Origin of the sequence: Shewanella eurypsychrophilus (assembly GCF_007004545.3) — a bacterium.
Classification (GTDB): Bacteria; Pseudomonadota; Gammaproteobacteria; order Enterobacterales; family Shewanellaceae; genus Shewanella; species Shewanella eurypsychrophilus.
Genome location: NZ_CP045503.2, coordinates 5,135,514 through 5,193,184 on the forward strand (window position 1 = coordinate 5,135,514; position 57,671 = coordinate 5,193,184).

51 protein-coding genes, 1 tRNA gene and 1 pseudogene (1 of these 53 only partly in view) are annotated in these 57,671 nt (G+C 43.7%); 25 read left to right on the plus strand and 28 right to left on the minus strand.

Translation table 11 applies throughout. From position 1 onward, the window contains the following. The 6 genes from FM038_RS21970 to FM038_RS21995 all read right to left on the minus strand — a co-directional run. On the minus strand, positions 1-669 hold the 5' portion of the coding sequence (locus tag FM038_RS21970) for an FAD:protein FMN transferase (RefSeq protein WP_142873835.1). It extends 339 nt beyond the left edge of the window; the window shows 669 of its 1,008 coding nt (coding positions 1-669); it begins with the start codon at positions 667-669; its stop codon lies beyond the left edge, outside the window. Positions 670-767: 98 nt separating this feature from the next. Next, complete coding sequence (locus FM038_RS21975) at positions 768-2,522, minus strand: flavocytochrome c (protein WP_142873834.1); 1,755 nt, start codon at positions 2,520-2,522, stop codon at positions 768-770. Between the two features lie 29 nt (positions 2,523-2,551). Next, complete coding sequence (locus tag FM038_RS21980; RefSeq protein WP_142873833.1) at positions 2,552-3,298, minus strand: outer membrane protein OmpK; 747 nt, start codon at positions 3,296-3,298, stop codon at positions 2,552-2,554. Positions 3,299-3,674: 376 nt separating this feature from the next. Next, complete coding sequence (locus FM038_RS21985; protein ID WP_142873832.1) at positions 3,675-4,886, minus strand: sensor histidine kinase; 1,212 nt, start codon at positions 4,884-4,886, stop codon at positions 3,675-3,677. Continuing rightward, positions 4,876-5,550 (minus strand): response regulator transcription factor, encoded by a 675-nt coding sequence (locus FM038_RS21990; RefSeq protein ID WP_142873831.1) that lies wholly within the window; start codon positions 5,548-5,550, stop codon positions 4,876-4,878. The genes FM038_RS21985 and FM038_RS21990 overlap by 11 nt, the downstream gene beginning before the upstream one ends. 3 nt (positions 5,551-5,553) lie before the next feature. Then, on the minus strand, positions 5,554-6,300 hold the full coding sequence (locus FM038_RS21995) for a response regulator transcription factor (RefSeq protein ID WP_142873830.1): 747 nt from the start codon (positions 6,298-6,300) through the stop codon (positions 5,554-5,556). 470 nt (positions 6,301-6,770) lie between these two features. On the opposite strand from FM038_RS21995, the gene FM038_RS22000 reads away from it, so the two are divergent. Continuing rightward, positions 6,771-7,943 (plus strand): MFS transporter, encoded by a 1,173-nt coding sequence (locus FM038_RS22000; RefSeq protein ID WP_142873829.1) that lies wholly within the window; start codon positions 6,771-6,773, stop codon positions 7,941-7,943. A 99-nt stretch (positions 7,944-8,042) separates the two neighbouring features. Here the strand turns inward: FM038_RS22000 and FM038_RS22005 are convergent, their stop codons facing one another. Further along, the gene (locus FM038_RS22005; RefSeq protein WP_142873828.1) at positions 8,043-9,260 is read right to left on the minus strand and encodes a cation:proton antiporter; all 1,218 of its coding nucleotides are present in this window, start codon (positions 9,258-9,260) and stop codon (positions 8,043-8,045) included. A 227-nt stretch (positions 9,261-9,487) separates the two neighbouring features. Here FM038_RS22005 and FM038_RS22010 point away from each other — a divergent pair, with 227 nt between their 5' ends. The 12 genes from FM038_RS22010 to FM038_RS22065 all read left to right on the plus strand — a co-directional run bounded on the left by FM038_RS22010 (position 9,488) and on the right by FM038_RS22065 (position 21,360). Then, on the plus strand, positions 9,488-10,117 hold the full coding sequence (locus FM038_RS22010; protein ID WP_142873827.1) for a DUF1326 domain-containing protein: 630 nt from the start codon (positions 9,488-9,490) through the stop codon (positions 10,115-10,117). 21 nt (positions 10,118-10,138) lie between these two features. Continuing rightward, entirely contained in the window at positions 10,139-10,870 is a 732-nt protein-coding gene (locus FM038_RS22015) for a DUF2182 domain-containing protein (protein WP_199242711.1), read from the plus strand. 353 nt (positions 10,871-11,223) lie between these two features. After that, entirely contained in the window at positions 11,224-11,874 is a 651-nt protein-coding gene (locus FM038_RS22020; protein ID WP_195873144.1) for a c-type cytochrome, read from the plus strand. A gap of 10 nt (positions 11,875-11,884) precedes the next feature. Next, positions 11,885-14,602, plus strand: a complete 2,718-nt coding sequence (locus FM038_RS22025; RefSeq protein WP_142873826.1) for a molybdopterin-dependent oxidoreductase — start codon at positions 11,885-11,887, stop codon at positions 14,600-14,602. Between the two features lie 85 nt (positions 14,603-14,687). Beyond that, positions 14,688-15,293, plus strand: a complete 606-nt coding sequence (locus FM038_RS22030) for a 4Fe-4S dicluster domain-containing protein (RefSeq protein WP_199242712.1) — start codon at positions 14,688-14,690, stop codon at positions 15,291-15,293. Then, a complete protein-coding gene (locus tag FM038_RS22035; protein ID WP_142874002.1) occupies positions 15,293-16,354 on the plus strand; it encodes a 4Fe-4S binding protein in 1,062 nt (353 codons plus the stop codon). Before FM038_RS22030 ends, FM038_RS22035 begins: the two co-directional genes overlap by 1 nt. Positions 16,355-16,411: 57 nt before the next feature. Beyond that, entirely contained in the window at positions 16,412-17,032 is a 621-nt protein-coding gene (locus FM038_RS22040) for a hypothetical protein (RefSeq protein ID WP_199242714.1), read from the plus strand. Continuing rightward, a complete protein-coding gene (locus FM038_RS22045) occupies positions 17,026-18,567 on the plus strand; it encodes a 4Fe-4S binding protein (protein ID WP_142873825.1) in 1,542 nt (513 codons plus the stop codon). The genes FM038_RS22040 and FM038_RS22045 overlap by 7 nt, the downstream gene beginning before the upstream one ends. A 3-nt stretch (positions 18,568-18,570) precedes the next feature. Next, a complete protein-coding gene (locus FM038_RS22050; RefSeq protein ID WP_142873824.1) occupies positions 18,571-19,284 on the plus strand; it encodes a 4Fe-4S dicluster domain-containing protein in 714 nt (237 codons plus the stop codon). A 23-nt stretch (positions 19,285-19,307) separates the two neighbouring features. Then, a complete protein-coding gene (locus FM038_RS22055) occupies positions 19,308-19,904 on the plus strand; it encodes a bacteriohemerythrin (protein WP_185965830.1) in 597 nt (198 codons plus the stop codon). Continuing rightward, positions 19,888-20,562: a NapC/NirT family cytochrome c gene (locus tag FM038_RS22060; protein WP_142874001.1), complete on the plus strand. Its 675-nt coding sequence runs from the start codon at positions 19,888-19,890 to the stop codon at positions 20,560-20,562. Before FM038_RS22055 ends, FM038_RS22060 begins: the two co-directional genes overlap by 17 nt. Before the next feature lie 447 nt (positions 20,563-21,009). Continuing rightward, the gene (locus tag FM038_RS22065) at positions 21,010-21,360 is read left to right on the plus strand and encodes a hypothetical protein (protein WP_142873822.1); all 351 of its coding nucleotides are present in this window, start codon (positions 21,010-21,012) and stop codon (positions 21,358-21,360) included. Between the two features lie 632 nt (positions 21,361-21,992). On the opposite strand, the gene FM038_RS22070 is transcribed toward FM038_RS22065, so the two are convergent. Beyond that, the gene (locus FM038_RS22070; protein WP_142873821.1) at positions 21,993-22,331 is read right to left on the minus strand and encodes a hypothetical protein; all 339 of its coding nucleotides are present in this window, start codon (positions 22,329-22,331) and stop codon (positions 21,993-21,995) included. A gap of 522 nt (positions 22,332-22,853) precedes the next feature. Here FM038_RS22070 and FM038_RS22075 point away from each other — a divergent pair. Further along, on the plus strand, positions 22,854-23,795 hold the full coding sequence (locus FM038_RS22075) for a gluzincin family metallopeptidase (RefSeq protein ID WP_142873820.1): 942 nt from the start codon (positions 22,854-22,856) through the stop codon (positions 23,793-23,795). 3 nt (positions 23,796-23,798) lie between these two features. Beyond that, a complete protein-coding gene (locus tag FM038_RS22080; RefSeq protein WP_142873819.1) occupies positions 23,799-24,467 on the plus strand; it encodes an oxidoreductase in 669 nt (222 codons plus the stop codon). Positions 24,468-24,487: 20 nt separating this feature from the next. On the opposite strand, the gene FM038_RS22085 is transcribed toward FM038_RS22080, so the two are convergent. From FM038_RS22085 to FM038_RS22110, 6 genes are all read right to left on the minus strand, one after another. Then, positions 24,488-25,342: a rhodanese-like domain-containing protein gene (locus tag FM038_RS22085; protein ID WP_223292946.1), complete on the minus strand. Its 855-nt coding sequence runs from the start codon at positions 25,340-25,342 to the stop codon at positions 24,488-24,490. 206 nt (positions 25,343-25,548) lie between these two features. Continuing rightward, entirely contained in the window at positions 25,549-25,947 is a 399-nt protein-coding gene (locus FM038_RS22090) for a response regulator (RefSeq protein WP_142873818.1), read from the minus strand. A 348-nt stretch (positions 25,948-26,295) separates the two neighbouring features. Further along, positions 26,296-26,673 (minus strand): GFA family protein, encoded by a 378-nt coding sequence (locus tag FM038_RS22095; protein ID WP_142873817.1) that lies wholly within the window; start codon positions 26,671-26,673, stop codon positions 26,296-26,298. Between the two features lie 546 nt (positions 26,674-27,219). Continuing rightward, positions 27,220-27,510, minus strand: a complete 291-nt coding sequence (locus tag FM038_RS22100) for a hypothetical protein (protein ID WP_185965829.1) — start codon at positions 27,508-27,510, stop codon at positions 27,220-27,222. A 334-nt stretch (positions 27,511-27,844) separates the two neighbouring features. Continuing rightward, positions 27,845-28,339, minus strand: a complete 495-nt coding sequence (locus tag FM038_RS22105) for a peptidylprolyl isomerase (RefSeq protein ID WP_142873816.1) — start codon at positions 28,337-28,339, stop codon at positions 27,845-27,847. Between the two features lie 119 nt (positions 28,340-28,458). After that, positions 28,459-29,289, minus strand: a complete 831-nt coding sequence (locus tag FM038_RS22110) for an isocitrate lyase/PEP mutase family protein (protein WP_142873815.1) — start codon at positions 29,287-29,289, stop codon at positions 28,459-28,461. A 303-nt stretch (positions 29,290-29,592) separates the two neighbouring features. Between FM038_RS22110 and FM038_RS22115 the strand changes: the two genes are divergently transcribed. After that, a complete protein-coding gene (locus FM038_RS22115; protein WP_142873814.1) occupies positions 29,593-31,011 on the plus strand; it encodes a M28 family peptidase in 1,419 nt (472 codons plus the stop codon). Between the two features lie 704 nt (positions 31,012-31,715). Beyond that, positions 31,716-32,633 carry a substrate-binding periplasmic protein gene (locus FM038_RS22120; protein WP_142873813.1) on the plus strand — a complete coding sequence of 306 codons (918 nt, stop codon included), beginning with the start codon at positions 31,716-31,718 and terminating at the stop codon, positions 32,631-32,633. A gap of 67 nt (positions 32,634-32,700) precedes the next feature. On the opposite strand, the gene FM038_RS22125 is transcribed toward FM038_RS22120, so the two are convergent. From FM038_RS22125 to FM038_RS22140, 4 genes are all read right to left on the minus strand, one after another. Then, positions 32,701-33,765, minus strand: coding sequence for a cysteine synthase A (locus FM038_RS22125; protein ID WP_142873812.1), 1,065 nt, complete (start codon positions 33,763-33,765; stop codon positions 32,701-32,703). A gap of 146 nt (positions 33,766-33,911) precedes the next feature. Further along, positions 33,912-34,415, minus strand: coding sequence for a NifB/NifX family molybdenum-iron cluster-binding protein (locus tag FM038_RS22130; protein WP_142873811.1), 504 nt, complete (start codon positions 34,413-34,415; stop codon positions 33,912-33,914). A 22-nt stretch (positions 34,416-34,437) separates the two neighbouring features. Beyond that, complete coding sequence (locus FM038_RS22135; RefSeq protein WP_142873810.1) at positions 34,438-34,725, minus strand: DUF134 domain-containing protein; 288 nt, start codon at positions 34,723-34,725, stop codon at positions 34,438-34,440. A gap of 264 nt (positions 34,726-34,989) precedes the next feature. Beyond that, on the minus strand, positions 34,990-35,400 hold the full coding sequence (locus FM038_RS22140) for a YbaN family protein (protein WP_223292947.1): 411 nt from the start codon (positions 35,398-35,400) through the stop codon (positions 34,990-34,992). A gap of 133 nt (positions 35,401-35,533) precedes the next feature. On the opposite strand from FM038_RS22140, the gene hutW reads away from it, so the two are divergent. The 4 genes from hutW (at position 35,534) to FM038_RS22160 (ending at position 41,351) form a co-directional block, all read left to right on the plus strand. Then, complete coding sequence (gene hutW / locus FM038_RS22145; RefSeq protein WP_142873809.1) at positions 35,534-37,591, plus strand: heme anaerobic degradation radical SAM methyltransferase ChuW/HutW; 2,058 nt, start codon at positions 35,534-35,536, stop codon at positions 37,589-37,591. 102 nt (positions 37,592-37,693) lie between these two features. Beyond that, positions 37,694-37,945 carry a DUF2999 family protein gene (locus FM038_RS22150; RefSeq protein ID WP_142873808.1) on the plus strand — a complete coding sequence of 84 codons (252 nt, stop codon included), beginning with the start codon at positions 37,694-37,696 and terminating at the stop codon, positions 37,943-37,945. Positions 37,946-38,290: 345 nt separating this feature from the next. Next, a complete protein-coding gene (nrfA, locus tag FM038_RS22155; protein ID WP_142873998.1) occupies positions 38,291-39,691 on the plus strand; it encodes an ammonia-forming cytochrome c nitrite reductase in 1,401 nt (466 codons plus the stop codon). Between the two features lie 454 nt (positions 39,692-40,145). Further along, positions 40,146-41,351 carry a dicarboxylate/amino acid:cation symporter gene (locus FM038_RS22160; RefSeq protein WP_142873807.1) on the plus strand — a complete coding sequence of 402 codons (1,206 nt, stop codon included), beginning with the start codon at positions 40,146-40,148 and terminating at the stop codon, positions 41,349-41,351. 313 nt (positions 41,352-41,664) lie between these two features. On the opposite strand, the gene FM038_RS22165 is transcribed toward FM038_RS22160, so the two are convergent. Beyond that, positions 41,665-41,740 (minus strand) — tRNA-Lys (locus FM038_RS22165). 842 nt (positions 41,741-42,582) lie between these two features. Between FM038_RS22165 and FM038_RS25385 the strand changes: the two are divergent. The 4 genes and pseudogenes from FM038_RS25385 to FM038_RS22180 form a co-directional block, all read left to right on the plus strand. Beyond that, a pseudogene (locus tag FM038_RS25385) lies at positions 42,583-42,933 on the plus strand (ketopantoate reductase family protein); the annotation flags it as partial. Then, a complete protein-coding gene (locus tag FM038_RS22170) occupies positions 42,910-43,731 on the plus strand; it encodes an NAD/NADP octopine/nopaline dehydrogenase family protein (RefSeq protein WP_336512799.1) in 822 nt (273 codons plus the stop codon). The pseudogene FM038_RS25385 and the gene FM038_RS22170, both read left to right, overlap by 24 nt. Before the next feature lie 420 nt (positions 43,732-44,151). Further along, a complete protein-coding gene (locus FM038_RS22175) occupies positions 44,152-45,780 on the plus strand; it encodes an ATP-binding protein (RefSeq protein ID WP_142873804.1) in 1,629 nt (542 codons plus the stop codon). A gap of 166 nt (positions 45,781-45,946) precedes the next feature. Continuing rightward, positions 45,947-46,219 (plus strand): DNA polymerase III subunit epsilon, encoded by a 273-nt coding sequence (locus FM038_RS22180; RefSeq protein ID WP_142873803.1) that lies wholly within the window; start codon positions 45,947-45,949, stop codon positions 46,217-46,219. 125 nt (positions 46,220-46,344) lie between these two features. Here the strand turns inward: FM038_RS22180 and FM038_RS22185 are convergent, their stop codons facing one another. From FM038_RS22185 to FM038_RS22225, 9 genes are all read right to left on the minus strand, one after another. Then, positions 46,345-48,147, minus strand: a complete 1,803-nt coding sequence (locus FM038_RS22185) for an aryl-sulfate sulfotransferase (RefSeq protein ID WP_142873802.1) — start codon at positions 48,145-48,147, stop codon at positions 46,345-46,347. A 477-nt stretch (positions 48,148-48,624) separates the two neighbouring features. Continuing rightward, the gene (locus FM038_RS22190; RefSeq protein ID WP_142873801.1) at positions 48,625-49,602 is read right to left on the minus strand and encodes a transposase; all 978 of its coding nucleotides are present in this window, start codon (positions 49,600-49,602) and stop codon (positions 48,625-48,627) included. Positions 49,603-49,715: 113 nt separating this feature from the next. Next, a complete protein-coding gene (locus FM038_RS22195; RefSeq protein WP_142873800.1) occupies positions 49,716-50,435 on the minus strand; it encodes a substrate-binding periplasmic protein in 720 nt (239 codons plus the stop codon). Positions 50,436-50,590: 155 nt separating this feature from the next. Further along, on the minus strand, positions 50,591-51,103 hold the full coding sequence (locus FM038_RS22200) for an Sbal_3080 family lipoprotein (RefSeq protein WP_142873799.1): 513 nt from the start codon (positions 51,101-51,103) through the stop codon (positions 50,591-50,593). A gap of 80 nt (positions 51,104-51,183) precedes the next feature. Next, on the minus strand, positions 51,184-52,782 hold the full coding sequence (locus FM038_RS22205) for an N-acyl-D-amino-acid deacylase family protein (protein ID WP_195873152.1): 1,599 nt from the start codon (positions 52,780-52,782) through the stop codon (positions 51,184-51,186). Between the two features lie 330 nt (positions 52,783-53,112). Next, positions 53,113-54,090, minus strand: coding sequence for a transposase (locus tag FM038_RS22210; protein ID WP_142873798.1), 978 nt, complete (start codon positions 54,088-54,090; stop codon positions 53,113-53,115). 100 nt (positions 54,091-54,190) lie between these two features. Beyond that, a complete protein-coding gene (locus FM038_RS22215) occupies positions 54,191-55,207 on the minus strand; it encodes a hypothetical protein (RefSeq protein WP_223292948.1) in 1,017 nt (338 codons plus the stop codon). Between the two features lie 232 nt (positions 55,208-55,439). Beyond that, positions 55,440-55,862, minus strand: coding sequence for a hypothetical protein (locus FM038_RS22220; RefSeq protein WP_142873796.1), 423 nt, complete (start codon positions 55,860-55,862; stop codon positions 55,440-55,442). Positions 55,863-56,400: 538 nt separating this feature from the next. Continuing rightward, complete coding sequence (locus tag FM038_RS22225; RefSeq protein WP_142873795.1) at positions 56,401-57,303, minus strand: DnaJ C-terminal domain-containing protein; 903 nt, start codon at positions 57,301-57,303, stop codon at positions 56,401-56,403. Positions 57,304-57,671: the final 368 nt, after the last annotated feature.

Sequence of the window (57,671 nt, forward strand, 5' to 3'; positions counted from 1 at the left end):
TTTCTGTGGACGAGTCACGGCAACTATCCAATCTCTGCCCCTGACACCAACTCCACGAGTTCGCAGCTCTCCGCCAATCTCGACCAAATAATTAACCACACCCGCATCATCAAGAACCTTGGCGACACGATCCACACCATAGCCTTTTGCCACTGCAGAGGGATTGATCTCTAGGCCTCTTATTACTTTCGTCACCATTCCCGAGTCTAAGGTAAAGCCATCCATACCTGTTTTTGAGCGGGCTAACTCTAATTGACCACGGTCCTTATGTTGCAGGTTTCTATGCTTAACACCAAAGCCCCAGAACTCAATGACTGGCCCTAAAGTCACATCTAGCGCACCATCAGTTTGCGCAGAGACACTCCTAGATATTTTGAGTACATCCCAAAGTCTCTCTGATACTGAGGTAGGAGAACCTACAACAGTTAAGTTGAACATTGATATCTCAGAATCCGCACGATAAACCGAGAGAGATTGATTAACCCTCTCTAGCTCCTGCTCCACTAACGCCTTTATCTCCTGCTTCGTCGCTGAGCTATCTTGTAGGCGCAACTGTATGGTGTAAGTTGTTCCCATTGTATTACCGGTTATCTGCTCGATATTGATATGCGCCCATGCCTGAGACATAAACAGAAAAGGGACTAACCAGCTTATCGTCAGGAGTTTCATATAAGGCCTAATATTCCAGTTCAAAAAGCTGTATCTTTGATGAGAAAATGCCGTTCACCTCAGTGAACGGCATTTTATTTTTAAGCAAATACTATCGATTATTGTGCTGCCGCTTCTTTACCTGCGATACGGCCAAACACAGTAATATCGGTAATGGCATTGCCACCTAAGCGGTTAGAACCATGAGTCATACCGGTAACTTCACCTGCAGCAAACAAGCCTGCTATAACTTTACCTTGGGTATCTAGCACACGAGTGTGAGTATCGGTGACCAAGCCACCCATAGTGTGATGAACTGATGGCTTAGCAACCAGCATATAGAAAGGAGGCTTCATAATAGTCTTGAGCCCACCACGATGGTTAAACTCTTTATCATCACCCGCTGTTGCAAACTGATTAACACGGCCAACCTGAGCCATCAGTGCCTTTTCATCGATACCAAACTTGCCCGCAAGCTCTTCGATTGAATCAGCCTTAAACATCATGCCCTTACGGTTTAGCTCACCAAACTCATCTTTATGAACACCGACAACACCGGCAATATCCTCAATCTCGCCGCCCCATAGAACATAAGCTTGCTGCTCAGTCTGGGCTAAGATTGCACGACTGATCACATCACGACGTTCCAGCTCTTCAACAAATCGGTTACCCTCTTTGTTGACAACGATTGCGCCAAAAAAACGTGAATCGGCGATCAAAGAGATCACCCCAGTATCGATATGACAGATAGGGTAAGTCTGAATAGACTCCATGTTATGCGTGCCAGCATTAAGCTTCTCAGCCATCACGATACCGTCACCCATAATTCCGCGAGCATTGGTGGTGCCATAACGGTTATCCAGCTCTGGTACATATTTAGTACGCATTTCAACGTTTGCACCAAAACCGCCAGTAGCCATGATCACGCCACGCTTGGCGTAATATGTGATCACCTGGCCATTCTTTTCTGCTTCAACACCGATGACGCGTCCGTTCTGATCTTTAATCAACGCAGTGGCTGTAGTACGAGTATGGATCGGGATCTGCAGCTCATCGGTTTTAGCCATAAACTTGCTGATCCATTCGGCGCCTGTATGGTTACGAGGGATCAAGGCACGCTTAACGCTGTGACCGCCAAATTGAAACAATTGATCTTGGTAAAAGTCGACCTTGATATAATCTCTAAGCCACAGCGCTGCAGGAAGAGCCTGCTCGGCCAAAATCTGTACCATCTCAGGGCTACCCAGATAGTCGCCACCTTTAAGGGTATCTTTAACAAACAGTTCGATACTGTCTTCGATGCCCATCTTCTTCTGAACCCAGTTACCCGGCACGTTCATCTGACCACCAGTGATCAAACTGTTACCACCAACCGTTGGCATCTTCTCGATAATCACCACACTAGCACCGGCATTTTTTGCCGTTATCGCCGCACTGAAACCCGCGCCACCTGAGCCGATGATCACCACATCGAAGTTCTGTTCACTATCAATCAGCAATTGTGGCTTATCATTACTCTTGGCCAAGCCTGCTATCAAGGTGACACCTGCGGCTGCCAAAGAGCTTTCAACAGCTTCTTTAAATGCACTACTTGTAACTGTAGCGCCACTGATCCCATCAACTTGGGTACTGTTATTGGCAATCATCGCATCTTTCATTTCGGTAAATACCGATGCGGCCAATACCTTATTTTCGTTCTGCTTAAGAATACTGATATCAAGCAACTGACCATTTTTAGTCTCGGTCTGAACCAGTATTTCTCCATGCTTACCGAATGCCGAACCTTCAGTCTTAGTTAACTGATCGCTCTCTTTTACTGAGCAGCCCATAACCAATGCCACAATGGCACTGGCGAGTATTGTTTTTTTAATCACTGTGTTATTCCTATTTGATCAATCTGATACTAGAAGCTAAAGCCAACCGCAACGCCATATTCGATGCCATCATTAGGCGTTGCGCCCCAGCTGTCGAAATGTGTCATATGTAATTTGGTATAGAAAGACTCGGTCATACTTGTCTTCAACGTCGTGATAATTTGATGACCATAACTGGCGTAACCTAAGGTACTCATATGCTCCTCATCACGATCAAATTGCCCTTCATAGTTAACAGATAGAGAGTGCTTGAGCCCCATCGCTGAGAAAGGGTAGCGGGCATTGATCACCGCGGCATAGCCACTGATCCCATCGAAATGTGCTCCGGTTGGCGCTAAGCTTGCGGCTGAGTAATTGACACCCACGCCCGCATTAAGAAAGAGACCGCCATACTTACGATTGGTGGTTACACCCAAATATAGGTTGTCCTCCATCACGGTTCGGTTAGAGACCAGAAAGTTTTGCATCCAATAATTATATTTAGAATCAGAGATCTGCTTATCGACAATAATTAAAGATTTAACAGTTAGCTTGCCATCCTTATCATTCTGGGCATCATTTATCTCTCCAGGGTTTTCTAATTTAATATACGCAAGCAGCGTTCCCCAATCCGCTTTATTGAAATGAGTTAATTTAACGAAAGGTTGATCGTAAGCGCCGCCATTATCATCCTTAGTGTCTGAGGTATAAGCTTTATATCCAACATCAACTGAGGTTGCAGAGATAGCAGGTGCGACCAGAAAAATAGAGAGTGCAGTTAAAATTTGCTTCTTCATATAACAATTCCTTAATCATATTATTTAGTAACAGATTAAAGGAGCGAGTAATATACTTTGTGAGCGGCCTCTCCATCTGTTCAGTATTTAGTAAACACTGTGGTTTAAGGAAGTAAAAACATCAAAAACAATTAAAAGTACTGAAAACAGCTAAAAATAGTTAATTTTCAATGTGAAAGTTACGTCAAACCAAAAACACACAAAAAATAAAAACGTGAAAGTTACGTCAAATAATATAACGACAGAACAAATATAAAAGAAAGTAAGAAAGTAGACATCTAGAAAGGTAGTTATAAATAGAAGTTAAAAAAGAAGCTGATATTTATATCAACTTCTTTTTTAATTAAAGATATAGAAAGAAGAACAGTAATCTAGTCTAAGAGTTAATTTTTAATGTTGCCCTAAACTGGTTATCCAATCTGGCTGAGTGATATGTCCAACCTAACTGCTGAGCTAAGCGCTCTACAAGCATTAACCCTAATCCAAAACCACTACTATTGTGTGGTGACATCGAATTCACAATTTCAATAGTATGACTTGATTGCACTATCCTTATGCCTTGGGCTCCATGTTCTAAGCTATTACGCACTAAATTGTTCAAAATAATGGTGAGTGGCTCTTTCTGCACCGTAATCTCTGTGTCATCACAAATTAGCTCTATCGGCAAGTAATTCCCTTTGGCGGCTTGTTGATCACTGACAACCTGACTGAGTAAATCTGCCAGCTTCACTGTACTGTGATGCATAGATGTACACTCAGAGCTCATTAACCACAATAAGGTTTCTGTAATAGACTTCATCTGACGCGTCGCCAGACTAGCATGCAAAACCGGCCCTTCAAGTTGACCATGTTGAAGGGTTAGAATATCGAAAGACGATTGACATATTGCTATAGGCGTACGCAGTTCATGGCTAGCAAAACGCAAAAAAGATAACTCTCTTTGCTGCGCTTCTTTCAGCTGTTTAATCGAGATATCCAGGGCGTCGACTATCGATTGCAACTCTGCATAGCATTGTTGAGGAAAATTAAGACTTTGCATTTTTTGCCAGTCATGCTGTTTAATCGCGCGACTGATCTGATGCACAGGAGAGATCACTCGACTTTGCATATATAAGGCAAGGCTAGCTACCACGCCAAAGGTCATAGTGATCAATAAGGCGATGGCCGCCATATTCTTAGGCGCAAATTCTAGATCATGAGTCGCATTGTAGTTTAGCCAGACATATAAATTCTCACCGGAACGCTGCTGATATACCATCAATGCATCGATGAACTGACCATTGTGGTGATGATATTCAACTTCATTTATCGCTGTCGGTTGAATGCCTTGAGTAATCGATTTAACTTGCTCAGGAGCGCTGTTCCAATCTGTATATATTTTAATATTGTCTGTTTGGTAGAGGTTGCCCGTATCCACCAAATACTGCTCTGCCGCCTGGGCCGCACTTTTCATGGTGATGCTATGCATACTAAACATGCCTGTACACATCATACATAGCGGAATAAATATGTTCATCAGTAAAGTGACCGCTAAGAACACCACGCCATAACATTGGTAGACACGCTTTAAGCTCATCTTATGTTTCATTAACACCAGCCTTTAAACATAAACCAACACCTCTTATGGTATGAAGATATTGATGCTTAAAGGGCTTATCAACGACTTTCCTCAAGAGGTGCATGTGACTTCTTAAGCTGTCGCTATCAGGTAAGCTATCTGGCCATAGTATGCGCTCAATCTCTTCGCGTTCAACGGTTTCAGGACTTCGCCTAGCGAGCAAAGATAATATCTGCCATCCTGTTCTAGATAACGCTAACTCCTGACCTAAACGATGCACACTATGACCCGCAAAATCAAACTCAAGCTCACCTACTTTTAGCAATTTAGGTGCAGGTCTACGCTCAGCAACCACTCTCAATCTAGCGACAAGTTCCGGCATCGCAAATGGTTTAATTAAATAGTCATCCGCACCGACTTCAAAGCCTGATAACTTATCTTGTAATCCACTGCGAGCAGTAAGCATGATCACTGGCGCAATCACGCGCTGATCTTTCCATCGCTTACAGGCTTCAAGCCCATCACCATCTGGTAAGTTCAGATCGAGAATGATGGCATCAAAGGGGCGACTATACACTTGGCTCTCCGCCTGTGCTAACGAGCCAGCATAATCACATTCGATATCGATGAGCTCGAGGTAATGAATAATATTTTTTGCCAGTAAATGGTTATCTTCAACGAGTAATACCAACATGCTTTATATAATCTCCAGCTGATGCGCAATATGAACCAAGTTCGCACGGTTACTTGCCGACAGCTTATTTCTCATAGACTCTAGATGATATTCCACTCCACGAATAGTTATGTGAAGCTCCTCCGATATCTCAGAGTTCTGTAATCCTTTTGCTACCATTTTTAGCGCTTTGATTGCTGTTTGATTAAAGAGGCTAACTTGGCGATAGGGGTTTAATTCCTGATGATAATGTTCAAATAACACTGTCTGGAGCTGCTTGAGTGAGGTATCAAGATCAACAAGATCGAAATTGAGCTCTCTCTCTTTAGACAACAAGGTAAAACGTCCGCACCAAGCCTCTGATGCATAGTGGCGTACAGGATAACTTAGCACCGTTTTTATGCCGTAAGAGCTAAACAGCTTATTCGCTTTGTTGACCTGCCCACGTTCAGATAACTGATAGTAATAGGGCTGTTCTAATTTCAAGGCTAAACCAAAATTGATATCTCTAGGTGCGACTTGGTCTATGTAATGGCGTTGTATTTTTTGGGCGGTATGTGACGAGCTAAATACCCCACCTGAGCTATATAACATGCGTCTCGTCAGGATGCTTTTCTTACTGTTGAGCAAGTAATCTTGATACGCCCGATTTGGGATACCCTGAAACCAAAATCCACCAAAACCGTGCGATGCTATAACTGACTTTATTGACTGCAATATTAAAGGAGAAATGACAAATTCTGCTAAACCATCGCTTTCTATATTTTGCATGCGTCAACGAGCCTTTCATCTGCCTTCTATCTTTGTCGCTCACCATACTCAAAAACGCTACATTGATAAACTTTGAAAAACAAAATATTCCAAGCAGTTAACAAAATGACAAATTATTTTAATCTAGTGGCACTTTTTGACGAAACTTTGACGAAGAGTCAGATACACTTGACTAGTGTAAGGCTCAACTTTAGTAATTAAGACTGCTAAATATATTATCAACAGTTATTAATATCGACACCCCCAAATAAGACTCATTGCACTGCCACTCTCTTCCTTGAGTATCTTAAATGACTAACACCACTGCGGAACACATTGTAAGCACCTGATATTCAAGCCAAATAATGACATTAACGCTAATTAATATTTCAACTCATAATTCCGCTTTACTTCAATAGAAAAAGTTCTAAAATCCGCCTCCAGATTCAATCGTTTAACCAAAAAATTAAACTGTTCACTAGGAGATAAAGGTGGATACTACCGCCGTTCATGATTCCAAAAATAGCACCTTAGTTCCTGTTCTGGGACTGTCATTTTTTGCTGTAGCCTCAGGCTTCTTAATGAGTCTGATCCCACTGTCCTTAACTTCGTTTGGGCTGGATAATTCTTTAGTTCCTTGGCTTGCAAGCATCTTCTATTTAGGCTTGCTCGTTGGCGCCACCAGCATCGAGAGAGTCGTAAGCAAAATTGGACACAGAGTCGCTTTTGTTGTCTTCCTCTGTCTCTTGATTGCCAGCATCATTACCATGCTATTGCTGCCCATCGAAGCTGTTTGGCTAGGGGCTCGTTTTATCGCGGGAATGGCGGTAGCAGGGGTATTTGTGGTTGTTGAATCTTGGCTCTTGATGGCTGATAGCGCTAAAGCTAGAGCGAAACGATTAGGTCTGTATATGACCTCACTCTATGGTGGTAGTGCACTGGGGCAATTGGCGATAGGACCATTAGGTACCGACGGCGTGACACCATACTTTTATGTCATTGGCTTACTGATGTTCGCCATACTGCCACCTCTGCTGATTAAAGCTGGTCAGCCAGAAAGTAGAGCGCAGGAGAAGATGAAGATAAGAGACATTAAAAAATTAAGTCGACCAGCCATTATAGGCTGCTTAATTTCGGGGTTACTACTAGGGCCGATTTATGGACTCATGCCCCTGTATATTTCGACTCAAGCCATGCAAGCCCAGTACACTGGGATGTTAATGGCTTCTATTGTACTGGGCGGCATGTTAGTACAGCCTCTGGTGAGTTACCTGTCCACAAGAGTGAGCAAGAGCTTACTCATGGCAATGTTTAGTCTGCTAGGCACATTTGCCGTTGTAGGCGTGTTGGGATCTCAATCACTGTTGGTACTGGGAATGAGTTACCTCATGTTGGGTGCAGCAAGCTTCGCACTGTACCCGATTGCAATCACGCTGGCTTGTGATGCACTGCCAATGGCTAAAATAGTGTCAGCCACTGAGATCATGCTATTTAGCTATAGTATTGGTTCGGTGCTCGGGCCGCTTTTGGCAACCAAGCTGACCCAGAGCAGTAATGGCATACTCTATTACCTTGGCGCTATCATGCTGACAACGTGTTTTTATATGCTTATTAAGAGCATAGAGAAACTAGAATCAGGGCATAAACCGGTAGCGGGTTTATAACCTCCTTTGACTAGGGGGGAAAAGTAAAAAGCGCTGAACTATCAGCGCTTTTTTTGTTGCTGCATATTCCTGAAACTCAGTATAGAGATGCTTTACTTGCTATTTGATCTTATTATCACGATGTCGTTTCGCATATAAACTGGCCAAAGGCTGCGCAGTTAATCCATGAGCAAAAATACTCATCAATACCGTCACTGTCACTACAGCATAAATGGTCTCAAATCCCTGTATCGATCCCATCTCGTGAGCCACAATCAACACATACAAGATAGAAGCTATGCCTCTAGGGCCAAACCAAGCGATGAATGCCATCGTTGCCAGGTCTAATTTTGCGCCTATCAGACTTATCATCACCGGTAGCATTCGTAGTACTGTCAGACTGAGAAAAGCAAATAGCACAACTTCGACACTGATATGAGCCAAAGTCATGGGCACGAAGGCGAGACCAAATAGGAAGAAGCTCACTAACACAAACAACTCCCCCTCAGTCTCGGCAAAATCTTCAATATGCTGCCGCGTCTTCTCGCAGGTATTACCGGCATAAAGCCCGGCAAAGAAGGCGGCGATAAAACCATTTCCGGCCAGAGATTCAGATAAATAAAATGACAATATAGCCAAGGCAATTGGAATAAGATTTTGATAGTTAGACTCCATCCAACTTTTATTAACCGCCAGAACAGTGAGCTTAGTGCCCACATAGCCAATCGCTCCACCCACCAAGGCACCAAACACTATCTGTTCGACCACATAAGCCATCCAGCCATTATCTTGAGTCTCGGTTAACCCACTAACTATCATGGCAACCACAGTCAATACGATGGGGAAGACGATGCCATCATTCAAGCCACTCTCAACATTGATACTGGAGCGGATCTTTTTCGGTACCTTAGGATCTGTCACCACCGCTTTACCGAGCGCTGCATCTGTAGGTGTCAGTAATAATGCCAATAAGATCAAATAGGTCATTGGCTCATCAGGAAAGATCAATGTCGCCACATAGGTGCCGGCAAGTATGGTGATGGGCAGGCCGATAAAGAGCAGTCTTGCAGGGATCTTCCACGACTGTTTTAGTAACTTGAGATCGAGCAAGGCAGCATCAGAAAATAGCACCAGTACCAAAGCTATCTCGACGATAATCGTCACAAACTCGGCATTGACCTCCACTTGAGTAATATTGAAACCAAAGGGAGATAACAAGAGGCCAAAACCAGTAAACACCATAGGGCCGGAGATATTCAGCCGAGACAGCGCCTTAGAGATATAGCCGTAGACCAGTATCACCAGTGCGATAATTAAAATAACGATATGTTCGTCCATGTTCATCCTTGAAAATGTAAACTAAGTCAAAGCGTGCCTATTGCAGCACTCGCTCAATAAACTAACAAATCTCAAATTAATTAGCATGTAATTAATCATTTATACCCATCGGCATCATCGTAATCCCTTCGATAAGACTCAAACCAATAGCAAGCTAACGGGAACGAAGGCGCGTAGCTTTCTCTGAACTATACTCAATATCAGGCTTTATTCTTTAGGAGAGAAGGATGTCGGATGAACAAAAGTGGGCATTATCTATGCATCAAATTGAGTGCTGTAACTGTAGCCATGGTTGCGGCTGTCAATTTGCAGGTTTCCCCGACAGCGATACTGGTGGCTGTCAGGCGATGATCGGTTTTTATGTAAAGTCGGGTCAACTCAATCAAATAGATCTCACCGGAATGAAAATCGTCATGGCAGCCTCTTGGCCTAAGGCTATCCATGAGGGCAACGGCACAGCCATACTCTTTATCGATTCAGCGGCCTCAACTGAACAAGTTGGCGCTATCGTCACCATCTTCTCTGGCTCGGCGGGTGGCATGCCATTCGAAGCTTTAGCTGGTACCTTTTCCACCTTTGTTGGGCCTCAAATTCATTCGATCTCTATGGATACCGATGACAACAGAGCAGGGTTTGCCATAGAGAATGTCATGACCGTCCAGCACACTCCACTCATCGATCCTATGACGGGTAATGACAAGCAGGTAAGGATCACTTTCCCCGATGGCGGTTTCTTCTGGAACGAAGGCATCATAGGCACTACCAATGCAATGAGTCTGACACATGACGCTCTCTCATTTGAGCATGTGGGACGCTTCGCAGCTAAGGCCGAAGTCGATTGGAGCAACCATGGCTAGACTCTGTTAAAGACAACAAAAATGGAAAGAAAACTCATCAGTTATAACAGAGCAGGTCTACTTATCAGTATTCTCACCTTAATAGGCCTGTGCTGGTTTTACATGATTGAACTTATGTCGATGAACATGCAGCCCATCACCGTATGGAGCAGCATAGATCTTGTCAGGTTATTTGTTATGTGGAGCATTATGATGGCAGGAATGATGTTGCCATCGGCCCTACCAACAATCATGTTAGTCCAGCGAATTAACGACAATCGAAAAAAACGTCAAGCCCCCTATAGCTCTACCTATTACTTTATTTCAGGTTATCTGCTGGCCTGGGTACTTTATAGCTTGGCTATCACAGGGGTGCAGTACTGGTTACATACTCTCTCAATCCTCACACCTATGATGAAAAGTGGCCAGTTCTGGTTTACTAGCCTGTTGTTATTTTTAGCTGGCATCTACCAATGGCTGCCGATAAAACAGAGCTGTTTGAGAAACTGCCGTTCTCCCCTTAGCCTTATCACCAAAGAATGGCGAGAAGGCAGATTTAACGCCATCAAACTGGGCTTCTGCCATGGTCAATACTGTTTGGGCTGTTGCTGGGTATTAATGGCCCTGCTGTTTGTGCTAGGCGTGATGGACCTATTCTGGATAGCCATGTTAACGCTCGCTGTGCTTATCGAAAAACTCGCACCTAAGGGCGCGCTTTTCGGCAAGTGTTTAGGTGTAGTACTTATCATCCTATCTATGTTGATACAGTTTTAACCATAATTAGCCAAGATAAGCGATTCACTTTCCTTTCCTTTCTCATTTAACGCGTTAAAACCTCTACTACTAATTGAATAGAATTTTGTTGACCCAGGTCTCATTTAGCCAATAATTTTGATCCATATCAACGCAAGCTAAAGTTCCTCAATAACCGCTTTAAAATTGATAGACACACTAACAGTGCGTGTATAGCCTACAAATTCAGCAACAAATTATTAACAGTTAATTAAAGAGTGCATTAAGCCGTTTTTTCCAGAAAAACTACTTAATCATTTTTGTAGACACGATGTTGTTAATAATCAACAAAACCATTGAGTTAATACACAAAGGAACGTTAAACGGAGTGTTTCATGACAAGAGTTAGAAAACTACCTTCTTTGTTTGTCACCATATTGTTCTATTTAGCATCTAGTACATATGCCAGTGCAGACGAAAAAGCGCTCATCACTCAAGGTGAGATGCTATACAACCAAAACTGTGTCTTTTGCCATCAAGCTGATGCCATAGGAAAAACAGGCTTTGCCCCCTCGCTCTCCAACCCTGAATTGTTGGCCATTGCATCGGATAAATATTTAGCCTCCACCATCAGAGATGGCCGTATTGGTACCGCGATGGGTCCTTATGCTCACCTTGGCAAAGAGAAAATTGTCGCGATAGTGGCTTACCTCAGAAGCCATGAAACCTTGCCCCATCGCTCAGCCGAAGTCGATAAGCAGCGTTCAGCACAGGGCGATGCGCGTAAAGGGGAGCTTTGGTATCACGATATCTGCTCTACCTGTCACGGCCCTCAAGGAGACGGTTATTTAGCGGGATCATCGGGCACCGCCATTGGTAAAGCAGGCTTCCTCAGTAAGGCGAGCGATGGCTTTATCCGTGAAACCATCAAGTATGGTCGCTCCAATACCCGCATGTTGCCCTTCTACGGCTCTGCTGGACTGGCCAATCTCGATGAGCAAGAAATTGAAGACATTATCACCTATCTGCGCACCCTAAATAAGTAAGGAATTTGAGATGAAACGAAGTAAGGAAAACAATGTATCACGCCGAAATTTCCTGAAGGGTAGTGGGTTTATTGCAACAACTGCAGCAGGTGGCGGATTATTTGTCGCCAGTAACCCAGAACTTGAAGCCGCACCCGCAACTGCAGCACCTAAGAAAAGAACCACAGCATTAGCCCAATGCCCCTATTGCGGTGTCGGTTGCGGTACGATTATTCAGGCCGAAGATGGCAAGATTGTCTCAATGCGTCCCGATAAAGATCACCCGACTAACTACGGTCTACAGTGTATCAAGGGTTTAACAGCTGCAGAGCCTATGTATGTTGACCGTATGGAGGGCGACCCTTATGTCCGTAAGGATGTCTGGGCAGAGTGGCAAAAACCGAACCACGGTAATATCGAATATATCAGTAGCACCAAAGGCTCATTCGACGAAGAGCACTTTGTCCGCGTGCCTTATCATGACGCCTCAGACATGGTGGCGCGTAAAGTCGCTCACTTTGCCAAGAAGTATACCGGTAACTCCATCTCACTCTATGGTTCTGGCCAGCTCACCATGGAGGGGCAGTACCTAGAGAACCTCTTTATGAAGGGCGTTTTGGGCTCAAATACCATAGAAGCCAACGCACGCATGTGTATGACCTCAGCAGTAACGGGCTACTTTGCCACCTTAGGCTCTGATACACCGCCGCTGGCATATGATGATATCGAGATGTCCGATATGGTGATGCATTTTGGTCATAATGCTCGTGAGTCACACCCTATTATCTTCTGGCGTATCGCTGACTATAAGAAGAAAAATGATATCCCCACAGTCGTAGTCGACCCACGCGAAACTGGTACCAGCAAGGGCTATGAGGATATCAACAGCAAGAATCATGTTCATGTGCCAATTTTGAATGGTGATATCAGCTTCCTAAACTCGATTGCCCATGTACTGCTTAAAGAGCATGAAGATGTGATCGATTGGGATTTTCTCAAGGCGCATGTTAGTGGCTGGGAGGAATATGTCGAAGGGGTGCAGAATGACTACAGCCCAGAGCAAGTTCAAGACAGAATGGGCGGCGTTAATCACGATGTAAGCCCAGAGAAGATCCGCCAAGTGGCGCAGATGTTTGCCGACGCGACTCGCAAGCGCTTAGCGCGTGGTAAGGGTAAGCAAGACGGTAAAGGCACAGGTGGCGTGATCATCATGTGGGGCATTGGCTATAACCAACATATCCACGGTCAGCACAATGTTATCTCAATCATCAACCTACTCACCTTAACCGGCAACCTCGCTAAACCTGGTTGTGGCCCCTTCTCAATGACGGGTCAGCCCAATGCTATGGGTGAGCGTTTCACTGGTGGCCTAACCGGTCGCCTGCCATTTAACGAAGGGCTAAGCAATCTTAAGCACCGTAAACATATGGCCAAGATGTGGCGCATCCCAGAGAAGAATCTCGATACAGCCGCCAACTCGCCTAACCCTGGTTTTGCCGTGGGTATGATGGAGCGTGCACTTAAGGATGACCTTAAGGCGATGTTCCTGGTTTATGCCACCCATATCGATCTCCCAGATCAATACAACTTGGTCCGTCCAGCACTGTTGAAAACTTTCAACGTGGTGCAGGAGATCTATCGCCATGCGCCGAATAATCTCTACGCCGATGTGATATTCCCAGCCTGTACTTGGGGTGAAGTTAACGGGGTCTACATCAGCTCGGAGCGTCGAATCAATATCACCGAAAAGGCGGCACAAGGTCCTAAGGGCTGTCGTCCAGATATGGATATGGTTATCGATAAGGGTAAGGAGATCGCTGATCTGCTGGGTATGGATGGCGACGCTATCTTCCCCTACAAGCGGGGTGAAGATGGTGAGTATGACGCCGAAGAGGTATTTAGAGATGTCTGCCGTGCATCGGTTGGCACCGATGCCGATCTTACCGGGATCTTAGAGCGTGAAAAACTCGATGGCATCAGCCCCTATGAGCAGCTTAAAACTCTGCGCGGAATTCAATGGCCAGCGCCTAACTATGACTCAGCTAAAAATGGCGGCACTAAGCGCCGTTACATGATGCAGGAGGGTCAGTGGGAGAATCGTCCATACGGCTACTTCCGTACCAAAGATGGCAAGGTCAACATGAAGCTGTGTAAGCAGGACTATAGTCAGCGTAAAGAGATCACCAAGCAGTTGATGGAGTTTGGTGCTGTTGGAGGTAAGAAAGATCACTACGTAATTGATAATATGGATTTAATTATCAAAGCGCGTGATATGGCGCTAACGCCTGACTTACCTGATGAAGAGTTTAGAGGTATTCCATGGAAAGATGTACCGAAAGATAAATTTCCTTATTGGATGGGTCTAGGTGTTGTTTATGAGCACTTCCATACGGCTAAGTCTAATCGTAGCCCCACCACACGACGTCTAGTGCCTGAGATGTATGTGGAGATGCATAGCGAAGATGCCAAAGATCTCGGCATTAAAGATGGCGAGTGGGTTCGTGTTGTCACACGCCGAGGTTCACTCGAGGCTCGTGCTCAGGTTGGCGGCACGGACAGTATCGTTAAACCTGCACGTAACAGTGTGCCTAGAGGCTATATGTTTGGCCCATGGAACCTCTCTGTTGCTGACAGTGCAGATCCGAAGAAAAACAAGTGGCTAGCGAATGGTATAACCAACCGCTGTTTTGATCCTGTTTCTGGTCAAGTTGATTTTAAGAAACAAGCAGCAAGGATAGAGAAGATCTAGCCAGTAGACCCAAGAGTTAGCACTTGAGCGAAAGCTTAAGTGCTAACCCTCTCTTTTAACCACTTTTAGGTAAAATGGTAGTAACTTGAATAGACGTCATTTTATTAAACAACTAAGCGTACTTACCGCAGTTGGACTCAGCCTTAAAACCTCTATGGCTAACGCAGCTTTCAAGGTTAAGCAGTTCACTCAAAGATACGTTCGCCCACCAGGGTCGCTGTCTGAAGATGATTTTATCAGCCAGTGTATACGCTGTAATCAGTGCGCCGAGATCTGCCCCAATAACTGTATTAAATTCTTCGGCAGTGAAAATGGCATTGCATCCCATGGCACCCCCTATATCAGCCCCAGAGAGAAAGCCTGCATCTTGTGCATGAAGTGTGGTGATGTCTGCCCAAGCGGAGCTATCAAGCCTGTTAAACGCGAACTCACCCCAATAATCGAACAGGTCAACATGGGTATAGCCCGTGTCGATAAACAGCTTTGTCTCTCTTGGCAGGGTAAATCTTGCGGCGTCTGTTACCGCGCCTGTCCTCTGCAAGATAAGGCGATCATCGTGGGCTTTATGGAGCAACCTGAGATCCTCGATGCCTGCGTAGGTTGCGGACTCTGTGAGAGTAGCTGCATTCAGATCCCACAAGCAGTGAAGATCATCCCCAGCCACACCATAGATCAACTTAGGAGCTCATGATGGATAAGGAGTTTACCCAAGCGAGTCTAACCAAAGACAAACCGATATCAGACAGCAAACCATTTCCACTGTGGAAACACCTCAATAAGTTGCGCTGGTTTTCACTCTCTGTAGTATTTTTAATGCTGATCTTGATCCCGCTGCTCAGTATCTATCAGCACTACGCTGCTGCACAGGGATATAACCACCTGTCGCCATCACAAACCTTGCTTTATGACACCATGGAGTTTATCTCATCCCCGTTTGTCGATGAGCCTGAACATGATCTCGATGCCATTAAAGGGACGACTTGGTCGGGGCAGCTATTTGGCGTCAAGCTCACCGATCCCTTAGCCGTGGTCGGGCAGATTGCTGCAAGCCTCAAGATCTATTGGCCCTTGTTACTCACCGCACTTATCCCACTATTAGCCACCCTGATATTTGGACGCTTTTTCTGTGGCTGGATCTGTCCAGCGACCTTTATCTATGAACTCAACTCCAACTTATCAATCTACCTCAGCCGTTTTGGTATCAATAACAACAGACGTTTTCACAAGAGCATTAAATACCTAGTACTGGCTCTGGGCATAGGAATATCGGCATACACAGGCACTCTCGCCTTCGCCAGCATCTATCCACCAGCCGTACTGGGTCGAGAACTATATTTCTCTATCGCTTTATCAGGCTTCGGCGCCGGCACCCTGTTTTTCATCCTTACGCTACTGTTTGACACCTTTGTCAGTCGCCGTGGGATCTGTCGTTACCTTTGCCCAGGAGGCGCACTCTACTCACTACTTGGACGTTACAGAATAGTCAGAGTGAAGCGCTTAGTTGAGCCCTGTAATGACTGTAACAAGTGCAATGCGGTGTGTGAGTTTGGCTTAGATCCTATGCGGGACAATTTTGGCGCCGAGTGCAACAATTGCACCGCCTGTATCTCAGTTTGCCCTAAGAGCGCGATGAGCCTGACCCTGTCAATGTCAGACACTCCCAACCAAGGGCCGGGTCATCAAAGCAGGCTGTATCGCCAGCAGAATATGGACCATAACCTAGCGATTCCAATAAAAAATATCAGTGAGTAAGGGTCAACTTAGTGATTGTCATCCTAGCGAATGATTAAAATTAGTGAGTAGTAATAGATGATAAAAATAACAAGCAAAAAAACAGTAATATTATCGGGACTGCTACTGTGTGCTCTGGCACTTTTTAGCTCATTAACCCAAGCGCACCATGTATTAGGTCGTCCCTCATATAGTCTCAATGAGGACTCTAACACACCGCCCAGCATGGCGATTGAAACTCAGATAGGCGAGTATTTTGTCACCTATATGGTATTTCCCGCTTTCCCTAAACCCAACGAGCCAGGTCGAGTCAATATATACGCCACACGGATAGATAATGGTGAGATGCTCAATCAAACCATCACCTTCACCGTGCGTGACGATACCTTTTGGGGTGAGAGCATAGGCATCGGCGACGGCGCAAAACCAGAGGTGATAGGCCAACAGAATATTGATGATGGTGTATATCGCCAAGGTTTTCTGTTTAAGAGTCGCGGCAGTTACATCATTCGTGCTTACTTTGAAGATAATGGTGAGCCCTATGAAATAGATTTCCCCCTGCAAGTGGGGGCTGCAAGCCCTGTCGGCCCTATTGGTGCAGCAGTGGGCTTTATCTTCTTTCTACTACTGATGATCAATATTGTGCAACGTAAGCGGATAGCTCGCACAAAAATTCAACAGGGGAACACAGCATGGTAATGACCCACCCAGGACTCCCTCTCTATTGGGCTTATGCTATCGGCATTATGATGCTGTTATTGGCTCTGTTAACCATGGCTGTCAAAGCACCAATAACTAGCGCTAGCCGCAGCATTTCCTTAGCTAAATTACCGCTTATTGGTGGCCTGTTTCGCTTCCTGACTAAGTATACCTGGCCTCTTTTACTGTTAAAGATTGCCTTTGCTGCACTCTTTATCACCGTCATCACCGCAGGTTTATGGGGCACACCGATTGTTGAGCGCAATTTAGCCACCACACTGACTTGGAACTTATGGTGGACGGGAATTATTATCGCGATCGTGTTTAGCGGCTCGGCCTGGTGTGCACTCTGTCCCTGGGACAATATTGCCAGCTGGCTAGTCAATCACAGTATCTGGCGCCGCTCAAACTCACACAGTCGATTGCAGCTAAAAGTCCCAACAATGTTACGCAGCGTCTGGCCTGCAAGCCTGTTATTTATCGGCTTTACCTGGCTAGAGCTTGGTGTTGGCATTGTTGCCAGCCCCTACGCCACCGCCATGCTGGCACTCTTGATGCTTATCTTAGCCACCACCACGCTAGCACTGTTTGAAGACAAAGCTTTCTGCCGCTACATGTGCCCGGTAGGAAGAACCGTTGGCGCCTATTCGCAACTCGCCCCAATCGCCCTTAGACCGATTGATAGTGAGATCTGCCGTAACTGTAAAACCTTAGAGTGTTTCCATGGCAGTGACAAAATTGCCCCCTGCCCGACTAAGCTAATCATAGGGCGATTGCAGGAGAACACCTACTGCACCTCATGTGGTAACTGCACCCAAAGCTGTCCCTCAAGCAATGTCAGCTGGCAATTAAGATCACCAAGTAGCGAAGCGATAAAAGAGGCTAAACCTCACATGGATGAGGCATTTTTCCTGCTAATTTTACTCTCTCTTACTCTGTTTCATGGCTTAACTATGCTTGACTACTGGGAGGTGTACTTAAGCGAAATGGCGCAACTGATTAATGACAGTGGTCAACTGATTATCAGCTTCTCTATAGGCTTAGCCGTCACCGTAATTCTGCCTATTTGGATCTATTGCCTCTGTATCGGTTTAACCCAGGGCTTACTGAAGAGAAACCTCGAAAATGGGATGACCAAGCTAAGCTTTAACAAGCTATTTTCTGGTTTTGCCTTTGTCTCTCTTCCACTGGCATTTAGCTATCATATTGCCCATAACCTCACCCACTTTGTCCGTGAAAGCAGTGACTGGTTATCTCTAGTGGCAAACCCGTTAGGAATAGGGGCAGAGCCATTGAGCATGATGGATAAGCATATGCGTCATATGGAGATGATGGTCTCTGAAAATACCCTGTTTATCATGCAGGGAATCATTATAGCTATAGGTTTTGTTATCGCAGCTCAGGTGATCCGTCATCGTGGTCACCGCTTATTTGCAGCGCAAGGCATTACATTACTCCCCATGATCCTATTTGCCGCACTCGTTACTGGGTTTAACCTGTGGATGTTAGTGCAACCTATGACGATGAGAATGTAGCCGATGAGTGATCAGAGTAAGGCGCAGCTAATGGATCGCCGCAGCTTTTTCAAATCTAGCTTTAGCAAGATAGCCGATATAGGCTCCGAGCACGCCCTGAAAAAAGTCGAGCACAATGCAAAAGGCTGGATACGTCCACCTTTTGCCATCAATGAACTCGATTTTCTGCTCAACTGTAGCCGTTGTGGAGAGTGTATTAAGGCTTGCCCACAGCAAGTGATTTTTGAGCTGCCACTTCATCGTGGCACTGTAGCAGTAGCAACCCCAGCGATGGACATTCCCAACAAAGCCTGCGAGCTCTGCACTGACTGGCCCTGTGTTACTGCCTGTAAAGACAAGGCACTAGCGTTCCCCGCAGTGCAGCCAAAACAGGTACAACAACAAGAAAACGTGAGTTTACCGGCAGATAACGCGTCTGAGAACGAAGGAACTATTGAGGGTTATCCCGCAGCAGGTCAATGCCCACCGATGGCATCAGCTAAGGTTAACAGCAGCCTATGTATGCCCTATTCGGGGCCAGAGTGTGGTGCATGTAGAGGCAGTTGCCCCATCGAAGAGACCTTAACTTGGCACAATGAACAGCCCAGTATCAATCAGGAAACCTGTGTGGGTTGCGGCCAATGTGTACAAGCCTGTATCACAACGCCAAAGGCAATTGAGGTGGGTCATTTCAGTTCCGTCGGTCCCCAATCTACTGATACTGGCCAGATAAAATGAGCATGATAAGTCGGACGATTAACATGTTTCTCCTATCCATTCTGATCATGGCTTTACTGATCATTGTCATCCTAAGTTTCATGCTGGGCTTTAGTCATCCACTGCCCTGGATTGTCATTAGCGTCTTGGCCACTATCGGCATTATTCATGACAAGTTACTCAAGAGAAAACAGCTAATTTGGCAAGACAGTATGGCGACTGGCATAGCGCTTATTGATCATGACCATAAGCGACTCGTCATGCTGATCAATATGTTTCAAGAGGCTACGGAATTTAATATTTCAGCTCGCAAGGTACAGTTAGCATTGGATGAAGTCATTCAATACACAAAATATCACTTCAACCGTGAAGAGCAGCTGATGGCGCTCAATCAGTACCCAGGATTAAAGGATCACCAGCTTCAACATCAACAGATGATCCAAGAGATGGAGTTATATATGCAGGAGTACCGCAGCGATCCCGATGTCGCGATCGAGCATATCCTCCAATTCCTACAATCCTGGTTAATGGATCATATTAAAGGCAACGATCGACAATATATCCCCTACCTAACCATCACCAGCCTTGATAACGATGCTGAGCTCCATAAACCAAGGATTGATGATGCTAAGCCTCTATAGGAAAGTACTCAGCAGAAAGATAATCTTTGGCAGCACTGTTGGGGTGGCTGTCTTCTTCATGTTTATTGGCGTGCTCTATTGGGGAGCCTTCAATACCGTACTGGAGGAGACTAACCAGATGAGCTTCTGCATCAGCTGCCACGAAATGAAAGATAACATCTATCCGGAATACCTGCAGACGGTTCACTATAAAAATCGTACCGGAGTACGCGCTACCTGCCCTGATTGCCATGTCCCTAAAGAGTGGGAGCACATGATGGTCAGAAAAATAAATGCATCCAGAGAGCTCTTTCATAAACTGATAGGCTCCATCGACACCACAGAGAAGTTTGCCGCTAAACGTAAAGTGCTAGCAGAAAGTGTATGGGCGAGTATGAAACAGACAAACTCGAGGGAATGCCGTAACTGCCATAACTTTGATGCTATGGATATTTCAGCTCAACAGAGTCGTAGCGGCCTGGTTCATCAGCATGCACAACAACGAAATAAGACCTGTATCGATTGTCACAAGGGCATAGCTCATCAACTTCCAGAGGGTGTCACTCCCTACAAAGGTGGCAGCGATGAGGATCATAACTATTATGAATCTCAGCAATTACAATGCTATCAATGCCACAAGGATATGCCAAAAATAGAGGAGGAATACTGGGGGTTTTAAGGGTTAGACTTCATCTAACAGCTCAAGGTCGTGGGGTTCAATTTTATACTTTAGCTTCTATCATAGTGAGTCTTGGGTGATGTACCGTTATTGTTATATGTAGGCTCTGCCAAATCATCTGACCCGCAAGATCTTAACCGTTCCAGACGCTTTAAAGACATTTCCCATATCCCTATGGGTCAGATATAGGAAATGCTGATGAAATGTAGGGAACATTTTTGGCCATGCTTTGGAAGCTAGCAGCTGCATCTACACCTGGTTATTTACTTCTTCGATTTGGGTTTTATGGGTAACTATCTTCCTGAATTTATAACTCACTATTTTCTATTTCTCGTGCTCGTTTTTCAGCGGCCCTCTGATAGGGGGCTTATTGTTCAATAACTTTGCTGAAGCAAGGCATAAATGATAGATTTGTAAAATGCTCCGCTGCAAATGGATGTGCAAAGTATGAATCAAGTTAAGAGTAGTTTCCAAATAGTAGCTGCCACGGTATCAACGCTTTACTTTAGTTTATTTGCGTATGGCGCTTTTCTTTTTATTCAGCAATTCGAAAGCATCTTTGATTCTTTTGAAGCTGAGTTACCAATACAGACTTCAATATTACTTGGCTCTTATCGTTACTGGGGAGTTTTGGGGTTAATTTCAGCTTTTGTTCTTTATAAAGTTAATAAAGGTAAAAGTAGTAGGTCTATGAAGTTACTAATTTGGCTTTTTGTCTTGTCATTACTATTAGTACCTTTTGCTATTTGGGGGGTGTATAGCCCTGTACAGGAAGGCAGTGGTCAACCTGCAACATAACAAAACATTTTTGGCCATGTTTTGAAAGCTTACAGCCGCATCTACACTTGATGATTGACAAGATAAGGTCCCTCTTCTATTTAAGCTATATTGCTAACTTGATTAACTCAGTTTGATTAACTCGGCTTAATAACTTCGAAGCTAAAGATGCTGATCTCCAAAGGCTAGAGCTCTTGTCTTTCTTCGTGCCCTTCGTGTCCTCCGTGGTGAATAGCTTTAGGTTTAATGCTTTACCAAGAAACAAGCACTTTTACCACGGAGCGCTTCGCTTACACGGAGAACGCGAAGGGAGAACCTCAAGATTAAATTAAACCGCCGAGCCATTAATTCAATTAGCTACGACCTCTTTATACACAAAGGCTTGAGCTCTTGTCTTTCTTCGTGCCCTTCGTGTACTCCGTGGTGAATAGCTTTAGATTTGATGCTTTACCAAGAAACAAGCATTCTTACCACGGAGAACGCGGAGGTAAAGCTCAAGATTAAATTAAACCGCCTAACTCAATTAGCTACGACCCTTTTCTCTAGTCGTTCCAACACAAACAAAAAAGCCCCGATAACGTGAGGTATCGGGGCTTTCAACTATATGTTCTTGAGTATCTTGAGAGAAACTGAGGTGCGATCCTTTAACCTTCTTAAGGCGCGAGTGAAGGTGACACACTGCCAAATTTTATAATCTGTCGCTGCAGCTTAATAGGTAATTGCCAGTAACGCTTGTTTGAGTGTGTGCCAAGTCCTGTTACTCGCAAATCATCGTCTATTTGCCATTTTTTCGCGACTTCATTCGCATTAGCTCTTGTATGACCATCATCCACGGCTTTACCATCGAGTAATACTAGATAAGCGACTTCCCGCCAGTAGTCTGCCACTCTGGAACCATCATTGCTGACGACTTCAATTTCCTTACCAAATGACACTGATAATATATCGGTGGTATTAGCCATTTCAACGCTTATGATTTGCTTGAGTCGCATGGTTAACCTCAAAATTAGAAGGCCATAATTTTACCCCTGTAGTATTCCAGCGTCAATAACACTCTTGGTAGAGGAAGTGAGGATGGTGCATTGGTTGTTAATCGCGGCTTTGACTTGTGTTCTTCTGGGGCGGAGCATAATCACCTTAAACCAAGAAACAAGCACTCTTACCACGGAGCGCTTCGCTTACACGGAGAACTCGGAGGTAAAGCTCAAAATGAAATTAAACTGCATAGCCTTAACTCAATTAGCTACGACCCCTCTATCTAATTCTATTCGCGAGAGATAGACATTAGCTAATTGTTACAGACTATTTACACCTAAGACGCAGTGAGGCGATCCTCATCAGCCTAGGTGCAGCTTAAGTTAGCCGACCTTTTGATCTAGGTAGAGCCAATCAAACGCTGAGTTAGGAATGCGAGATGAGGTTGAAAGTTCATCCTTTGTAACACTCAAATACCTGCTAATGATTCAGATATACCTTAAGTTGATATTGATTCAACTTTCTCAAGGCACATAGATATGAAGCCGACCATTCACAGTCTCTACCTAAGATTTTGCTTAGTCATCCTAGGTACTAGCACCTGCTTTACAGGTGGTGCTTTTGCGGCCAAGATTGATATCAAGCAGCGTGGATTATCTAAGCAGCAAGCCGAAACAGTAAACCTATGGGTCACTCAAAGTGTCGAAGCGGTAGAACTGATACTCTCACCTATCCCAATGGATACTTTGAGGGTTGAAGTGACTAAACAAAGGTATGCCAGGGAACCTGTACCCTATGGGCAAGTGGATCGAGGCTCACCGACTAAGGTGAAACTCCGAGTTGACGCTAACGCCTCCCTCGAGGACTTTGTTGATGACTGGACCCTGTATCATGAGTTATCGCACCTTTATCTTCCCTACTTAGATACTCCTTCATTTTGGTTAAACGAAGGCTTTGCCACCTATATGCAATACCTAACCATGTTCGGTAATAAGGTCATAGATCAAAGCCAATATGAAGCTCGTATGCAAGACGGCTTCGACCGAGGTAAGGCGAGAACCCGCTCACACCCAGGAAGGCTCAGTGATGTGGCCGATGATATGTGGAACAGAGGCGCTTTTACCCGAGTGTACTGGTCTGGCGCCGCCTACTTTGCCGAGGTCGACCGTGCCTTAATCACCCAAGATACAGACCTCACCCAAGTCATAGGGCAATATAGTCAATGCTGTCTACGACAAAGTAGCTCTGGATGGCAGCTCGTCAAGCAGTTAGACCGTGTCAGCCATAGTCAGATATTCACCAATACCTATAGCAGATACTATCAACGTCGGGATTTCCCCTCGATTTCTCGAGGAACGCTGCACAAAATTAGTCAGCACTACGATAATAAATATGACAAACAATACGATAAGAAAATAACCAAGATTTCAGCAATAGAGTTAACGTATGATAAGTACATGAAAAATAACCAAACCGAATAAATTATGGGACTGACAGCACTAGTAATAGGCGCAACCGGAGTTGTAGGTCGTGAACTTGTCGATCAGTTAAGTCAGCTAGCTGATATAGATAAGGTGACAGCGGTAACTCGCCGCCCCATAGAATACGGCTCGGATAAAATCATTAATTGTGTGGTGGAATTCGACCGACTAGAGCAATATTCATCAGCCTTCAAAGTCGACATTACCTTCTCTTGTTTAGGCACCACATTAAAGCAGGCTGGTTCAATCGAACGACAAAGACAGGTCGATGTCGACTATCAATATCGAGCCGCTAAATTAGCTCGAACCAATGGGGTTAACCACTACCTTTTGGTCTCCTCCAGTGGCGCTAATCCAACCAGCAAAAGTAACTACCTAAAAATGAAAGGCGAATTAGAAGCTAAGGTGGCTGAACTAGGCTTTACGCGAGCCAGCATAATCCAACCCTCACTGCTATTGGGTGAACGACAAGACTTTAGACTGGGTGAGAGACTGGGTAGCAAATTGCTTCCCTTAATATGCCGACTTCCTGTACTGAGCAAATACCGTCCAATAACGGGTAAACAGGTCGCAGCGAAGATGTGCCTAATCGCTCTTCAACAAGTAGCGAGTGCAGATAATGATGACGATCCTAAGCTGAGATATTATCGACTCGATGAATTATTTAGCTGATCACAGAGGTTAAATCAGATTTAGTCATATTCTGAAGGGCCAAGGCTAGCCTTAAGATAGCCCTTCAAACCTCCCGCCATAAAGAAGTAATCCTTCACCCCCTCCTTCTCAAGTAAATACTGTAGCCAGCGGGTTTGTTTTCCGACGGCATCATAGATCAGCAGGGTCATGCCCTCTTTTTTCGCTTTGTTAATTAAGCCGAGGATCTTGTCAGAAGAAGCGACCCGAGTGACTTTCGTTAATATGATCACATCCCGTTGAAAGTGTTCCCTGATATCTATCACCATGGCATTTTTGCCTATTGCCCCTACAAAATCAGCAGGAGAAAGGATATGGGCTTGGTGCTGCTTCTCATCAATTAACTTATCCAGAGGAACCGGGCTCTCACCTAATAATACTGCCGCATCCGGGTATGCCTTTGTCCAACCAAAGATCCCTAAGTCAAACGTCGACACATCCTTGATGCCAAACTTAACCGCCTTATCACAGGCCTTATAGGATTTTGCACAGGTAATGCCATTACAATAAAACACTATGGGGCTTAAATCCCTTTCTCTAATTCTCATTAAACGAGTGATAAAGCCTGCGTTGGATATTGAGATGTTCACCGCATTCTGAATATGTAAGGTATCGAATTCGAATTTTGATCTTACATCGATAAGCACAGTGGAATCTAACTGCCGATATAATTTGTCATGTGAAATAGTCGGCACACTAGGATACTTTTCACGTAAAGGAAATTCCGCCTTCGAGGCAGCAAACGCCATTTGCCCAAGGTTTCCCATAAGCCCTAGGCATAAAAATACAGATATGCTCAAACGCATAAATGTTCTGGATATATGAGTCATGATACCGCCACCATTACTGCTAAACACAATGAATTTTGCTTCCAATAAAGTTTAGTCAGCACTCTCATCTGGTGCAAACAAGGACAGTGTCAGATTAGAGTAAAAACAAGCCAGAATGAGCAATAGAAATAAGTGGCCAGCTCACCGCTAGCTTTTGACCTATATAACTTTACTAAGGTTAAATATCATTAAGTTCACCTAATATTATTAAATACATGAATTCAAAGTGGAAATTAGGCGCTACTTTTAAAAATACTCAACATCTTTTCGATAGCACTGATGGATATAGGTTTAAGCAAGTAAGCATTACATTTACCTTTTACCTGCAAAATGTCTTTCTTAGCTCGACTCGAAGTCACCATCACCACTTTCACCTCTTTATCTTTATCTTTAGCTATCAATTTAGCTTTTTCTATCTTCCTTATCTCCTCCAGAGCGTATTTACCATCAAAGAAAGGCATGGAGATATCTAAACAAATTAAATGATAAGGGTCACTGACTTCTAACGCATGTTTAAACTTTTGCACGGCTTCAGCCCCATTTACTACCGTATCAACTTCACCAGACCGAGAAAGGATCCGTTTCTGAGTCTGCCTAGAAACTCTGTCATCATCTGCAATTAAAATTTTCACTTAGCCTTCCTATAAAGCAACTGTACGACTCCCTTTCCTTATACTGAAATCAAACATGAGTAGAAATGGAGAGGATATTGAGGTGAACATAAAGTATTCAACAGGAAGCTTTACCCATAAATGATGACTAATCAACACTAGAGGGAATAGTTATTATTCATAATTAATAGAAGGAGTTATAATTAAGTACGTTAAAATGTATAGGTTGGGATTGAAGGTAATTAGCGAGGATAGCTAACTGAGAGTACAAAGAACAAAACGCCCAAGACTCAAGAATATGTCATTACAGTACATGCCAGAGTACAGATGAGCCTAGATATTCGGCCCATCCATAAGCCTTATTGATAACTAATCGATAAACGTCCAGCTGTCAGCACCATCAAAATGTCTAATTTTTATCTCTTTAATTCCAACAATAGGCGCCATACGGAAGTTGATTCCGAGTTTAGTCTCAGGCACTTTTTCTGTGGTGATGTAATGCGTCAGACAACCACAGTTCTGACAATGATGGAACTCTATGTATTCCTCTCCCCATTTATACGCCTTAGTTGCCGGCACACTGGTTCCCGCAATATCTGTGATAAACGACAGCTGAACTTCATCTGGCGTATAGTAACCCCATAGTGAGCCATAACGATTACAGGTAGAGCAGTTACAAGATGTGAGGGTTTCAGGGTCGTGAGCAACTGTGATTTTCACATTGCCACAGTGACAGCTTAATTCCATTTTAGTACCGACTCATTAATAGATGAATCAGTTAAACTAAAACAACTTATCAAATTTCTCAATAGCCTGTTCTCAAAGAAAGTCGTTAAATTATATTAACGACATAGACAGGTAAAACTCATATTTACCTGTCTCCCCTTAACCGGAAATAACTAATACCAATAGCTATAATGCCTTATTGTTACTGGGATTAGATTCGAGGCAACCACATACCCATCGAGGCTGCAAAGATCCCCCCCGCCATGGCAAGTGTGAGTATCACTAAGCTAACAGACATGATTATCTTATATTGGCCACTCTTATACCATTTCCATTAAATAAGTGACCATTCAGTGGGAGTTAAAAACGCTGTAGGCAAGATAAGGGGATTGAAGCTAATAGTTATTCTCGGCTCTGGCATCCTGCTTCGCCCTACCTTCTGCATCCATGCAGTCGTATATCGAAAGCCACTTTCGCAGCTTAAAGTGTTTTTAAACCCGCACTTCGTGAGCTTCTCAGGGCTTCTACTTCTGCGTTGCATTGCCTCGAAAGGGAATAACCATTTCGTCAACAATGCGCCTTGAATTTAAAGCCCTGAGAAAGCTCTGAATTGAGCATATGTTTAATGGAATTGGTATTACTATCTGATGCAGCAAAGTACAGTTGAGCAACGGCAAGTGGGATTAAGTATTGCGCAAACCCTAGAAAACTTAAAAACGGTCCTTCAAAGGTTTTGGGGTCAAAACCTACTGGGGCTTGATGGATCATCAGCCATAACATCAATCCTATGCGGAAGAACCATACACCGCCCATGACGATGAACAACCTGATTGCCCAGCCACAGTAACCACAAACCATAGCTTTGCACTATGGCTAAGCCAATTTCTACCTGTTGACCTACGACTTTCCCTATCTATAACTAGTGTATCTACGGTTGCTGCTTCACTCATTACTATCCCCTCGACTATAACCTAAACGTAAACGCTCACAATTTAACAAAGCGTTAACAGTAAAAGGCGTGCCAAAATAGCAAAGGTTTTAAATACAATGAATTACATATACAGACACGGGCTAGTCAGTATTAAAAACACAAATAGTTAGTAAATATAGCTACAAACTAAAAAGCCGTAATAACAAAAAGCCTCTAACGCGCTACTTGCCATTACAGCAAGATAAACGCCTAGTGCTTATCTTAATCACTAATCGTGACCTTCTCGACGATAATAGGCTCACGCGGTACATCATCGTGTCCCATTTTCGAGGTGGTTCTGGCCTTCTCAATCTTTCTTACCACATCCATGCCAGCTGTGACTGCGCCAAATACCGCATAACCCCAACCAGAGTTAGTGGTACCTGTGTGATCGAGAAAATCATTATTACCAAGATTGATAAAAAACTGACCCGTTGCAGAATGAGGCGAATCGGTGCGTGCCATGGCTAAGGTGCCTTTAACATTTTTTAAGCCTCGATTGGCTTCATTGACAATCGCTGCACGAGTGGGCTTTTCATCCATATCAGCAGTAAAACCACCACCTTGGATCATAAAACCCTTGATCACTCTATGAAAAATAGTCCCTTCATAGAAACCATCCTCACAATATCTCAAGAAGTTTTTCGAGCTCACTGGCGCGGTTTCCATATCGAGTTCAATCTCAATATCGCCAAAATTGGTGGTAAAAATAATCATGATAAGTCGCTTTGATACAAAAGATGATAAAGACAAAGTATACCCTGAAACCACACAAAGGGCTTGAATCCGCAGTTTTATCTTCCATGATTTAACTCGCCACTCCCTTAAGCGCAAGTTTACCTTGCACGCATGACCAAGGTGTTCATTTCATTATAATTGAGTTGTTCACACTGCTCGGTGTCTTTACAAGATCCCTTAGATGGTTTCGATGTGTGTTTCAACGTCGAGTATGCATCGAGGAAACTCCCAGGCCCGATACTGAACCTGGTAACCCCAAGTTTAAGCAGCGTATCTGCTCGCTTTGAAACAGCCAAGTGATCGCCAGCTAACATAAAATTTAATGGCATAGCTAAATTGGCACCTAATCGCGATGCGATATGCTCAGAATCTATTCCGGGAATAAAACCACAATCAGCGCCTGCGGCTTGGTAACGAGTTAAACGCGATTTGCACATATCGAGTGCTTCATCATGCTCTGCTAGCCCTCGAAGATAAACATCGGTTCTGGCATTGATAAATACCTGCCCACAAGATGCAGATGCTCGGATCGCCGTTATTTTCGCCACCAGCAATTCAGTTGATTGCTCACCATCTTCTATGTTGATACCAACCACGCCTAAGTTAACCAGCTCATCCACCAAGGACACCACCTCTTCAGGTTTATCGCTATAGCCATTCTCTATATCCACAGTCACAGGAAGTTGGCTCACTCGCACGATATTCGCGACAGCAGACAGTAATGCATCTATAGGGAGCTCACCGCCATCGGCATAACCTAATGACCAAGCCAGTGATGCGCTACTGGTCGCTAATGCCTTGGCTCCTGACGCTTGTACTATCATTGCGCTGGCGGCATCCCAAACATTCACCAACACCAGAGGTGAAGTCCCCATGTGCAACTGATGAAAGGCTTCAAGTTGTACGCTAAATTGAGTTTGATTATTCATTTTATGACTCCATTGTCATGCTGTTAATTTAAGAGATAAGCACTCTAACAAGCGATCACTTATCAACCTCGCGGGAAACGGAACTCAACATAGATAGACCTAACATTGATCGTAATATCGATATGATTAGCTGGGTAAGTCATGATATCCAGCTAGACATATCGACTAACAATTCCCCTATTTAATCTTTCCTCAAAGTGATGATTTTTTGATACTGTCTATGCTGCTCTATCTCTATTCAGATTAAGAAACGATAAATAAACAGAAAACCAAATCATAAAATAATAATAAATTGAGGTTTCTATGACCCGTCCAACCCCGACTAAACAACAGGTGTTTTCAGCTAAACGTATCGCTTCGGTGCTTGTTGTCTCAGCCACACTGGCTGGCGTACTGTTCACCACTAGCAGCCAGGCACAAACTATCGCAACTGCTGCCCCTTCTCAGGAAGATATGCGCCTCTATGATATTGCTACGGCGCCAAGCGCCGGCAGGCTGCACAGTGATGTCGAGAAATTAGTGAGTTTCGGCACACGCCACACCTTGTCAGAGACACAATCTGATACCCAAGGCATAGGGGCTGCAAGGCGCTGGATTAAGGCCGAATTTGAACGCATATCCGCTGACTGCGGTGGCTGCTTGGAGGTGATAACTCTGTCTGACACCGTCACAGGCAAGCGCATACCTCAGCCTACGGAAGTGGTCAATGTCATCGCCATTCAGCGCGGAACACTCGCGCCTAAACGCGTTGTGATGATGAGCGGCGATATCGATTCTCGCGTCACGGATGTGATGAACTCAACCTCAGTTTCGCCCGGCGCCAACGACAATGCATCCGGTGTTGCAGGGGCTATCGAAGCCGCTCGCGTGTTATCTAAATATCAGTTTTCCGGCACGATTGTCTACGCTGCATTATCTGGCGAGGAACAAGGTCTCTATGGCGGAGCCACACTGGCTCAATATGCCAAGGATAATAACTGGCAAGTACAAGCGGTACTCAACAACGACATGATAGGCAATATTGAAGGGATCAATGGCGTCATCGGCAACCACACGGTACGAGTATTCTCTGAAGGTGTTCGCATCGCAGAAACCCCCGACGAAGCCAAGGAGCGTTATTTCAGCGGTGGCGAAAATGACTCAGCCTCGCGCAATCTGGCGCGCAAGATAAAAACCTTAGCCGATCAGTACATGACCAATCTTGATGTAATGATGGTTTATCGATTAGATCGTTTCGGCCGCGGTGGCCATCACCTGCCTTTTAATAAAGCTGGCTTTCCTGCCGTACGTATCATGGAGACCAACGAGAACTACAACCGTCAGCACCAAGATATCCGTGTTGAAAACGGCATAGCCTACGGCGATGTGATTGAGGGCGTAGATTTTGACTTTAATGCTAAGCTTACCGCCTTAAATGCTATCAGTCTGGCTTCAATGGCCTGGGCACCTGCGCCACCTGCATCTGTCACCATAGAAGGTCAAGTCTCTGCCAGCACCACTCTTAACTGGCAACCAAGCGAGCAACTAGATGTGGTTGGTTATCGAGTATATTGGCGCTTAACCACACAATCAGAGTGGAGTCACAGCCGCTATGTGGGCAAGGTGAATTCATTCAAACTAGACAACATGGTTATCGATAACTACCTATTCGGTGTCGCCAGTGTAAGTTCAAACGGTAACGCAAGCCCGGTAGTTTTTCCCGGTGCCTCAGGTGCGTTTTAAAGCAATAACAACTGGCAAGGTAGGATAATTCGAGTTAGATTCCTTCAAAGTAAAAAGTCTGGTTATCGATAACTAGCTTCTTGTTGATGTAGCCAGTGTCAGCGCAAACGGTAACGCAAGCCCGGTAGTTTTTCCCGGTGCCTCAGGTGCGTTTTAAAGCAATAACAACTGGCAAGGTAGGATAATTCGAGTTAGATTCCTTCAAAGTAAAAAGTCTGGTTATCGATAACTAGCTTCTTGTTGATGTAGCCAGTGTCAGTTCAAACGGTAACGCAAGCCCGGTAGTTTTCCCCGGTGCCGCAGGTGCGTTTTAAAGCAATAACAACTGGCAAGGTAGGATAATTCGAGTTAGATTCCTTCAAAGTAAAAAGTCTGGTTATCGATAACTAGCTTCTTGTTGATGTAGCCAGTGTCAGCGCAAACGGTAACGTTAGCCCGGTAGTTTTTCCCGGTGCCTCAGGTGCGTTTTAATCTGAATTGTACTGGTGACTAGGCCCTGAGTTCGAGCCTAATCACCAGCTTTTCGTTACACCAAATACGATGACTAAACCTACCCATACCTTAACCATCGATAACTTTAGAATGAAACAAGCTAAATCAACTAAGCTTTAAACTAGTAAGTCCCCTTTTAGTACTGTTATTGCTATAGCAGTCTGATAGAGATGATTATACCTATTGGTTTATAGGTAGGGAGCTGAGGGTATATGAATCAAGCATTGGTTAAGCATAATTTCAGCTATTATCTCTCACTAATGTCTTTTGTCGTTTCACTTTTACTCAATCTGAAACGTCCTCAATTTGTGCAATTGATTGTTCTTATGGGACTAGGGTGCTCGATTCAAGTTCAAGCAGAAATCTTAAATGCACAAACACAGCTATCAGATAAAAAACAGTCCGTTATGCGGATCTGCTATGAAGATAAAAACAACTTTCCCTTCGTCACCAAATTCGACCCACTTAATCATAACCCTAACTCTATTGGTCAGCTCGGCACCTTAGCTGACCTAATCATCATTGCAGCAGAAAAGATTAACCTTTCCGTTAACATGGTTAGACAACCTTGGAAACGTTGCATTCAAAGTCTTAAACAAGGACAAGTGGATGCCATTTTTGCCGCAATCTGGACTGCAGAAAGAGAAAGTTGGGGAGTATTTCCTAAGCTCAATGGCGCTATTGATTCGGATCAGCGGTTATGGCGAGCGAAATACCCAATATTCACGCAAAAAGACTCAAACTTAACATGGAGTAATGGCCACTTTTCAGGTCTACATCTAGGTGTATCAGCTCCCTTAGGTTATATAGCTTACGATAAGTTAAACAAGCTAGGCGTATTACCTAGCAATAATCTATCTGCGGAGGAGGGCTTTACTCTTCTAGCCAGAGGTAGAATAGATGGCTATGTGATCGAACAATATATAGGCAAAAACATCATCAAAAAGCTTAGACTTAGTCAGCAGCTATCAAGTCTACCGGAAGATTTTATGCAGATGGATTGGTTTATGCCAGTATCACACCAGTGGTACCAGCAACATCCAGAACTGACGGCTAAATTTTGGCAAGAAATGAGTGAAGTGAGAAAGCTGCAAGGCGAAGCTATCTTCAATAGCTATATGAACCAATGAGTAAAATAGCTCTCTATTTAATACCCCATTGATTCCATCCTCTAATCACACACCCTAATCACATCTTCTATTCACACAGCCTAATCACATTAACGACAGCATCGGCGGGCTCTGATTGATAACGCTTAAACATCTCCTCTAGTGACTCATTAGGCTCAACAAAGCCCTTCTCTGTTAAAAAATGCGAATTAAACAACTTAGAAGAGGATCGCTCGGCAAGATCGCAGCAAAAAGTCACAATGGTTTTGCCAGTCCCCATCTTTGCCGCGGCATACAAGGCTGCTGCGACATTGAGCGCCGAGCTGCTACCCAGCACAATGCCATCGCGCTCCTGCACTTGCCTGGCAATAGCAATCAGGTCTCTATCAGGCAAGGTAATGGCTTTATCCACTTTAGCCTGACGAAAGTTCTCCACGCAACGCATGATACCGATACCTTCGGTAAATGAACTGCCGCTAGATACATACTGTCCGGTTTTTAGGTAAGCGTAGATCCCCGATCCATCAGGATCCACCAGCCAGGTTTGCAGCTCTGGTTTTTTCTCGGACAGGTAACGTGAGTTTCCTGCAATCGTGCCGCCAGTACCCGCCACAGAAACCAGAGCATCTATCTTGCCTTGGGTCTGCAACCAGATCTCTGGCCCGGTATGCTCATAATGGGCCTTGCTGTTACTGGTATTTTCAAACTGATCTGCCCACCAGTATTTATCATCACTCTCACCAATACGTTTAGCCGTGTGATAAAAATGATCCGGATCAGCAAAGGGGCATGCATCCACCAACATCAGCTCAGCATCGTACAAACTGATCATCTGTTCTTTTTCTGGCGCTTGGCCCTTCGGCATCACCACTAGCATTTTAAAACCAAGCGCCTTAGCCACCAGCGCTAAGCCTATACCGGTATTGCCCGCCGTCCCTTCGACAATCGTCATTCCAGGTTTGAGCTTGCCTGTATCAATGGCATCTTGAACCAGCTGTAATGCTGCTCTGTCTTTAATTGAACCACCAGGATTTTGCTGCTCACATTTAAGCAGAATGTCACAAGCCGTTAGATCAGAAATACTATTAATCCTAAGTAGATCTGTATGGCCGATCAGCTCAGTGATATTCGATGTAATAGAGGGAGATTTCATATGCAGAGGCATCCATTACCAATAATAACTCAATACTAGGCATAGACCAGGTGAAAGCCAATAGCTGAAAGTAAAAGACGCCTCTATTGACTGCTCTATATCAATATAGGCGGCGACAACCGCCCGATTAATTATTTACGAGAGTATTAAGTTACCACTCTAAAACCTGAATATTTCAGTCTCGCGATATCTGTACTCTTCGTCTTTAAAGGGTGAACAGCCAAGTTGTTGCTAGCCGTGCCTTTTGTACTACAGCCACAACCACCGCTTGCGCCACTGCAACATCCACCTTTATTCTCATGATTAAGCGAAGTTCTCCCCTCGGAAGCATTCAACATACGGCGGTTAAAATCACTGCTATCAGTCAATAGTTGCTCGATACTAGTGCGACTATCTCCTTTGCTCACGCTAATACTAGCACTCAGTAACTTGCCTAACATCCGCTCACCGATATGCTGCACAATAACAATATCGGCCTTTTGTGCTTTAATCAGATCTAACATCGCCTTCTTAGCACTACAGCCTCCTGTTAGTGCTGGATTATCGAAGTTAGCGATCAACTGATGGTATTCATTGAAAATAACGATTCTCTGAGCTTTAGTAAAATGGCTTGCGAGCCTTCCACGGCTCATTGGCATTGCAATAATCATATTGATTCCTTATCTGCAGCCCTTACTTAGAGCCGCTTTTGGGTAACAGCAAGGCATTGCCTTGAACGATGGCCGTAGCAACTTTTTTACGCGCACTAGCAAGCAGATAACCAAAAGTCTGTCTGGAGATCCCCATAGCCTTCGCGGCATCAATCTGAGGCATTTTTATAACGTCTCCTAGATTTAATGCTTCAAACTCATCAGCTTCGAGCTGAATTTTCTGCAATTCAGCAGAGGGAATACCATTAGGCTTGAACATGCTACATGGTGCGCAGCAGGACAAGCGGCGAGATTTCTTGGGTCTGGGCATGAATAGCTCTAATTATCTGGATGACAGTACTGAAATGAGTAACCGATACCGAATCAACCTATCTACACGTAAAACCGTTTATGGCCTACGCCAATAACTTGGGATTATTTAATAGAATGGATCAAGAAACTGTGCATCAGTTCACAGTCAAAAATATTCGAGATAGCTAAAAAAGCAGAGATTTAATTAGGGTTACAACTCAGAATCAGATATTAAAAGGCATTAACAATAACTCTCGAATACAGACAGCAATGGCTCACCTGCCTAGTTAGTTTCATCGCTGAGTCTTGGCATACGCAGCAAGAATAGCGTCACCACCATCGCAATAGCCAGTAAGGCTACTTTCACATACCAAACAGGGACAAAGTAAATCGCGAGCCCCATGCCAAACCACTTACCCACTAAACAGTGAAACAACTGCCGCTGAGTTAAGCCACGTCGATGGATCAAATTATCTAAGGTGGGTCCGAAGTGCCGCTGGGCTAACAACCATTGCTGCATACGTGGTGAGGCGTGACTAAAACACCACAGACTCAAGAGTAAGAATGGCACTGTGGGAAATACAGGCAATACCACCCCAATCACGGCAAAACCTAGGGATACTCCCCCTAAAACCAGCAGGAATGGGCGCAACATTTTTTTACTCCAATGACTAAACCATTGTGTGATACTCATAGCATCTCTCTGTTATATCAGTGTTATTGAACAATCAGTCACTCGCTTGTCGATCCACATCACAATATTACACAAGTGTAAATGCAACTATGTATGGTAATCAATCTCATTACCAATAGGCTAGTTAAAAACCATGACACTCATCCCAGATCTCAGTCTTACAGGGCGAAAAAGTGACCAACCTATGGTGTCTGCCTTTAGCCGAAAGGAAACCGCCCATATGCAAGTAATGGGGGCGCCGGTAATGCCTGATGATCAACAGGGACTGTGGCATCAATTAACACAAGTTCAGCCACGGGCAAGTCAGGGGGCTCGATTAGCGTATCTGCATATTCCTTTCTGCCAAACTAAGTGCAGCTATTGCGCCTTCTATCAAAATCGAACCAGTGATGAAAAAGTCGCGAATTACCTCGATGCCTTACTCAGCGAATTAGCAATGACCAGCCAGCAACCAGGGCTAATTGATACTCCTTTTGATGGCATCTACATCGGGGGAGGTACACCTAGCGATCTAAGCCCGAGTCAAATTGCGCTGCTCGGTAATGCCATACACAGATACCTGCCCCTAAGAACAGATGCAGAACTGACCTTCGAAGCTCGTTTTCATGGCTTTGATAAGGATAGATTTACGGCTTGCTTAGATGCCGGATTTAACCGCTTTTCTTTAGGTGTACAAAGCTTTGATACTGAATTACGTCAACGCCTTGGCCGCATAGATGATGAGATCACAGTACGTAGAGAGTTAGATCGAATGTGTAATCAAGATCAAGCTGTGATCGTTACCGATCTTATCTATGGTTTACCCGGTCAAACCTTAGATCACTGGCAACGGGACTTGGATATCTTGGCTGAGTCAGGAGTCGGTGGCGCCGATCTATATCAATTGATTCTACTGCCAGAAAGTCAGCTAGGTCGCTCTGTTAACAAGGGCAAAGTTCCCGCTCCTCCAGGGCTAGAGGAGAAGGCAGCTATGTTTGCTGCCGGCCGAAAAACCCTCAAACGCCATCACTTCAATCGCCTCAGCGTGAGTCACTTTGGCCGTGATAGCCGTGAGAGAAACCGCTACAACCACCTCTCCAAAGCCGGTGCAGATCTGGTGCCCTTTGGTTGTGGTGCAGGCGGTCGTGTCAATGGCCACAGCATCATGACTGAACGCGATCTCAATAAGTATCACCAAGAGATCGCCGCAGGCAACAAACCGATCGCAATGATGACTAAGCCACACCCACAACACGATCTTCGCTATGGCATTGGTGGCGGCTTCGATCTGGGATACTTAGATCTAAATACCTTAGATCAACTTGGCGATCTATCAGATCGCGCCAAGCCACTGTTTGATGCGTGGCAAGAGAATGGGCTAGTCCAACATGATGGTCGCTACCTGAACCTGACCGAAGCAGGTCAGTTTTGGAATATCAATATGCAACAAGCAGTGAACCGCTATCTGGATCTCGGCGACGAACTACTCAAACGACAAGAGTTAACTATTATGAACAATACGTTAGAACAGATCGAAACGATCTCTAAACAGCAACCTTTGTCATCACTGGCACAGGTCGGTCGTCAGCTAGGACTGACAGAGCTAGAAACGGTCCAAGCACTGCCCGCAAAGCAAGCACAACTGGTCGATGGTGCCAATTTCGATCGCTTGATGGCAGAGCTCGCAGATTTTGGCCCAACCACCACAGTGATTGAGGTTGCCGGACAGATCTTAGAATACAAAGGCGGCTTCCCTGAGGGCAGTTATGGACATGGGTTTTACAATCTAAAAGGCGAGCACCTAAGGGGGCACCTCAACCCACGAGAGGTCTACGCTATTGCTTTTGTACGTCGTCCATTTATGCGTATGGACACTCGAGCGATCTGGTTATTCAATGCCCAAGGCTTGTGCAGCTTTAAGATCTACTTAGGTCGAGATGATAAACGTAAGCTGCTCACCGAACAGGTGACAAGGTTTGATGAGTTAGAGCAGGAGTTCTTAGCGAAAGCTCCGCTACTCCCCCCAGAGGAGGCAACTGCCGAGCTTGATACGAGTGTTGAGCTTAATGAAGAACCTGAGACAGCACCAAAACTATGTCCTATCAGCGGCATACAGTTCAAGCAAGATCAGCCATTACAAGAGCAGCAAAAGGAGCAACTGAAAAAGGGACGCTGCCCAATGAAGCGCTTGTTTAGCAAAACAAATGGCTAAATAGATCGCTTGTATACCAACGAGGGGCAATCAGAATAATATCTCAATGCCCCTGATGAGTGATAGAATCAGTACATATTCTAAAACTAAACAGGGAATGCAATGAATCCTATTCTTGCCATCTTAAAAGAGAACAATATCAGTGACGAACAAATCGCTGGGCTATTCCAAACACTAACCGAAAATCCAATTGCGGCGATGGCGACAATTGGCCAACTGGGTCTGCCCCCAGAGAAGTTACAGCAATTAATGGGGCAAGTGATGCAAAACCCAGCACTGCTAAAAGAAGCAGTTGTAGAATTAGGCTTAGATTTTTCGAAAGTCGAAGCAGCAAAAGCACAGTTAGAGAAATAAGCCCGCTTTGACTCATTGAAGCTGACTTGAATGAACTGCTTTGGGGCCTTATCAGCCCCAAAGCAGATCGAATCAGTGCTCATATAGCTCACTCCAAAGCCAAATCAACGTTATTCCATTCGCTTCCCAGCCCTTTAACCTCCCTGTTTAGCTTATCTAATTTCCTGTTTTAATTAAGTGTCCCCTCAATTAAAAATTTCTTACCGTACCATTAAAAAAAGTAAACTATTTTTAGCACTCCATTGGCTCTAACATTCCCCTATCGAATCTTTTGGGTTACTTGATCACATCACCTCCAAATTGAATTTTCAAGTTAATCAATAGAAAGGAACGTAAATGAAACCAATGACTTTAAGGCTGACGCCAATAAGTTTCCTCATATCATTAGCCCTTGTATCTTCATCTTTTGCCTATGCACAAGATGAAGATCAGGGGCTTGATCCACGCAGTGAACAGTATGCTAAGAAGTTTCCAAAGCAGTACCAAAGCTGGGAAAAAACCACTGATTACAGTGAAAAAACAGATGAGATAGCAGAAGATCCTAACCTTGTTGTTTTATGGGCAGGTTATGCCTTCTCAAGAGATTACACCCGTGCCAGAGGGCATCAATATGCTGTGACCGATCTCAGAGAAACCCTAAGAACAGGCTCTCCCGATGAAAAACAGCCAGATATGATGCCTATGGCTTGTTGGAGCTGTAAAGGGCCTGATGTACCCAGAATGATTGCCGAGCAGGGCGAAGATGGGTTCTTCACGGGTAAATGGAGCAAAGGAGGCCCTGAGGTAGTCAATACTATCGGTTGCCAAGATTGCCATGAGCCAGGCTCTTCAAAATTGCGCATGGCTAGACCTTTCGCAGAGCGAGCTATGAGCAGTATTGGCTTAGAGTGGGATGAGGCAAGTCGAAAAGATAAGCAAGCTATGGTCTGCGGTCAGTGCCATGTCGAATACTACTTTGATGAGAAAAATAAAAAAGCGGCATTCCCTTGGGACAATGGAGTTAAAGCTGATCAAGCTGAGGCCTACTTCGACTCAATTAACTTTACCGACTGGACCCATCAGCTATCAAAAACCCCTATGCTTAAAGCGCAGCACCCAGACTATGAGACATGGAGTCAGGGAATACATGGGCAAAACAATGTCACCTGTATCGATTGTCATATGCCAAAAGTAGTCAACGACAAAGGGCGCAAGTATACCGACCATAGAGTGGGTAACCCATTCGATCGTTTCGAACAAACCTGCGCAACTTGTCATGATCAAACTAAAGAGCAGTTGCAAGATATTGTTGCCCAGCGAAAGTCTAAGATTGATGAACTTAAGGTGAGTGCTGAAACCCAGTTAGTCCATGCTCACTACGAAACCGCAGCAGCATTGGCAGCGGGTGCCACCGATGAAGAGGTTCATGACATTCAGCAAGATATACGTCACGCTCAATGGCGCTGGGATCATGCTACGGCCTCACATGGTATCGCCATGCATAATCCTGATGAGGCACTCAGAGTATTAGGTACCGCTATCGACAGAGCCGCCAATGCTCGCATTAAGCTAGCTAGGCTATTAAGCAGCAAGGGCATCAAACAACCTGTCGCTATCCCAGATATCTCAACCAAGGCAAAAGCACAGGCCGCCATTGGCTTAGATATGGATAAGCTCAACGCCGAAAAAGCGCAATTTATTGAGAAAGTCATCCCGCAATGGGATGAACAAGCAAAGTTACGCCAAGCCATTTACGATAAGGATTAACTCTCTAAAATCCCCCCGCTCACATGGATGTGAGCAACCACTAACCATGCTCTCCTTAATGAGTGACTCCCCTCACTAGCTTTCCAAACCTATATATTACTTGCGGTAAAAACCACAATATTCCGATTGTAAGTTCAGAGCTTGCTATACCAGTTAATAGCAAGTTCACACCTTAGCTCCAAGCTCTAATGTATCTCACTATTGACGACCTATTTGTGAGCCAAAATTAAACTTAGATGTTACAACAGATAATGACTTTACAACCTTGAGTGAATTCGATGTCACTGACTTGATGCTAATCACCATTACTAAGCCTTTGTACGTCGCTTAGTAAATACATAAAGATGCATTTTCAGTATATTGTTCCGATAAAAATTGGACAGTAGGTCATTAACACGCTTAATGATCACTTGATATGGACAGTCTTTTACTCATTCAAGTTGGAGAAAGATTGATGAAGTTAATTTTGAAGCTCGTAGCGGGCATATTTATTGGTATTCTGATGGGCTTTTTTGCACCAGATATCATCGTTCGCGCTCTACTCACGATCAAAGCCGTTGTTGGGCAGTTGATCGGTTTCGCCATCCCCCTAATTATTCTATTTTACATCACTAGCGGTATCGCAAGCCTACCTAAAAATTCAGGCTCATTGCTCGGTAAAACCGTTGGCCTTGCATACGGTTCAACCATCGTTGCTGGTAGCCTCGCATTTCTTGTGGCAAGCTTTGCACTGTCAGGTCTACCCTCTGCGCCAGCAGTGTCTGGCGACTCAGCAAATCAGTTGACTAGCTTCATCACCTTAGAGGTACCACCACTATTTGGTGTCATGACTGCGCTAGCAGCCGCCTTCCTTTTCGGTTTAGGCATCAGCGTTACTGGTAGCAAAAGCTTAAAAACAATCGCCGATGATGGTCGTAACATTATCGATCTACTACTATCTCGCGTGGTTATCCCGGTACTGCCATTCTTTATCGCTGGTATTTTTGCTGAGATGGCGGCTGAAGGTACGGTATTTTCGACACTGAAGACCTTTGGTGTTGTGCTAGCACTAGTCGTGTTCATGCACTGGGTATGGATCACTATTCAGTATGTGGTTGCAGGCCTTGTTCTTGGTTTGTCACCCATTAAGCTGATTAAAAACATGCTACCCGCCTACTTCACAGCGATTGGTACCATGTCATCGGCAGCGACGATTCCAGTCACACTGCGTCAAACCAAGAAGAACGGTGTTAAGAGCTCAATCGCCAACTTTACCGTGCCGCTTTGTGCAACAATTCACCTTTCTGGTTCAACCATCACATTAGTAACTTGTGCGACGGCAGTTATGGTACTAAGCCAGCACTTAGCCCTGCCATCATTACTTGAGATGTTGCCATTTATCATGATGCTAGGGGTGACTATGATTGCCGCACCAGGCGCACCAGGTGGCGCAGTGATGGCAGCACTAGGTCTGATGGCGACTATGTTAGGTTTCGGAGAGGCTGAACTTGCCCTGATGATCGCCCTATACATGGCGCAAGATAGCTTCGGCACCGCCTGTAACATCACTGGTGACGGTGCAATTTCGTTATTGGTTAACAAATTAGCAGCTGAAGAGGTTGGCGCTGAAGCAAGTGCAGAGCCTGCAAGTACAAAGACTGCTGCAAAGGCTTCAACTTAACGAATATGTGCTAGGTGTAGGTGTTAGGTATTCACGCTTAATACCTATCGCTATAAGAGGCCCTTTGTCGGGCCTTTTTGCTATGTGTGGCTTAATGAACTTGCGATTAGCAGAATCAAAAGTATCTCTAGCAGGTCTGATATTCGTCCATATAGGAATACAAGTTTTACTCTTAACCTGCGAGATTAGTCGCTGAATTTACGAGTCATTATTGATTTAAGAGATAGAGATAGAGATAGAGATAGAGATAGAGATTATCGAAGATGTTGCTAGTTTACTACTAGCTAATTTACAGGGTATAGAAGAAATAAGATGGTGGGTCGTGAAGGATTCGAACCTTCGACCAATTGGTTAAAAGCCAACTGCTCTACCAACTGAGCTAACGACCCATCTTTGGAAGCGAGCGCATGTTACCCCGATTGATCCCCGATAGCAAAAGAAAATATCATAAATAATGCAAATAAAAATTAAACAGCCCCCAAATTGTTAATCAGTAACATAGCGAACTCAGTTTAAGCTATCAAGTCGTTACATTACTGTAAAATCAACCAGGTACCTACAATATACTCTCAGTTAGCACAGCAGTGACAATAAGCCTTGATTGTTATCGCTAGCCCGTTAATGAGTTGTAACTTATCTTTAAAGTTTTATGACGGCAGCTGCAACATAGTTTATAATAAGCTCGAAAAATCGCCACTAACAACTTTAACTAGTGACTTGCCGATCAGGAGACTTAAAGTCATATTCAACTTGAATTAACGCTTTAGATAATTGTTTTCTCCACATTTCGATGTTTCCACATTTCAATGTTTCCACATTTCGACGCTTCCACATTTCGACGCTTCCACATTTCGACGCTTCCACATTTCGACGTTTCCACATTTCGACGTTTCCACATTTCGACATTTCCACATTTCGATGTTTCCACATTTCGATGTTTCCACATTTCGATGCTTCCACATTTCGACGTTTCCACATTTCGACGTTTCCACATTTCGACGTTTCCACATTTCGATGTTTCCACATTTCGATGTTTCCACATTTCGATGTTTCCACATTTCAATGTTTCCACATTTCGATGTTTCCACATTTCGACGTTTCCACATTTCGACGTTTCCACATTTCGATGTTTCCACATTTCGACGTTTCCACATTTTCATATTTCCAAGGGATAACACTTTCAAGAGGTAGCGGTGCGATGACCTCCTGAGTAAAACAAAAATTAAAGGAAGGAAAAATGAAAATTACCATAATTGGAGCCGGCAATGCTGGTTCTGCTTGTGCGTTTATGGCTGCTGAGGCAGGACATAAAGTAAGATTGCTTAAAACTTCAAACCGTATTACCCATGACGACCATTTTGAAACTATGGTCAAAAACCAGGGTATATATTGTATCGACAACACAAAAAAAGGGCACTTTACAGATAGTGCCGACGATGCAGAGAAAACCTTTCAGCCATTAGAAATGATTACCCGAGACCCTAAAGAAGCGATCGAGGGCGCCGATGTAATCATGATCTTTATTCAAACGACATACCATCCAGCTTTAGCTGAACGTATCGCAAAGTACTTCACTGATGATCAATTAGTTATCTTAATACCCGGATATGCTGGCAGTATCTTCTATAAAAAACGGTGCGACAATAATCCGATATTTGCAGAGGGTGAATCTACCCCTAATGACGCAAGAATCGTTGAACCTGGCACGGTAAAAGTCTTATTTAAAAATGCCAGAAATGCGCTGGCATTTTTCCCCGCTACCAGAACAGCTGAAGGAATGGCCATTGCCTCCCGCTTGTTTCCTGCCTACGACATAGCAAAGACCAAAGTTAGAAAAAATATATTCGAGTCAGCACTACATAATCCCAATATCATTGTTCACACGATTGGCCAGTATGTCATGTATCCGATGCTTGAATACTGTGCCAAGCATCACCCAGACGAAGTGCCATATATGTATAGAGATGCGCTTTCAACTGACATGGCTTGGCTAATGATAGAGAAATTGGACGCTGAAAAAATGGCGGTGCTATCAGCACTTGGATGCGAACCGATTCCTTACCTAGAAGCATGCTTGTTTAGAAATGAGGAAGATCTTAACCAAGATCCTAGAGAGGTTTTTGAAAGCTATAAAATTTCATCACCTCCAGGCCCTTATAGTTTCGATAATCGATACATAACAGAAGATGTTCCTATGGGGCTGGTGTTGTTATCTTCATTAGGTGACAAATTAGGCATTAACATGCCTGAATGTAATCGTTTGATCGAGATGTGTGGCGGTATTTTATCAAGAGATTTTTATAAAGAAGGTAGAACGTTAACCTCGTTAGGATTAGATGAACTAACAAAGGAAGAGTTGCTGCAATTTGTAGAAATGTAGCATCATGAAAACTGTTTAAACAATAGACCTAACAGTTAAATGAACGGGAATAGCGGCGACATTCCCCGAAAATTAACAATTCGATAATTTACAACAAAGGGGGCTGGGTAAAGTAGTTTACTCGGCCCCACTCGTTAATTGCTGTTTGCCTACTCTGGTAAGGGTAAGAACAAGTCTTTCGCAATATGATGAACCATTCCTTGAACCTGTTGCTTCAATTCTTCACCGACTAAATTGTGATCACCTGCATTAAAGGGAGGCTATTAACATAAAAAACTGGAGGAAGGTAACTATGCCATTAATAATGGCTGGCCCGATATGTTTTCATTCTAAGCAAACTATGACTATATTTCATTGATGTACTAGTACTGTTCAAGCTCAACACTGGGCAATGCTCAAGCTCAGAAAACATGGATAGCTATGCCATTCTTTCAGAATAATTTACGGTTTAAGATAATATTCCCACTTTCGCTTATTATGGCGGTTATGTTAGCTGTGCTTAGTTTTTCTATTCCAATATTGGTTGAAAGAAATGCAGAGCAACATGCAATACACACAGCGCTGAACTCCTTAAAACAACTGAAAATATTACGGGCTTATTATACCAAGAACGTAGTTAAGAAAGTGCAAGATTTTGGTGTATTAACGCCAGCGATTAAACACTTAGGTGAGCCTGATAAAATTCCCCTGCCAGCCACCATGATCCACGATTTAAGCCAATTATTTGATGACAGTGGCAGTAAATTGAACTTATACAGCGCTTATCCATTCCCTAACCGTCAACATATTACACTTGACCCTTTTCAGCAAAAAGCTTGGTTGGAACTCAATGAGAACCCGAACCAAATAATTAGTGCCGTCAATAATGAAAATAATCATACGGTGCTAAGAGTTGCCATTGCAGATCAAATGCAGATTCAAGCTTGTGTTGATTGTCATAATAACCATCCACTAACACCGAAAACGGACTGGCAATTAGGCGATGTGCGTGGCGTATTAGAGATGAGTATAGATATATCCTCTCAACTTGCCTTAGCAAAAACCTTAAGCCTATGGATAATTTCATGCATGCTCATTGCGTGTATATTACTGATAGTAATATTTTATTTTTTAACGAGTAAAATAACTGAGCAAGTAAGCAATATCTCTCAAGGCATGATAGCTCTTGGTAAAGGCAATTATGAAATAGAGGTCCCCCAAGACTCTACCACCTTAGAAACACATCAAATGTACACGGCATTTAAACTGTTCAAAACTGCGCTATTAGAACGACAAGATCTTGAAGAGCAACAAAAAGTATTTGAAACCGAAAAAGTTAATTCATTGGGTAGAATGGTAGCCAGCATTGCTCATGATGTGAATACTCCCATAGGTATTGGCGTTACCGCTACTAGCTTTTTACAAGATGAAATTGAATTGCTAGCCAAGAAGTTTGCCTCGGGAGAGCTAGATGAAGAGGACTTTGAGAGCTTCTTAGCCTCGAGTCAGAGCTCAATAACGATTCTAACTCGAAATTTATCTTCAGCGGCAGATCTCATTCGCAGCTTTAAGCAAGTATCGGTTGATCAGATGAGTGAACAGGCCCGGGAAGTATTAATATCCGAATACTTCAAAGAAGTCATCCACAGCATGCTACCTAAAACCAAAAGAGCAAAAGTAACGGTAGATTTAGACTGTGTTGAAGATCGCACCAGCTTTATTTATCCAGGTTTCCTATCCCAAGTGATAACCAACTTGATCAACAACTCCATTATTCACGGATTTGCAGATCAAAATACAGGCTTGATCACGCTTGTGGTATCAGCAAAGGAAAATGAAATTAACATACAATATCGCGATAATGGTATTGGCATTAGCGACGATATTCTGCCGAAGGTGATGGAGCCATTTTTTACCACGAAGAGAGATGAAGGAGGCAGCGGACTAGGATTAAGCATTATTCACAATATCGTCACTCAAAAACTCAATGGCCATATCAAGCTCACCAGTGGGCTAGGTAAAGGGCTCACTGTAGATATCTCTTTTCCCGTTTTACCAACAGCAAATTGATAGGAAAAAATGGCCACATAGCCTGACTACAGGCAGATACCATGGGGGTAGCAACGCTATCTTATGCTAAAATTCCCCTATCAGCTTTATGAATGTGCAACAGATCTCATTTGTTTGACTGAGTGTAGTGAAACCCTACCGTGATTAACTAATGAGGATACAAAAGATGAGCAAGTTAAATGCTGAAGAGCGTAAAGCCCGAGATAACGAACGTTTTTCACAACGAGTGGATGAGCGCAGAGTAAAAGGCGAAGATGTCGTTGCCTACGCACTCGCCAATAAGAAAGCCTATAAATTTCTGACTAAACCAGAGAAACACGAGCTTAAGCAAAGACAAGCGGCTCTTCAGAATGAAGTGAAACTTACAGAGCAAGAAAAGCTTAAGCTTAGAGATGAGCAAGAATTAGAAAAGGCTCAAGCGGCATTCCCCGAACAGTAAAAATTCGATAAACAGCCATAATTAATTCGTTATTGATAAGCGGGATCACAAGCCCCGCCTATCAATTTAACTCTGACCCAATTATTCCCCTTCCTTTGACCCCACCTTTTGTTTTACAGAGATAATTACTTAAGCATTTCGTTTACACGTATCACTTGAGCTCTATATCCAGTGGCATACATATCATGACTGCTGATGTTGATGCGAACAGCGGGTTTAGTCTCGCCATAACGATGTTCAACCAAAATAGATTTCACTTTCCCAGTCGTATCATCCATTTTTAAATTTCCGTAGCCACCGCCTAAACCAAATAAACCTGCTGAGGCAAAATAGCTCATCATACTGTCTTTATCTTGTTGATATTTAACAATTGATGTCACCGGAGAGTAGCCTTCATAGGCTAACTCATCTTTACCGTATTGCCATACTTGTGCAACGGTCATATTGGCTTCATCAATTTTGTATTCAACAGCGCGTGAATATTTTTCATTGGCAAACATAGGTTGTCTAAGATGTCGGCCATCACCATTATCAAATACGGTTAACGTGCCTTTTTGTGGTACAAGGTAAGCCGTATGGGAAGTATAAGAAAAGTCAAAATCATCACCTCTACAGCGGCCTTTATCTGTACAGTTTATCTTGTTGCCTTTACCATCGACTGGAAGCAGAAGCTTATCTTGGAATTTGCTACTCCAACCTTCAGCAGGCCCTAAAATCCATTTAACTTGCTTATCACGGCCAATTTTTATTACTGCAGATTGATGGCGTGAGCTAATAATGATGCTGTCATCTTTTGAGTCATAATCAATAGAGTTAACATGGATCCAATTTCGGCCTGTTTCTACACCATGGATGTCGCCATAGGGCGCATTTTTCAGATCTTCCAAGGTGGTTTGATGGCCAGCCTTGTCAGCATTGATATTAAGACACACAGCACCAGCGTCGAGAGAAAGCAGAGCGGCATCGCGAAGCGGATCTAAAATACGGTTAAGGTCCCAGTAATCGACTAACTTACCGGTCTGATCAACTTCAATAATTTGATCTCTAATGGTATTAACTAGCTTCCCGTCTGGGCGTCGGTAATCTTTTGCGGCCGCGCGGATAAATATATTGCCATTAGCACCTTCAATACCTTCATGAGAAGCATCGATAAAATTGCCTGGTAAGCTATGCTCAGCAATCATTCTCCCCATGAGTGACATTTTTTTCCAGCCCTGACCTTGAACCCACACCATATTGCCATCAGCGGTGATATTCATTCCCATGGCATAGCCAGCGGTATCAAAACCTTTCGAGTTATGGGTGGTGTAAGGGTTTAGATACCAGCGAATATCGCCCGCGGTATCAATAATAAAAAATCCGGGTTTACCATCCCAAGAAAATGCCCCAGGAGCTTCAAGGTTGTTATGTGCTAGTGGGCTGGTCTTGCCGTCAGAATTTGTCCAGTTAACAAAGTAAAGTCGGTCTTTGAAATCGGCATCAACATGTTCCACCTCCACGATTGGCGCTTTAGCCCACTGACTTTCTGAAAAGCCCATATCAATATCGGGAGTTAACATTTTATAATCGTGGCTTTGCTGCTTACCATCTTCAATCCACTTAACGGTAAACGTGTTCATAAAGGCAGGATAGAGACCAAAAATGGGCACGCCACCTTCATTCATCACTCTCATTTCGTCAACTTGGTAATTGATGCTGACACCCGTTTCATCTTTAGCATGAACAGTCACATCAACATCTGAAATCCTATGCCCGTTTAACGTAACTAAAGCGGTTAAAGGCGCATTTTCATAGGGATTATGGATGATATAACCTAATGGTGCACCAGGCACTGGCATAGGCTTCATCCCATTAGGAACGGCACTCACATTGGCTATTGAAAAAAATAACGACACGACGAATGTGGAGTAAATAATAGGCTTAAGCATGGGGAGACTCAACGAAAAAACATCAACGAATTATACGTAGGGATAGAAGATAAAAATGTAAGCTAATCTACAGAAAAATAGATATATTTTATTTTTGTTTTATCGATCACGAAATTCAATTTCTACAATCTTAACTAGGCCAATCTTTACTAGGCAATCTTAACTAGGCCACCCACAATAAATCTTAACTAGGCCACCCACAATAAATCAACAACATAGCACCGCAGTGACTAGCTTTCAGCCAACCTTAACTAGGCCACCCACAATAAATCAACAACATAGCACCGCAGTGACTAGCTTTCAGCTAAACATGCAGTAAAACCGTGGGGTTACAGATATAACTGCAGCTTAATCCCATGACAATCCTTGAACTAGGCCTTTTTTTAGCGTGAATAACAAATTTCAGGCAGGGCTTGTGAACTCAAGCTGTGGAAGAGGATATAATCTGGAGAAGTGTAAGTTAATTAAATCTGACTATCAGCCATCTTCTAGGTACTTACAACACTTAGCAAAATGACGACGCCGTTTCTGTAAGTGATCACAAAAGTTAGTAAGCTCATGTAAAGTACCAACTGGGCCATGGAATATCTTACCAAACTCAGAGGTTAATTTTACCCAGCTATCAGTTGATATATTCAACTGAGTTAATAGCTTAGATGAACTGACTGAGATACTCCCCCGCTTGTCTCCACCAAGTATTCGACCAGTTTCATCCACTAGCTGTAGATAATCTTGTAGAGCGAAGTTAACTCCTTTGGGCTGATTCAGTTGCTCGTTATCAATAAAGGATAGCAATGACTTAGGCTGCCCTCCTTCAAGTGCAGCCTTAATGCGCCTTTGTATGCTCGTATAATCAGAGGACTCTGGTGTAGCTGCCATCTTGGCTCGAATAGGATTCAAGTCTACGTAAGCCATACAGGTTAAAACCGCGGCTTCATCTAGTAAAGCTTGGGACTTAAACCGACCTTCCCAGAAGCGACCAGTACACTTGTCCTCTTTATTGGCCATTCGAGCAATGGGTTCATTTAAACACCGCATAAACCAGCTAATATCACTTAAACGACTTCTGTATTGAGCAATTGAATGCCTTAGCAGTGATAAGTTTTGCTCTTCTACGAGCTCTCCTTTCGCAAACCTTTGGGTTAGCTCAGTCCCTTTAAACAGTTGATGCCACTGCTCTACGACCTCTCTATCTGTCCAGCTATTAGCTAACTCAATATCGATTCGCAGCACCAGATGTAGGTGGTTACTCATCACAACATAAGCGGCTATATCGATAGCAAAAACTTCACCTAACTTAAGTAACTGCGATTCAACCCAATTTCGTCGATGCTCATAGGATTGCCCTGTATTAGGATCAACTCCTGTAAGCCAGGCTTTACGAACACATCTTGAGACTGTGTGGTACCAGAGCGTGTCTTCTACACTGATTTGGGTTCTTCTAGGACAGGGCATAACAACCTCCCACTTCAACCAATAACTAAAGTTTAGTAGGAAATGAGAAAAACACCATTAACTATGGGTGGCCTGATTCTGTTACTGGCCTGATTTTGTTCTTAAGCACCCGCTTACAAAAATATTTTAGAGTTGCCAGTAGCGAGATCTAACTCAATGATGTTTTCAAGTTTCATCTGCTCTAGGGCACCATTTATTGCACTACAAAGTGTTTTACCTGAGATGGAATCTTGGCAAACGTAAAATACATCTAATACATCAATGGGCTTATCTAGATCATAATATATCTGCTCAGCGTGTTTACTATTTTCTATTGCGGCGACGGTGGATTTGTTATCGCCAATAATCGCATCGATATAGCCTCGCATTAACCTTTCAATATTGACATTATCATTCTTGGTATAGTCTAATTTTATATTCTGATTATTTGTAATGTTCTCGCCGTAGCTATAGCCAGTCACAGCCCCGACGACCTTACCCTCTAAGTCATCTAGCGTTTTTATACCTGAGCCAACCTTAGTAAACAGGACGATTTTCTTAAGATAAAACGGATCTGAGATGATGACATCGCGCTCGGGAAGGTTTTCTAATAACTCTGGGAAATAGGCATCCAGCTTATGGTGTGTAAAGTCGCGCTGAGTACGCTTGGTTGGCTGAATAATGAGGTTGGTATCGAGTGATAAGCGTCGTAAAACTTCGTTATGCATTTTGATAAAAAGACCTTGTTGCTGGTCTATGACAAGGTTTGGTATGTAGTAACTACCAATATTGGTACCAAAAGCAGTCGTTGAATAGAGAGCTAAAACTAAAAATATGAGGAATAAATACCGCATTCACTGAGGCCTTTTGAGAGATGCTTAATATCTTTATTATTATGCATCTCAATCCTAGAGCAAAAAAAGAGTAAAGACTAGTGGCACTCAACAGCTAGAGACTGAGAGTGATACCGAAGCCCTTCATCTTACCTTTACCTTTTGCCTACCACTCACTAACAGTCGTAAGCACAAGTTGATGCAGATTTAGCACTTCTATCTTTACCGTGCTCCAGTTGACGCTCGGCATCTTGTACTGAGATCTTTTGGAAGAACACTTGCATGATAAGGTTAAGCCTTTCTTCAGCGTTGCCAAATTTATCCATACCACCATACTGTACTGAATCGAAATCAAGTTCTGCCACCTTGTTTCCTTTGCTATCAGTCACGTCTAAGTTTACGTAGCGCATATAGGTTGCAATATCCCACCACCAGTTAGCATTGAACTCGAACATAACCTGATCATCTGCTAATTGAGCTGTAGGGCTCGCGGTGGTCTTAGACACCTTATAACCGTTATCGACCATCCAATTGGTCACAATACTTCTTACATTTGCAGTCTGCTTCGAATCGTTTGTCATCACGATCTCTTTATCGAAGTTAGGATCCATCTGCTTTAACTCTGTTAGACCGTTACTTGAACAAGCTGTAACAGTGAGTAAAATCATCCCGAGTAATATTTTTTTCATCTGGCTCTCTCTTTTGTGTGTAGCAGGATTTTACAGCAAGGACTACACAGCAGTCTACTCAACCAGCTACTCCCGGCAATTTATTTAGACAGTGAGGCACCACTACTGGCAAGTAATAGCTGACCTGAACGAGTTTCCAGATAATCGCCGTGTGCCACTTTTCGCCTGCCATTCACCCATAAATCACGTAAGCCAGTTGCATAAACCTCTGGCTGCTCTATCGTCGAATTGTCACAGAAATTGGCATCAAACAAGCAGATATCGGCATAGTAGCCCGGCGCTAACTTACCTCGCTTATTGAGCGAAAAAGTATCAGCGCTCAAGGCCGTCATTTTATGAACCGCCTGCTCAAGCGGCAGTAACTGACGCTGCGTGACAAATTGGTGAATAATCCGAGGAAATGAACCACAAACTCTTGGGTGAAGCCGACCGCCGAATATCGTATCTGTACCGACCATCCCCCTCGGGTGCTGAAAAATACGTTCTACCAGCTCCTCATCCATAAAGTAATCAATCATACGTACGTTACCGCGCTCACTGATAAGAAGATCAAGCGCAAAATCAACCGGGTGCTGATCAGTCTTTAGTGCACACTCTGCAATAGAGCACCCTAGCCACTGCTGAGCCGCCTGACTTTCAACTTCACAAATCAAAATATTATCCCAGCCTAATAACGCCGGCAGGTTATCCCACGGCTCACCAGCCTGAGGTAAAATTCGTTCGGCAAACCAACTCCGAACCTCCCGCCTGACGGCTGGCGCTCTCAGTGCGCTCATCAGTGCTTCTGGTGCGTATGTACGAATAAGGCTCGGAGGCAAAATAGAAAGCAGTGTCGTACTGCCATAATGATACGGATACTGATCAAACGTGAGTTCATGGCGATCTATCAGCGCCAATAACGAAGTTAATTTAGAGGCATTGCGGCGGCCGATCAGTTTTAGGTGAGAGATATGCAGCTGGCATCCAGCTTGCTGCGACAGAGCAATCATCTCCTGCAAAGCCTCGAGGATCTCATCGCTTTCACTGCGCATATGCACAACTAATGGCTTATGGTGGGCGGCAGCAACCTGAGCCAGAGTTAACAGCTCACGCTGATCACTAAATAACGCCGGGTGATAAATTAGCCCCAAACTGATACCACGGGCCCCCGCTCCCAACGCTTCATCAGCCAACTGAGCCAGCTTGCGACGCTGATTTTTATCCATCGCCAAACAGCTGTTACCACAGATCTGATAACGCAATAAGCCATGGGGAACAAAGAAGGATAGATTGACCTCCAGCCCTCGTTGTTTAAGCGCCAAGCCATAACTGGTGAAATCATCCCAGTTCCAATCGACTGCAGGATTGCCAATGATCAGCCGCTCTCTAACTTCGTCCTGAAGCGCCTTCGGCAGCGGAGCGACACCAAGGCCACAGAGACCAACAAGTTCTGTGGTGATACCTTGTAGTACTTTAGGCTTGAAACCCTGAGGTGAAAATGTCGCCAGATCGGCATGGCTATGGACATCAATAAACCCAGGGGCAACATATGCACCATCCGCATCAATCACATTATCAGCAGCTGCTGTGATGAGCGGTGCCACATCAGCGATCATCTGATTATCGATTAGCACATCGCCTTTAAAAGCTGCTCCACCACTTCCATCGATTACGGTGGCCTTTCTAATCAACTGGCGCATGATTTCTCTCCATCCCTATGTTTAACCGCCATCATGATAATTCATTATTTATGAAGTAAATGAGGCCAAGGTAAGGTTTGGAATAATTGAAATAAATGCTTTTTTAACTAAGCCACCCATAATAAATCAACAACATAACACCGCTGCCATTAGCTTTCAGCTAAACGTACAGTAAAACTGGGAAGTTACCGATACAACTGCAACACCAGTCCATTACAACCCTTGAACTAGGCCTTTTTTAACGTAAATAATGAATTTCAGGCAAGGCTTGTGAACTCAAGCTGTTGAAGATAATCACATCTGAAGGGGCAAGTTAGCTAAAGCTGACTATTAGCCATCTTCTAGGTATTTACAACACTTAGCAAAATGACGACGCCGTTTCTGTAAGTGATCACAATAGTTAGTAAGCTCATGTAAAGTGCCAACTGGGCCATGGAATATCTTACCAAACTCAGAGGTTAATTTTACCCAGTTATCAGTTGATATATTCAATTGAGTTAATATCTTAGATGAACTGACTGAGATACTCCCCCGTTTGTCTTTACCAAGTATTCGACCAGTTTCATCCACTAGCTGTAGATAATCTTGTAGAGCGAAGTTAACTCCTTTTGACTGATTCAATCGCTCGTTACCAATAAAGGATAACAATGACTTAGGTTGCCCTCCTTCAAGTGCAGCCTTAATGCGCCTTTGTATGCTCGTATAATCAGAGGACACTGGTGTAGCAGCCATCTTGGCTCGAATAGGATTCAAGTCTACGTAAGCCATACAGGTTAAAACCGCAGCTTCATCAAGTAAAGCTTGGGACTTAAACCGCCCTTCCCAGAAGCGACCAGTACACTTGTCCTCTTTATTGGCCATTCGAGCAATAGGTTCATTTAAACACCGCATAAACCAGCTAATATCGCTTAAACGACTTCTGTATTGAGCAATTGAACGTCTTAGCAGTGATAAGTTTCGCTCTTCTACGAGCTCTCCTTTTGCAAACCTTTGGGTTAGCTCAGTCCCTTTAAACAGTTGATGCCACTGCTCTACGACCTCTCTATCTGTCCAGCGATTAGCTAACTCGATATCGATTCTCAGCACCAGATGCAGATGGTTACTCATCACAACATAAGCGGCTATATCAATAGCAAAAATTTCACCTAACTTAAGTAACTGCGATTCAACCCAGTCTCGTCGATGCTCATAGGATTGCCCTGTATTAGGATCAACTCCAGTAAGACAGGCTTTACGAACACATCTTGATACTGTGTGGTACCAGAGCGTATCTTCCACACTGATTTGGGTTCTTCTAGGACAGGGCATAGCAACCTCCTACTTCAACCAATAACTAAAATTTAGTAGGAGGTGAGAAAATACACCAGTAACTATGGGTGGCCTGATTCTGCTTGTTCGTTATGGCAAACTAACGAATTTTGGTATCTCGACCGAAATACTCTTCGGTTTCATATTTTTCAATGACTGAATTTAATGATTCAGGATTATTATCCATTACGAGTTTATGGGAGATCGCGCTTAATGAAATCAATATATCTTTACACTCAATCCTTGCTTTCATCACAGTGTAAGAAGCTGTGTTTAAAACTTGAGATATCAACTCATGCTGTTTTCTTAACAGTGATAATATAAAGTTAATGATTACCGAAGCACATAAATCCTGATCTTCTATTTTACTCGGTTTAACGACTTTATCTAAAAAGTCTTGTTCTTTTCCAGCAGGAACAAACCTTTGAATCCAATCAAAATAATCTTCATCAAACACAATTGATTTTATAGAACTCATGACTTTATCATCTGCAGAGACTTGCTTAATTAAAGCATGAAGTTGCTCTTCCTCTAGATCTTTAAGGTCATCACCATATTCTGCATTAATCGCAGCAACGACTTTTTCCAACTCTTTTAACAATCGTACATTACCAGAAGAAACACTATTATAGGCTTCACCAACTTCATCAATGTTTTTCTGAAATACACCAATATACTTATCACCATCATCGATAGCATCAAGCAAAGGGATCAAGCTATAGCGCCTAACTTGAATGGATTCATAAAAACTGCCAATCTCTTCGCGTATATTACCTAATCTATCGATCGCATTAGTGAGGAAGTCACTGTTTGTTTTAATGGCCGAATTTAAACTTGAGTAATCGATCTCGTCTTCAATCTTTCTCACTCGATGATCAATCATATTTTCGAATTTTTGAGACTCGCCTATCAAAACTGAAAATCGATCTTCCATCTCAATCAGCACATGCTGCACTTTTTGCAAGCTTGTCGATCTAACTTGTTGATTGATGCCTCTTACTTTATCTGCTTCTGTTTGTCTTTTTTGACGAACAGCCCAAGTAACCGCAGCGCCGACAATCGTAAGGCTAGTCGCCATGTCGAACCCGAGTTGAACATTAGTAAACCATGAACTCATCATCTTCCCTAAATTTTTGAATAATTCCCATGTTAAAAAAGTTATAACCTGCCTACCAACAAATGTCACCAGAGTCGAAACAAAACACCAACAAAGATCACAGAAACGTACAAAAAAAAGCTCAAGGAAAAGGATAAGGTGGAGAGTGCTTTGAAGGCGCAATGAAGAGGTAGAGGGCTCTTAAGCTATATTGGCAGAGCCCATATATTTACTTTACTGCGCCCCATGGACATTAGCCACCAAAGGTAATATCAACTTCATATAGCTCTTCACTCATTGGCTTAACCGTAAAAAAGGTGCCAAGCGGACATTCATCGGCATTTACCGGAGCGGGAGATAAGAACCCCTTTTGGCCACCGTGACTCGTTGTCCAGACTCGACAAGCACGCTCTCCATCATCAGTCATAAACACATATTCAGTGGTCCCCTGCTTGTCTAGCTTAGGCCCGACACTGGCGCACTCGTCCCAATCCTCTCCTAAGGCTTTAGCCACGCTATGACAGATAGCTTTAGCATCATATTGGAGGTTAGATTCAAGGCTCTTAGATTCAAAACTTGCAGATACCTGAGCTGTAGATACAAGTGAAGTCGAAGCTTGTGTAGCTAACGGGACAAAGCTAAAAAGCGACAAAATAACCAAGGTTGTTTTCAACATTCGCGGCCTAAATATAGTGGAGTTCGGCAATATGACCTAAGCCTTCAAGGTAAGTTCGCTGAGCGGTTAGCGCTATTCCTATTGAAGCGATTTATTGTGACGCTGAGCCCATTTATCTTTTACCTTTTATCTTTCAGACACAAAAAAGTCCAGTACTCATAACGAGACACTGAAGCTTTATTGTTAGTGGCAATTAACTATGGGTGACTATGATTACTCTACATCAAATGCAATACATGCACTAAGAACACGCCGATGAAACAGGCCTGCGCGAAGTGCGGTAGCAAAAGCACTAAGGTACAGAAGCGAAAAGAAAGTTACACATTGAACTGTTTAGAGTGTGGTTGTGGCAGTGGGTTGATTAGCTAACTTTCAGGTAAAGGGTTCTGACCCATTTGTTTACTAACTCATTGAAGTGACAATCATCCTGAAGCTTCCGCTGATGTTTATGTGCGACCATACAGTTAAATAGGGTCAGAGTAAAAATTACGTTGAGGCCAATGCTTCAGGCCTGGTCTGAAGCGCTGGTTAACGTGTATTAATTTTCCTCAAAAGCTTTGAACTGTTCGAGTAATGAACGTTGTGGTTCAGTTAGATCCTGCGGAATTGCCACTTTAATTTGGACAAACAAATCACCGGTCACTCCTTTACGATCGGTAACACCTTTACCCTTTATCTTGAACTTACGTCCATGTTGAGTCCCAGCAGGCACTTTAAGCTTAAAGCGACTATCCAATACGCCAACTTCAACCTCGCCACCCAGTGCCGCCGTCACCATATCGACAGTAGCGGTGTAAACCAGATCGTTTTCTTCGCGTTCTAGAAACGCATGTTTGCGGGTTGCGATCGTCAACAATAGATCACCTGCAGCCCCACCATGCACACCTGCACCACCTTTGCCGGTGAAGCGTATTTTCTCACCGTCTTTAATACCAGCTGGGATCTTAACTTTTATTTTTTTATTTTCGCCATTAACCGGTAGTTCAACAACTTTTTCAGCACCTTGCACCGCATCAACAAAGTCTACAGTCAACACAAAATCCTGATCTTGCCCTTTTTGAGTGCGATTTCGCCCCCTTGATTGAGAAAACATACTTTCAAAATCATTAGCATCAAAGCTTTGGCCACCAAAACCACGCTCACGCTGGCGAAATCCTTCACCAAACATATCGTTAAACCCGCCTTGGCTATAACGATGTCCATCCTGTCCATTGTTTACATACGAATCATGACCAAAATCATCATATTTCTGGCGCTTGTCTGCATCAGTCAGTACTTCATAGGCTTCTTTAGCATTTTTAAACTTGGTTTCAGACACTGCATCATCAGGATTTTTATCGGGATGGTACTTCATCGCCAGCTTTTTATAGGCTTTTTTAATCTGTTGATTTGAGGAGGCCTTTGAAACACCTAGCACGCTGTAATAATCTTGTTTAGACACGCTAAACCCTCACTAATATCTATCTAAAAAAAAGGGCCATGAGTGTTCTCTATGCCCTAAAAATCAACAAGCTTATGTATTGATGAGCATAAGTGACTATTTAGTCTTGTCTTGTCTTGTCTTGTCTTGTCTTGTCTTGTCTTGTCTTGTCTTGTCTTGTCTTGTCTTGTCTTGTGTAGCCATTGTAATGCTATTTCATATTTTAAACTCGTCATCTACAGCATTCTCTCGAAGATATTTATAGCCAGCCATTTAATCGATGGCTCAAAAAATCCAGCCATTCTTGTGGCTGGCCTATTTGTTTTGACTCCGCGTTCTAAGGTAAAAGCAGCATACTCTAGCGTTGCATAGAATAAAGTTAACTCTAC

Bases quoted from the DNA above. Each gene is read 5' to 3' on its own strand.
- FM038_RS21980 (WP_142873833.1), bottom strand. From the start codon at position 3,298: ATGAAGAAGCAAATTTTAACTGCACTCTCTATTTTTCTGGTCGCACCT.
- FM038_RS21985 (WP_142873832.1), bottom strand. From the start codon at position 4,886: ATGAAACATAAGATGAGCTTAAAGCGTGTCTACCAATGTTATGGCGTG.
- FM038_RS21990 (WP_142873831.1), bottom strand. From the start codon at position 5,550: ATGTTGGTATTACTCGTTGAAGATAACCATTTACTGGCAAAAAATATT.
- FM038_RS21995 (WP_142873830.1), bottom strand. From the start codon at position 6,300: ATGCAAAATATAGAAAGCGATGGTTTAGCAGAATTTGTCATTTCTCCT.
- FM038_RS22005 (WP_142873828.1), bottom strand. From the start codon at position 9,260: ATGGACGAACATATCGTTATTTTAATTATCGCACTGGTGATACTGGTC.
- FM038_RS22010 (WP_142873827.1), top strand. From the start codon at position 9,488: ATGTCGGATGAACAAAAGTGGGCATTATCTATGCATCAAATTGAGTGC.
- FM038_RS22015 (WP_199242711.1), top strand. From the start codon at position 10,139: ATGGAAAGAAAACTCATCAGTTATAACAGAGCAGGTCTACTTATCAGT.
- FM038_RS22020 (WP_195873144.1), top strand. From the start codon at position 11,224: ATGACAAGAGTTAGAAAACTACCTTCTTTGTTTGTCACCATATTGTTC.
- FM038_RS22025 (WP_142873826.1), top strand. From the start codon at position 11,885: ATGAAACGAAGTAAGGAAAACAATGTATCACGCCGAAATTTCCTGAAG.
- FM038_RS22035 (WP_142874002.1), top strand. From the start codon at position 15,293: ATGGATAAGGAGTTTACCCAAGCGAGTCTAACCAAAGACAAACCGATA.
- FM038_RS22040 (WP_199242714.1), top strand. From the start codon at position 16,412: ATGATAAAAATAACAAGCAAAAAAACAGTAATATTATCGGGACTGCTA.
- FM038_RS22045 (WP_142873825.1), top strand. From the start codon at position 17,026: ATGGTAATGACCCACCCAGGACTCCCTCTCTATTGGGCTTATGCTATC.
- FM038_RS22050 (WP_142873824.1), top strand. From the start codon at position 18,571: ATGAGTGATCAGAGTAAGGCGCAGCTAATGGATCGCCGCAGCTTTTTC.
- FM038_RS22055 (WP_185965830.1), top strand. From the start codon at position 19,308: ATGTTTCTCCTATCCATTCTGATCATGGCTTTACTGATCATTGTCATC.
- FM038_RS22060 (WP_142874001.1), top strand. From the start codon at position 19,888: ATGCTAAGCCTCTATAGGAAAGTACTCAGCAGAAAGATAATCTTTGGC.
- FM038_RS22065 (WP_142873822.1), top strand. From the start codon at position 21,010: ATGAATCAAGTTAAGAGTAGTTTCCAAATAGTAGCTGCCACGGTATCA.
- FM038_RS22070 (WP_142873821.1), bottom strand. From the start codon at position 22,331: ATGCGACTCAAGCAAATCATAAGCGTTGAAATGGCTAATACCACCGAT.
- FM038_RS22075 (WP_142873820.1), top strand. From the start codon at position 22,854: ATGAAGCCGACCATTCACAGTCTCTACCTAAGATTTTGCTTAGTCATC.
- FM038_RS22080 (WP_142873819.1), top strand. From the start codon at position 23,799: ATGGGACTGACAGCACTAGTAATAGGCGCAACCGGAGTTGTAGGTCGT.
- FM038_RS22095 (WP_142873817.1), bottom strand. From the start codon at position 26,673: ATGGAATTAAGCTGTCACTGTGGCAATGTGAAAATCACAGTTGCTCAC.
- FM038_RS22100 (WP_185965829.1), bottom strand. From the start codon at position 27,510: ATGGTTTGTGGTTACTGTGGCTGGGCAATCAGGTTGTTCATCGTCATG.
- FM038_RS22105 (WP_142873816.1), bottom strand. From the start codon at position 28,339: ATGATTATTTTTACCACCAATTTTGGCGATATTGAGATTGAACTCGAT.
- FM038_RS22110 (WP_142873815.1), bottom strand. From the start codon at position 29,289: ATGAATAATCAAACTCAATTTAGCGTACAACTTGAAGCCTTTCATCAG.
- FM038_RS22115 (WP_142873814.1), top strand. From the start codon at position 29,593: ATGACCCGTCCAACCCCGACTAAACAACAGGTGTTTTCAGCTAAACGT.
- FM038_RS22120 (WP_142873813.1), top strand. From the start codon at position 31,716: ATGAATCAAGCATTGGTTAAGCATAATTTCAGCTATTATCTCTCACTA.
- FM038_RS22125 (WP_142873812.1), bottom strand. From the start codon at position 33,765: ATGAAATCTCCCTCTATTACATCGAATATCACTGAGCTGATCGGCCAT.
- FM038_RS22130 (WP_142873811.1), bottom strand. From the start codon at position 34,415: ATGATTATTGCAATGCCAATGAGCCGTGGAAGGCTCGCAAGCCATTTT.
- FM038_RS22135 (WP_142873810.1), bottom strand. From the start codon at position 34,725: ATGCCCAGACCCAAGAAATCTCGCCGCTTGTCCTGCTGCGCACCATGT.
- FM038_RS22140 (WP_223292947.1), bottom strand. From the start codon at position 35,400: ATGAGTATCACACAATGGTTTAGTCATTGGAGTAAAAAAATGTTGCGC.
- hutW (WP_142873809.1), top strand. From the start codon at position 35,534: ATGACACTCATCCCAGATCTCAGTCTTACAGGGCGAAAAAGTGACCAA.
- FM038_RS22150 (WP_142873808.1), top strand. From the start codon at position 37,694: ATGAATCCTATTCTTGCCATCTTAAAAGAGAACAATATCAGTGACGAA.
- nrfA (WP_142873998.1), top strand. From the start codon at position 38,291: ATGACTTTAAGGCTGACGCCAATAAGTTTCCTCATATCATTAGCCCTT.
- FM038_RS22160 (WP_142873807.1), top strand. From the start codon at position 40,146: ATGAAGTTAATTTTGAAGCTCGTAGCGGGCATATTTATTGGTATTCTG.
- FM038_RS22175 (WP_142873804.1), top strand. From the start codon at position 44,152: ATGCCATTCTTTCAGAATAATTTACGGTTTAAGATAATATTCCCACTT.
- FM038_RS22180 (WP_142873803.1), top strand. From the start codon at position 45,947: ATGAGCAAGTTAAATGCTGAAGAGCGTAAAGCCCGAGATAACGAACGT.
- FM038_RS22185 (WP_142873802.1), bottom strand. From the start codon at position 48,147: ATGCTTAAGCCTATTATTTACTCCACATTCGTCGTGTCGTTATTTTTT.
- FM038_RS22190 (WP_142873801.1), bottom strand. From the start codon at position 49,602: ATGCCCTGTCCTAGAAGAACCCAAATCAGTGTAGAAGACACGCTCTGG.
- FM038_RS22195 (WP_142873800.1), bottom strand. From the start codon at position 50,435: ATGCGGTATTTATTCCTCATATTTTTAGTTTTAGCTCTCTATTCAACG.
- FM038_RS22200 (WP_142873799.1), bottom strand. From the start codon at position 51,103: ATGAAAAAAATATTACTCGGGATGATTTTACTCACTGTTACAGCTTGT.
- FM038_RS22205 (WP_195873152.1), bottom strand. From the start codon at position 52,782: ATGCGCCAGTTGATTAGAAAGGCCACCGTAATCGATGGAAGTGGTGGA.
- FM038_RS22210 (WP_142873798.1), bottom strand. From the start codon at position 54,090: ATGCCCTGTCCTAGAAGAACCCAAATCAGTGTGGAAGATACGCTCTGG.
- FM038_RS22215 (WP_223292948.1), bottom strand. From the start codon at position 55,207: ATGAGTTCATGGTTTACTAATGTTCAACTCGGGTTCGACATGGCGACT.
- FM038_RS22220 (WP_142873796.1), bottom strand. From the start codon at position 55,862: ATGTTGAAAACAACCTTGGTTATTTTGTCGCTTTTTAGCTTTGTCCCG.